The organism is Micromonospora pallida, assembly GCF_900090325.1.
Lineage (GTDB): Bacteria > Actinomycetota > Actinomycetes > Mycobacteriales > Micromonosporaceae > Micromonospora > Micromonospora pallida.
The window spans coordinates 7,524,481-7,581,091 of record NZ_FMHW01000002.1 but is presented as its reverse complement, the minus strand read 5'-3'; the positions used below and the strand labels follow the sequence as shown (position 1 = coordinate 7,581,091).

At 73.4% G+C, this 56,611-nt stretch carries 55 protein-coding genes, 1 pseudogene and 1 riboswitch (2 of these 57 running past the window's edge); of the genes and pseudogenes, 21 read left to right on the top strand and 35 right to left on the bottom strand.

The window, feature by feature from the left end; genetic code table 11:
- A protein-coding gene (locus GA0074692_RS32690; RefSeq protein ID WP_091654496.1) for a BCCT family transporter crosses the window boundary here: on the bottom strand, positions 1–1,417 show its 5' portion. The gene continues 218 nt to the left of window position 1, outside the view; the window shows 1,417 of its 1,635 coding nt (coding positions 1–1,417); it begins with the start codon at positions 1,415–1,417; its stop codon lies off the left edge, out of view.
- Positions 1,418–1,542: 125 nt separating this feature from the next.
- On the opposite strand from GA0074692_RS32690, the gene GA0074692_RS32685 reads away from it, so the two are divergent.
- Positions 1,543–2,247 carry a hypothetical protein gene (locus GA0074692_RS32685; protein WP_091652102.1) on the top strand — a complete coding sequence of 235 codons (705 nt, stop codon included), beginning with the start codon at positions 1,543–1,545 and terminating at the stop codon, positions 2,245–2,247.
- A 47-nt stretch (positions 2,248–2,294) separates the two neighbouring features.
- The gene (locus GA0074692_RS32680) at positions 2,295–4,178 is read left to right on the top strand and encodes a glycerophosphodiester phosphodiesterase (RefSeq protein WP_091652099.1); all 1,884 of its coding nucleotides are present in this window, start codon (positions 2,295–2,297) and stop codon (positions 4,176–4,178) included.
- Positions 4,179–4,257: 79 nt separating this feature from the next.
- Here the strand turns inward: GA0074692_RS32680 and GA0074692_RS32675 are convergent, their stop codons facing one another.
- The 4 genes from GA0074692_RS32675 to GA0074692_RS32660 all read right to left on the bottom strand — a co-directional run bounded on the left by GA0074692_RS32675 (position 4,258) and on the right by GA0074692_RS32660 (position 7,787).
- Complete coding sequence (locus GA0074692_RS32675; protein ID WP_218106736.1) at positions 4,258–5,088, bottom strand: peptidoglycan DD-metalloendopeptidase family protein; 831 nt, start codon at positions 5,086–5,088, stop codon at positions 4,258–4,260.
- A gap of 115 nt (positions 5,089–5,203) precedes the next feature.
- Positions 5,204–6,058 (bottom strand): siderophore-interacting protein, encoded by an 855-nt coding sequence (locus tag GA0074692_RS32670; protein ID WP_091652094.1) that lies wholly within the window; start codon positions 6,056–6,058, stop codon positions 5,204–5,206.
- Between the two features lie 122 nt (positions 6,059–6,180).
- A complete protein-coding gene (locus GA0074692_RS32665; RefSeq protein ID WP_091652091.1) occupies positions 6,181–7,425 on the bottom strand; it encodes a deoxyguanosinetriphosphate triphosphohydrolase in 1,245 nt (414 codons plus the stop codon).
- Positions 7,426–7,430: 5 nt separating this feature from the next.
- A complete protein-coding gene (locus tag GA0074692_RS32660) occupies positions 7,431–7,787 on the bottom strand; it encodes a VOC family protein (protein WP_091652085.1) in 357 nt (118 codons plus the stop codon).
- 372 nt (positions 7,788–8,159) lie between these two features.
- On the opposite strand from GA0074692_RS32660, the gene GA0074692_RS32650 reads away from it, so the two are divergent.
- The gene (locus GA0074692_RS32650; protein ID WP_091652075.1) at positions 8,160–8,663 is read left to right on the top strand and encodes a roadblock/LC7 domain-containing protein; all 504 of its coding nucleotides are present in this window, start codon (positions 8,160–8,162) and stop codon (positions 8,661–8,663) included.
- A gap of 112 nt (positions 8,664–8,775) precedes the next feature.
- Here GA0074692_RS32650 and ppdK read toward each other — a convergent pair whose 3' ends face one another.
- Positions 8,776–11,511 (bottom strand): pyruvate, phosphate dikinase, encoded by a 2,736-nt coding sequence (gene ppdK / locus GA0074692_RS32645; protein WP_091654493.1) that lies wholly within the window; start codon positions 11,509–11,511, stop codon positions 8,776–8,778.
- Positions 11,512–11,823: 312 nt separating this feature from the next.
- Between ppdK and GA0074692_RS32640 the strand changes: the two genes are divergently transcribed.
- The gene (locus GA0074692_RS32640; RefSeq protein WP_245730570.1) at positions 11,824–13,461 is read left to right on the top strand and encodes a beta-N-acetylhexosaminidase; all 1,638 of its coding nucleotides are present in this window, start codon (positions 11,824–11,826) and stop codon (positions 13,459–13,461) included.
- Here GA0074692_RS32640 and GA0074692_RS32635 read toward each other — a convergent pair.
- Complete coding sequence (locus GA0074692_RS32635) at positions 13,392–14,381, bottom strand: response regulator (RefSeq protein WP_091652071.1); 990 nt, start codon at positions 14,379–14,381, stop codon at positions 13,392–13,394. The two genes, GA0074692_RS32640 and GA0074692_RS32635, sit on opposite strands and share 70 nt — an antisense overlap.
- Positions 14,382–14,594: 213 nt before the next feature.
- Between GA0074692_RS32635 and GA0074692_RS36630 the strand changes: the two genes are divergently transcribed.
- Complete coding sequence (locus GA0074692_RS36630) at positions 14,595–17,534, top strand: AfsR/SARP family transcriptional regulator (RefSeq protein WP_091652067.1); 2,940 nt, start codon at positions 14,595–14,597, stop codon at positions 17,532–17,534.
- 108 nt (positions 17,535–17,642) lie between these two features.
- On the opposite strand, the gene dusB is transcribed toward GA0074692_RS36630, so the two are convergent.
- Entirely contained in the window at positions 17,643–18,809 is a 1,167-nt protein-coding gene (dusB, locus tag GA0074692_RS32625; RefSeq protein ID WP_091652063.1) for a tRNA dihydrouridine synthase DusB, read from the bottom strand.
- Positions 18,810–19,023: 214 nt separating this feature from the next.
- On the opposite strand from dusB, the gene GA0074692_RS32620 reads away from it, so the two are divergent.
- Positions 19,024–19,977: a type IV toxin-antitoxin system AbiEi family antitoxin domain-containing protein gene (locus GA0074692_RS32620; protein WP_091652055.1), complete on the top strand. Its 954-nt coding sequence runs from the start codon at positions 19,024–19,026 to the stop codon at positions 19,975–19,977.
- Between the two features lie 134 nt (positions 19,978–20,111).
- Here GA0074692_RS32620 and GA0074692_RS32615 read toward each other — a convergent pair whose 3' ends face one another.
- The 3 genes from GA0074692_RS32615 to GA0074692_RS32605 form a co-directional block, all read right to left on the bottom strand.
- Positions 20,112–21,491, bottom strand: a complete 1,380-nt coding sequence (locus GA0074692_RS32615) for a glycine--tRNA ligase (RefSeq protein WP_091652052.1) — start codon at positions 21,489–21,491, stop codon at positions 20,112–20,114.
- A 302-nt stretch (positions 21,492–21,793) separates the two neighbouring features.
- Positions 21,794–22,267, bottom strand: a complete 474-nt coding sequence (locus GA0074692_RS32610) for a hypothetical protein (protein ID WP_091654488.1) — start codon at positions 22,265–22,267, stop codon at positions 21,794–21,796.
- A gap of 99 nt (positions 22,268–22,366) precedes the next feature.
- Positions 22,367–22,708: an antibiotic biosynthesis monooxygenase family protein gene (locus tag GA0074692_RS32605; protein WP_091652049.1), complete on the bottom strand. Its 342-nt coding sequence runs from the start codon at positions 22,706–22,708 to the stop codon at positions 22,367–22,369.
- 28 nt (positions 22,709–22,736) lie between these two features.
- On the opposite strand from GA0074692_RS32605, the gene GA0074692_RS32600 reads away from it, so the two are divergent.
- From GA0074692_RS32600 to GA0074692_RS35115, 8 genes are all read left to right on the top strand, one after another.
- Positions 22,737–22,994 carry a DUF6703 family protein gene (locus tag GA0074692_RS32600; protein ID WP_091652046.1) on the top strand — a complete coding sequence of 86 codons (258 nt, stop codon included), beginning with the start codon at positions 22,737–22,739 and terminating at the stop codon, positions 22,992–22,994.
- A 248-nt stretch (positions 22,995–23,242) separates the two neighbouring features.
- On the top strand, positions 23,243–24,202 hold the full coding sequence (locus GA0074692_RS32595) for a metal ABC transporter substrate-binding protein (protein ID WP_091652043.1): 960 nt from the start codon (positions 23,243–23,245) through the stop codon (positions 24,200–24,202).
- Positions 24,199–24,963, top strand: coding sequence for a metal ABC transporter ATP-binding protein (locus GA0074692_RS32590; protein WP_091652039.1), 765 nt, complete (start codon positions 24,199–24,201; stop codon positions 24,961–24,963). Before GA0074692_RS32595 ends, GA0074692_RS32590 begins: the two co-directional genes overlap by 4 nt.
- A complete protein-coding gene (locus GA0074692_RS32585) occupies positions 24,960–25,826 on the top strand; it encodes a metal ABC transporter permease (RefSeq protein ID WP_091654486.1) in 867 nt (288 codons plus the stop codon). The genes GA0074692_RS32590 and GA0074692_RS32585 overlap by 4 nt, the downstream gene beginning before the upstream one ends.
- Positions 25,827–25,869: 43 nt before the next feature.
- Positions 25,870–26,169 (top strand): ArsR/SmtB family transcription factor, encoded by a 300-nt coding sequence (locus GA0074692_RS32580; RefSeq protein ID WP_091652036.1) that lies wholly within the window; start codon positions 25,870–25,872, stop codon positions 26,167–26,169.
- Positions 26,170–26,245: 76 nt separating this feature from the next.
- Positions 26,246–26,647, top strand: coding sequence for a Fur family transcriptional regulator (locus tag GA0074692_RS32575; protein ID WP_091652032.1), 402 nt, complete (start codon positions 26,246–26,248; stop codon positions 26,645–26,647).
- A 164-nt stretch (positions 26,648–26,811) separates the two neighbouring features.
- Positions 26,812–27,417 (top strand): hypothetical protein, encoded by a 606-nt coding sequence (locus GA0074692_RS32570; RefSeq protein WP_091652028.1) that lies wholly within the window; start codon positions 26,812–26,814, stop codon positions 27,415–27,417.
- A 9-nt stretch (positions 27,418–27,426) separates the two neighbouring features.
- Complete coding sequence (locus tag GA0074692_RS35115; protein ID WP_176738643.1) at positions 27,427–27,594, top strand: hypothetical protein; 168 nt, start codon at positions 27,427–27,429, stop codon at positions 27,592–27,594.
- Positions 27,595–27,800: 206 nt separating this feature from the next.
- Here GA0074692_RS35115 and GA0074692_RS32565 read toward each other — a convergent pair whose 3' ends face one another.
- The 6 genes and pseudogenes from GA0074692_RS32565 to GA0074692_RS32540 form a co-directional block, all read right to left on the bottom strand.
- The gene (locus GA0074692_RS32565; protein ID WP_091652024.1) at positions 27,801–29,777 is read right to left on the bottom strand and encodes an acyl-CoA dehydrogenase family protein; all 1,977 of its coding nucleotides are present in this window, start codon (positions 29,775–29,777) and stop codon (positions 27,801–27,803) included.
- A gap of 221 nt (positions 29,778–29,998) precedes the next feature.
- Positions 29,999–30,499, bottom strand: coding sequence for a DUF6328 family protein (locus tag GA0074692_RS32560; RefSeq protein ID WP_091652020.1), 501 nt, complete (start codon positions 30,497–30,499; stop codon positions 29,999–30,001).
- 326 nt (positions 30,500–30,825) lie between these two features.
- Positions 30,826–31,653: a sugar isomerase domain-containing protein gene (locus GA0074692_RS32555; RefSeq protein ID WP_091654484.1), complete on the bottom strand. Its 828-nt coding sequence runs from the start codon at positions 31,651–31,653 to the stop codon at positions 30,826–30,828.
- A gap of 8 nt (positions 31,654–31,661) precedes the next feature.
- Positions 31,662–32,491 (bottom strand): annotated as a pseudogene (locus GA0074692_RS32550) (alpha/beta fold hydrolase).
- A 61-nt stretch (positions 32,492–32,552) separates the two neighbouring features.
- Positions 32,553–33,317 carry a TIGR03943 family putative permease subunit gene (locus GA0074692_RS32545; protein WP_091652017.1) on the bottom strand — a complete coding sequence of 255 codons (765 nt, stop codon included), beginning with the start codon at positions 33,315–33,317 and terminating at the stop codon, positions 32,553–32,555.
- Positions 33,314–34,321, bottom strand: coding sequence for a permease (locus GA0074692_RS32540; protein WP_091652014.1), 1,008 nt, complete (start codon positions 34,319–34,321; stop codon positions 33,314–33,316). The genes GA0074692_RS32545 and GA0074692_RS32540 overlap by 4 nt, the downstream gene beginning before the upstream one ends.
- A 220-nt stretch (positions 34,322–34,541) precedes the next feature.
- A riboswitch (TPP riboswitch) is annotated at positions 34,542–34,646 on the top strand.
- Positions 34,647–34,721: 75 nt separating this feature from the next.
- Here GA0074692_RS32540 and GA0074692_RS32535 point away from each other — a divergent pair.
- The 3 genes from GA0074692_RS32535 to GA0074692_RS32525 all read left to right on the top strand — a co-directional run bounded on the left by GA0074692_RS32535 (position 34,722) and on the right by GA0074692_RS32525 (position 37,686).
- Positions 34,722–35,315, top strand: coding sequence for an ECF transporter S component (locus GA0074692_RS32535; protein ID WP_091652011.1), 594 nt, complete (start codon positions 34,722–34,724; stop codon positions 35,313–35,315).
- Between the two features lie 98 nt (positions 35,316–35,413).
- Positions 35,414–36,889 carry an ABC transporter ATP-binding protein gene (locus tag GA0074692_RS32530; RefSeq protein WP_425413373.1) on the top strand — a complete coding sequence of 492 codons (1,476 nt, stop codon included), beginning with the start codon at positions 35,414–35,416 and terminating at the stop codon, positions 36,887–36,889.
- Positions 36,886–37,686 carry an energy-coupling factor transporter transmembrane component T family protein gene (locus GA0074692_RS32525; protein ID WP_091652005.1) on the top strand — a complete coding sequence of 267 codons (801 nt, stop codon included), beginning with the start codon at positions 36,886–36,888 and terminating at the stop codon, positions 37,684–37,686. The genes GA0074692_RS32530 and GA0074692_RS32525 overlap by 4 nt, the downstream gene beginning before the upstream one ends.
- Before the next feature lie 124 nt (positions 37,687–37,810).
- On the opposite strand, the gene GA0074692_RS36320 is transcribed toward GA0074692_RS32525, so the two are convergent.
- Positions 37,811–38,167: a DUF6886 family protein gene (locus GA0074692_RS36320; protein WP_342672876.1), complete on the bottom strand. Its 357-nt coding sequence runs from the start codon at positions 38,165–38,167 to the stop codon at positions 37,811–37,813.
- Positions 38,168–38,334: 167 nt separating this feature from the next.
- A complete protein-coding gene (locus GA0074692_RS32515; protein ID WP_091652000.1) occupies positions 38,335–38,568 on the bottom strand; it encodes a hypothetical protein in 234 nt (77 codons plus the stop codon).
- 250 nt (positions 38,569–38,818) lie between these two features.
- Between GA0074692_RS32515 and GA0074692_RS32510 the strand changes: the two genes are divergently transcribed.
- Positions 38,819–39,115 (top strand): MTH1187 family thiamine-binding protein, encoded by a 297-nt coding sequence (locus GA0074692_RS32510; protein ID WP_091651996.1) that lies wholly within the window; start codon positions 38,819–38,821, stop codon positions 39,113–39,115.
- A 35-nt stretch (positions 39,116–39,150) separates the two neighbouring features.
- Here GA0074692_RS32510 and GA0074692_RS32505 read toward each other — a convergent pair whose 3' ends face one another.
- The 10 genes from GA0074692_RS32505 to GA0074692_RS32460 form a co-directional block, all read right to left on the bottom strand.
- A complete protein-coding gene (locus GA0074692_RS32505) occupies positions 39,151–39,372 on the bottom strand; it encodes a GntR family transcriptional regulator (protein WP_091651992.1) in 222 nt (73 codons plus the stop codon).
- A 151-nt stretch (positions 39,373–39,523) separates the two neighbouring features.
- Positions 39,524–39,712, bottom strand: a complete 189-nt coding sequence (locus GA0074692_RS32500) for a hypothetical protein (protein WP_091651987.1) — start codon at positions 39,710–39,712, stop codon at positions 39,524–39,526.
- A 118-nt stretch (positions 39,713–39,830) separates the two neighbouring features.
- Complete coding sequence (locus GA0074692_RS32495) at positions 39,831–40,640, bottom strand: isoprenyl transferase (RefSeq protein ID WP_091654481.1); 810 nt, start codon at positions 40,638–40,640, stop codon at positions 39,831–39,833.
- A gap of 28 nt (positions 40,641–40,668) precedes the next feature.
- Positions 40,669–41,490, bottom strand: coding sequence for a DNA repair protein RecO (gene recO / locus GA0074692_RS32490; protein WP_091651984.1), 822 nt, complete (start codon positions 41,488–41,490; stop codon positions 40,669–40,671).
- A gap of 109 nt (positions 41,491–41,599) precedes the next feature.
- The gene (locus GA0074692_RS32485; RefSeq protein WP_091651983.1) at positions 41,600–42,865 is read right to left on the bottom strand and encodes an acyltransferase family protein; all 1,266 of its coding nucleotides are present in this window, start codon (positions 42,863–42,865) and stop codon (positions 41,600–41,602) included.
- A 514-nt stretch (positions 42,866–43,379) separates the two neighbouring features.
- Positions 43,380–44,273 (bottom strand): GTPase Era, encoded by an 894-nt coding sequence (gene era / locus GA0074692_RS32480; RefSeq protein WP_091654475.1) that lies wholly within the window; start codon positions 44,271–44,273, stop codon positions 43,380–43,382.
- Between the two features lie 239 nt (positions 44,274–44,512).
- Entirely contained in the window at positions 44,513–44,890 is a 378-nt protein-coding gene (locus tag GA0074692_RS32475; RefSeq protein ID WP_091651980.1) for a cytidine deaminase, read from the bottom strand.
- Positions 44,883–46,304, bottom strand: a complete 1,422-nt coding sequence (locus GA0074692_RS32470) for a hemolysin family protein (protein ID WP_425413372.1) — start codon at positions 46,302–46,304, stop codon at positions 44,883–44,885. Before GA0074692_RS32470 ends, GA0074692_RS32475 begins: the two co-directional genes overlap by 8 nt.
- Positions 46,280–46,753: an rRNA maturation RNase YbeY gene (ybeY, locus tag GA0074692_RS32465; RefSeq protein WP_091651978.1), complete on the bottom strand. Its 474-nt coding sequence runs from the start codon at positions 46,751–46,753 to the stop codon at positions 46,280–46,282. The genes GA0074692_RS32470 and ybeY overlap by 25 nt, the downstream gene beginning before the upstream one ends.
- Positions 46,754–46,767: 14 nt before the next feature.
- Positions 46,768–47,829 carry a PhoH family protein gene (locus tag GA0074692_RS32460; RefSeq protein ID WP_091651943.1) on the bottom strand — a complete coding sequence of 354 codons (1,062 nt, stop codon included), beginning with the start codon at positions 47,827–47,829 and terminating at the stop codon, positions 46,768–46,770.
- Between the two features lie 292 nt (positions 47,830–48,121).
- Between GA0074692_RS32460 and GA0074692_RS32455 the strand changes: the two genes are divergently transcribed.
- Complete coding sequence (locus GA0074692_RS32455) at positions 48,122–48,679, top strand: snapalysin family zinc-dependent metalloprotease (protein WP_091651940.1); 558 nt, start codon at positions 48,122–48,124, stop codon at positions 48,677–48,679.
- A gap of 249 nt (positions 48,680–48,928) precedes the next feature.
- On the opposite strand, the gene GA0074692_RS32450 is transcribed toward GA0074692_RS32455, so the two are convergent.
- Both GA0074692_RS32450 and GA0074692_RS32445 read right to left on the bottom strand, forming a co-directional pair.
- Entirely contained in the window at positions 48,929–50,281 is a 1,353-nt protein-coding gene (locus GA0074692_RS32450) for a serine hydrolase domain-containing protein (RefSeq protein ID WP_425413413.1), read from the bottom strand.
- Between the two features lie 121 nt (positions 50,282–50,402).
- Positions 50,403–50,789, bottom strand: coding sequence for a histidine triad nucleotide-binding protein (locus GA0074692_RS32445; protein WP_091651935.1), 387 nt, complete (start codon positions 50,787–50,789; stop codon positions 50,403–50,405).
- Positions 50,790–51,088: 299 nt separating this feature from the next.
- Between GA0074692_RS32445 and GA0074692_RS32440 the strand changes: the two genes are divergently transcribed.
- Positions 51,089–51,850, top strand: coding sequence for an SDR family NAD(P)-dependent oxidoreductase (locus GA0074692_RS32440; protein ID WP_091651932.1), 762 nt, complete (start codon positions 51,089–51,091; stop codon positions 51,848–51,850).
- Between the two features lie 197 nt (positions 51,851–52,047).
- Here GA0074692_RS32440 and GA0074692_RS32435 read toward each other — a convergent pair whose 3' ends face one another.
- The 3 genes from GA0074692_RS32435 to hrcA form a co-directional block, all read right to left on the bottom strand.
- Complete coding sequence (locus GA0074692_RS32435) at positions 52,048–52,782, bottom strand: 16S rRNA (uracil(1498)-N(3))-methyltransferase (protein ID WP_091651928.1); 735 nt, start codon at positions 52,780–52,782, stop codon at positions 52,048–52,050.
- A 1-nt stretch (position 52,783) separates the two neighbouring features.
- Positions 52,784–53,923, bottom strand: coding sequence for a molecular chaperone DnaJ (gene dnaJ / locus GA0074692_RS32430; protein ID WP_176738759.1), 1,140 nt, complete (start codon positions 53,921–53,923; stop codon positions 52,784–52,786).
- Positions 53,924–53,996: 73 nt separating this feature from the next.
- Entirely contained in the window at positions 53,997–55,019 is a 1,023-nt protein-coding gene (gene hrcA, locus GA0074692_RS32425; RefSeq protein WP_091651921.1) for a heat-inducible transcriptional repressor HrcA, read from the bottom strand.
- Positions 55,020–55,309: 290 nt separating this feature from the next.
- Between hrcA and GA0074692_RS32420 the strand changes: the two genes are divergently transcribed.
- A complete protein-coding gene (locus tag GA0074692_RS32420) occupies positions 55,310–56,452 on the top strand; it encodes a DUF4870 domain-containing protein (protein ID WP_245730567.1) in 1,143 nt (380 codons plus the stop codon).
- A gap of 51 nt (positions 56,453–56,503) precedes the next feature.
- Here GA0074692_RS32420 and hemW read toward each other — a convergent pair whose 3' ends face one another.
- Positions 56,504–56,611, bottom strand: the final stretch of a protein-coding gene (hemW, locus tag GA0074692_RS32415) for a radical SAM family heme chaperone HemW (RefSeq protein WP_091654469.1). The gene runs 1,116 nt beyond the window's last position; 108 of the gene's 1,224 nt are visible here — the last part of the coding sequence; its start codon lies beyond the right edge, outside the window; the stop codon is at positions 56,504–56,506.

Below are 56,611 nucleotides of genomic sequence, written 5' to 3'. Positions count from 1 at the left end.
CGTCTAGCCCGCCGGCGAGCAGCAGCGCCGCCGCGACCGCGCCGATCAGCGCGCCCCAGAGCACGACCAGTGGGCGGTGCGGGCGCAGTGATCCCCGGGTGCTGAGCGAACCGAGCACCAGCGCGGCGGAGTCGGCGCCGGTGACGAAGTAGATCGCGATCAGCACCACCGCCAGGATGCTGCTGAGGGTGGCCAACGGCAGCCCGGCGAGCAGGCCGAACAGCGCCTGCTCGCTGCCGGCCGCCACGTCGGCGACCAGGTCCCGGGAGCCGGTGGCCTGGGCGCGCAGCGCGCTGCCGCCGAGCACCGCGAACCAGATCACGCTGGCCCCGCTCGGCACGAGCAGCACCCCGACGACGAACTGCCGGACCGTCCGGCCCCGGGAGATGCGGGAGATGAAGATGCCGACGAAGGGCGCCCAGGAGATCCACCACGCCCAGTAGAAGATCGTCCAGTCACCGAGCCAGGACGGGTCGGAGAAGGCCCCGGTCCGGGTGGACATGGTGACCAGGTGGGCCAGGTAGTCGCCGACGGCGGCGGGCAGCACCTCCAGGGTGTAGACGGTCGGGCCGAGCACGAAGACGAAGGCCAGCAACCCCACCGCGAGCACCACGTTGGTGGTGGCGAGCCACTTGATGCCCCGGTGCAGGCCGGAGAGGGCCGAGACGATGAAGGCCAGGGTGAGGGCGCCGATCACCACCAGTTCCACGGTGGTGCTGTCCGGCACCCGGGTGACCATGTCCAGCCCGGCGGCGACCTGGAGCGCGCCCAGGCCGAGGCTGGTCGCCGAGCCGAACACGGTGGCGAAGACGGCCAGCAGGTCGATCGCCCGACCGACCGGGCCGTCGGCAGCCCGGTGGCCGAGCAGCGGGGTGAAGGCCGCCGAGATCCGGTTGCTCCGTCCCCGGCGGAAGGTGGAGTAGGCCAGGGCCAGCGCCACCACCGCGTAGATCGCCCACGGATGCAGCGTCCAGTGGAACAGGGTGTACTGCATGGCCGCAGCAGCGGCCGCGCCGCTCTGCGGCGCGACGCCGGTGGCCGGTGGCGGGGTGGCGTAGTGCTGGATGGGTTCGGCCACGGCGAAGAAGACCAGGCCGATGCCCATGCCGGCGCTGAACATCATGGCCACCCAGGCCAGCGTGCTGAACTCGGGCTCGTCGTCGTCCGCGCCGAGCCGGATCCGGCCGAACCGGGACGCGGCGAGCACCACCGCGAACACCAGGAAGGCGTCGGCGGCGACCACGAAGAACCACCCGAAGGTGTCGATCACCCAGGCCAGTCCGGAGGTGCCGAAGGCCGCCAGCGAGGTCCGACCGAGCACTCCCCAGACCACCACGGCGAGCACGCCGCCGACGCTCAGGGCGAGCACCACCGGGTCGACGGACCGGGTCGCGGGCTCGGTGCTCTGCTCGGCCATGGTCACCCTGCCCGTCCTGTCCAGAAAGCCGATTATGCCCCATACATAACATTCGCACGGGGTCCACCGGGCCACTCCGGGTTGTGGATCATGGCTACGCTCGTGGGCCGAACGGACGGAGGAACATGGCCGAGGAACCGGACACCCCGCTCACCATCGCGCTGGCCGAGTACGAGCACCTGCGGGAGGCGAGCCGGGCCATCGACGAGCAGACGACCGCCCGGTTCACCTTCTTCCTGACCGTGGCCACCGCCGCCACCGCGGTCTCCGCCGGCATGGTCACCACCGGTACGCCGGCCGGCGCGGTCCGACCGACCGTACTGGCCGGGCTGGGCGCGCTGGTGCTGATGCTGGGCGGCGCGGTCTTCGCCCGCCAGGTCGAGCTGAACGCCCGGGGCCGCCGGTACGCGGTCGCCGCCACCGTGCTGCGCACGTACCTGGCCCGGCGCGCGCCGGATCTGGCGCCGTACCTGATGATGCCGACCCTGGACGACCCGGGACCGTTCGCGCCGGAGCCGTTCCGCCGGCACTGGGCCCGCGACCTGGTCGGGCAGGCCGGCACCATCGGCCTGATCAACAGCGTGGTGGTGGCGGTGGCGGCCGGGGCCGGGCTCGCGGCGGTCGCGCCGGGCTGGCTCGCGGTGGCCGGCGCGGTCGCGGCCCTCGCCGGCTCCGTCGCGGCGCACCTGGTCGTGGTACGCCGTCGGGTGGCCCAGTCCGCCCGACTGGTCGGCGACGTGCTCCAGCGGCGCACCACCCTGCGACCGGCCGACGGCACCACCCCGCACCCGGCCGACGACGCGGTACACGAGTCGTTCGCCCGGGGGTAACCGCAGGTCACGGCCGCGTTCGTGGGCCACCCCTAGGATCTACCACCATGATTGTTTCTTCTGTCGGGCCGACGTCGGCCCGTCGCCGCGTGCTCGCCGGCCTGGCCACGCTGGTGGTCGCCGGCGGCCTGCTGACCACGCTCGGCGACGCCGCCCCCGCCGGTGCCGAGCCGGGCGACGTCGTCGTCGCGGAGAACTTCGACAGCGGTACGCTCCCCGCCGGCTGGCGGGCGATCGACGGGGAGTGGAAGGTGGTGGACGGCCGGCTGGTCGGCACCTCGACCAGCGGCAACCGGAAGATCACCTTCGGCCGGCACCTCGAACACTTCCGCTTCTCGGCGACGGTCCGCTTCGAGAAGGTGAACGAGGCGACCCGGTGGACGGCGCTCGGCCTCGACGTGCCGGCCAGCGGAGCCACCCCGTGGTGGATCGCCACCATGCGCAGCGGCAGCGCCGCCTCGAACGGGCTGGAGTTCGCGCAGCTCACCCCGGCCGGGAGCTGGAACGTCACGAACACCACCGCCGCGCCGTACGCGGCCGGGACGGGTCGGGACGTCAAGGTCAGCATCGAGGTGCACGGCAACCAGGCCCGCTGGTTCTTCGACGGGCGTCAGCTCATGCGGACCAGCAGCCTCCAGCGTTCCGCCGACGGCGGGCAGGCCCTGGTCGTCAACGGCGCGACCGTCTCGTTCGACGACGTCACGGTCACCGAGCTGGCCCCGAACGGGCTGCTCCGCCCCGAGGGCGCACCGCTGACCGTGATCGCCCACCGGGGTGCCTCGGCGGCGGCCCCGGAGAACACCCTGGCCGCCCAGGAGGTCGCCCGCCGGGCCGGGTCGGACTGGATCGAGAACGACGTCCAGCCCAGCCGGGACGGCGTGCCGTTCGTGCTGCACGACGGCACCGTGGACCGCACCACCGACGGCACCGGGGCGATCCGCAACCTCACCTCGGCACAGCTCAAGGCGCTCGACGCCGGCTCCTGGTTCGCCCCGCACTTCACCGGCGCGCGGCTGCCCACCCTCGCCGAGCAGCTTGCCGACCTGCGCAGCCGGGGCGGGAACCTGCTGCTGGAGATCAAGGGCGCGCACTCCCGGGACGAGGTGGCCCGGATCGTCGAGGTGATCCGCGCGGAGCGGATGACCACGCGGGTCTTCGTGCAGAGCTTCGACGTCGAGTCGCTGCGGCACACCCGGGCACTCGCCCCGGAGCTGCCGCTGGGGCTGCTGCGCAGCACCCTGGACGCCGACCCGGTGGCACTGTCGAAGGAGCTGGGGCTGGCCGCGTACAACCCGAGCGACGGCGCGCTGACCACCCGCCCGTCGGTGGTCGCGGACCTGCACGCCGCCGGAGTGGCGGTGATGGTCTGGACGGTCGACTCGGCCACCGCCTGGCAGCGGCTCGAGGGGTACGGCGTCGACGGCGTGATCACCAACCGGCCTGCCGAGCTGGCCGGCTGGAACGCCGCACAGCTCCAGGGCGGGGTCGGCCGACCGACGGTCGCCGTCGCCTCGCCGGCCGACGGGGCCCGGCTGGACCGCGCCCAGCGCCCGACGCTCGGCGTGGTGACCGGCAACGCGAACACCGTCACGGTGACCCTGGACGGCGAGCCGGCCACCCCGGGTCAGGTGCTCGACGCGTCCCGGCTCGCTGCCGGTGAGCACACCATCCGCGTCGAGGCCAACGGACCGGGCGGCCGGACCACGGTGACCACCACCTTCACCGTGGTCGCCGACCCGACCGGCCTGGCGCACCTGGTGCTCACCGCCCAGGTCGAGGCGGGTGCCCGGCACGCGATGCTCAACCTCCTGGCCGACGGCCGGTACGCCCAGCTCGCCTCGTACGCCGAGCAGCACGCCGGCAGGCAGGTCCCCCAGGACGCCGCCACGATCATCGCGGCGGACGCCCGGGCCCTCCTCGCGGCCGGCTGACCCCTGCCGGTGACCGGGCCGGCTCGTCCGGCCCGGTCACCGCTGCCGCCCTGGTCGCGGCCCGTTCCCGAACGGCCGGTCAGGACGTCCGGTCGAAGCGGTCCTGGTTGACGAAGCGGGCGAAGCCGCGCCACGAGTTGGGGCCCATCACGCCGTCGATCGGACCGGTGTAGCCCCACTGGGCGGCCAGCCGCTGGACGGCCGCCCAGGTGTTCGGGCCGGGCACGCCGTCGATCGGGCCGGTGTAGCCGTACCCGCGCATCGCCCGTTGGAGGGCGGCGTAGGTGTTCACCCCGGGCACCCCGTCGATCGGGCCGGTGTAGCCGTGGTCCATCCGCAGCCAGTTCTGCGCCCGCTGCCACATGATCGGCCCGGGGATGCCGTCGGACTCGGTGGTGGTCTTCGGCAGCGTCCCGCCGATGCCGGCGAGGTAGGTCAGCGGATTGATCCGTACCCCGGACGGGTTGATCATGTGCCAGTGCACGTGCGGTCCGGTGGACGAGCCGGAGCCGGGTGCACCGGCCGCGCCGCCGGAGAGTCCGACCGTCGCCCCCGCGCCGACCGCCGTGCCGTTGGCGAGGCTGAACGCGGAGAGGTGCATGTACTGGGTGCGGTAGCCGTTCGGGTGGTAGATCGTGACGGTGTGCCCGCCGGTGCCGTTGTACGGGATGTTCTGGATCGTGCCGCTGCCGCAGGCCGGCAGCCGGGTGCCGACGGACATGACGTAGTCGATGCCGCCGAGCGAGCCCCGGTCGATGTGTTCCTGCCAGCCGTCCGAGATCGGGTAGCCGGTGAACGGGTTGTAGAAGCCGGAGGCGTGGGCCGGCGCACCGACTCCGACGCCCACCGCCGCGCCGCCCAGCACCACCGCGCCGGCCGCGGCGCCCCGCAACAGGGTCCGTCGGTCCACGCCATTGCCCGTAGCGTCCATCGTGCCCCTCCTCCGGTCCCGGCCACGGTGGCCGTCACCTGCCGCCCGGCAGCCGGACGGAGGGAGTCAATATATCGACGTCCATCGACATCGATCAAGGGGCGGGAACGCCGCTGGCGTCGATCGCGGCGGCCTCCTCCACCTCGACCCGACGGTTCCAGTCCGGCTTGCTGGCCCGCCAGCCCTCGTCGGTGAAGCCGCGCCGCCAGTAGCCGGAGATGGAGAGCAGCTCGCGCGGCAGGCCCCGCTCCACCCGGAGCAGCCGGCGCAGTTCCTTGACGAACGTCGCCTCGCCGTGCACGAAGGCGTGCACCGCACCGGGCGGGAACTCCAGCCCCCGGACCGCCTCGACCAGCGCCTCGCCCACCGGGCGGTCGCCCCGGTGCAGCCAGACCAGCTCGACCGCGCCCGGGCTGGGCAGCGGCTGCTCCTCTGCCGGGCCGTCGATCTCCACGAACACCCGGGCCGGCGCGTCGATCGGCAGCCGCTCCAGCGACGCCGCGATGGCCGGCAGCGCGCTCTCGTCGCCGACCAGCAGGTGCCAGTCGGCGGTCGGGCTCGGCGCGTACGCCCCGCCGGGGCCGAGGAAGTGCACCGGGTCACCCGGCCGCAGCGCGGCGGCCCACGGTCCGGCCACCCCCTCGTCGCCGTGGTGCACGACGTCGATGGTCAGCTCGGTGACCACCGGATCCCAGGCCCGTACGGTGTACGCGCGCAGCTGGGGCCACTGGTCACGGGGCAGGTCCCGGCGGATGGCGTCCAGGTCGAACGGCGTCGGGTACACCGCCCCGGGCTGCGGGAAGAGCAGCTTGACGTAGTGGTCGGTGTATTCGCCCACCGGCAGCCCGACCAGCCCGTCGCCGCCGAGCACCAGGCGGATCACGTGCGGGGTGGGACGCTCGGTACGGACGACGTGCGCGCTGGTGACCTTCTTCGGGCGATCCGTCATGCTGGTTAGGCTAACCTAAGTCAGTCGGCGGGCCCAGTCGGCTTCCGGTCCGTCCGGCAGACCCGGCTGGCGGCGGTGGCTCAGCCCCCACCAGTTGGATGGCCCCGGCCACCCCTGGCGAGTCAGCCGAGCAGGCGGGTGTGCCAGGCGACCGCCGCCGGGTCGGTGAGCGAGGCGACCTGGTCGACGACCACCCGCAGCCGGGCTACGTCGTCCGGGGCGGTCCGCCACAGCGGGGCGAAGACCGGGTCCAGGGCGTCCGCGCCCCGGTCGGCGAGCACCCCGACCAGGTCGGCGAGCACCTCCCGCTGCCGGGCGTACCGGGCCTCCGCGCCGGACCGGCGCATCACGTACCGCAGGGCGATGCCCTTGAGCAGCGCGCACTGGGCGCGGACCCACCGGGGGACGACCAGGTCGGCGGCGTAGCGACGGTGCGGGCCGGGGCCGTGGCGGTCCCGGGTGGCGCGGACCGCCTCCGCGACGAACCGTCCGGTGAGCGTGCTGGTCGTGGCCTTCAACGCAACCTGTGCCCGATGGCTGCCGTCGTAGTCGACGACCGGCCCGAGCACCGGATCGGCGAGCAGGTCGACCAGGACCGTGCCGAGGTCGGCGGCGCTCTCGGCGGAGTAGACCTCGGCCACGTCGACGCAGAGGGCGGCCCGCTCGTCGGCGTCCCGCAGCAGCGGTCGGAGCGTCAGGTAGCCGCCGTGGATGCCGTCCTCCACGTCGTGCACCGAGTACGCCACGTCGTCGGCCCAGTCCATCACCTGCGCCTCCAGGCAGCGGCGCCGGTCGGCATGCGCGCCCGTACGCAGCCAGTCGAAGACCGGCCAGTCGTCCGGGTAGACCCCGAACTTGCGTTCGCCGGCCCGGCGGGGCCAGGGGTACTTGGCAACCGCGTCGAGGGAGGCGCGGGTCAGGTTGAGTCCGGCCGAGCAGCCGTCCGGGCCGAGCACCTTGGCCTCCAGCCGGGTGAGCACCCGCAGGGTCTGCGCGTTGCCCTCGAAGCCGCCGCAGTCGGCGGCCAGTCCGTCGAGCGCCGCCTCGCCGTTGTGCCCGAAGGGTGGATGCCCGAGGTCGTGGGCGAGCCCGGCGGTGTCCACCACGTCCGGGTCGCAGCCCAGGCGGGCGCCCATCTCACGGGCGATCTGCGCCACCTCGAGCGAGTGGGTGAGCCGGGTCCGCAGGAAGTCGTCGGTGCCGGCGGTGTGCACCTGGGTCTTGGCGGCGAGCCGACGGAACGCCGCCGAGTGCAGCACCCGCGCCCGGTCCCGCTCGTACGGGCCACGGCCGTAGCCGGTGTCCTTGGGCGACTCGGGCACCCACCGCGCGGTGTCCGCCGGATCGCCGCCGACGTCGGAACCCACCGCGCTCAGTCCGGTTCGCGCTGCCGCAGGACGCGGAACTCGTTGCCCTCGGGGTCGGCGAGCATCGTCCACCCGGGCTCGTCCGGCCCGACGTCGACGTGCCGCGCCCCCATGTCCACCAGCCGTTCCACCTCGGCCTCCTGGTCGTCGGGGCGCAGGTCGAGGCGGAGCCGGTTCCTCGTGCTCTTGCCCTCGGTGACCGGGACGAACACGATCGCCGGTGTCCGCTCCGCCGAGGCCCGGATCTCCACCGCGTCGGGTCGCTCGTGGACGACCTGGTAGCCGAGCGCCTCGGCCCACCAGCGGGCCAGCCGGGCCGGATCCTCGGCGTCGATCGTCAGGCTCTCCCAGACGCTGGTCATCGGACCTCCTTCACCGGACAGGTGTCACCGGCCAGCCCAGGTTACGCCCGCCCCGGCAGTGCGGCTCGGCGACGAGGCCCGAACCGCGCCACCGCCACCGTTCGGCGCTCCGGGCCGGTCGCCGCCGTTCGGCGTACCCCGGACCGGTTGCCGCGTTCGGCGTACCCCGGACCGGCCGGCACCGTTCGGCGGACACCGGGCCGGGCCGCCGCCGTTCGGCCGACGGCGCATCGGCCGTTCGGACTCCGGTTGCGGACCGATCGCGGGCCGTTACGGGCTCGCGGCCTTCGGTGGCCGGCGGTAGCTTGCCAGAAGCGGAACGTCACCGGCGTCGCCGGCCGGTGCGTCGGAGCGACCCTGGGGAGGGCGATCGTGGACGCTGGCACCCTGATGGACGCGGAGCTGAGCCGGCTGCGGTCGCGCCGGCCGGAGGTCTGCGGCGCGGTCCTGGCCGGCACGGACGGCCTGCTGATCGCCAGCGACCTGCCGGCGACGGAGGCGGCCCACCTCGCCGCCCTCGCCGCCGCGAGCTTCGGGCTCGGCCAGCGGTTCGCCCAGGCGGCCACCCGGGGCGAGTTCCGGGAGCACGTGGTCCGCACCACGGACGGGCAGGTGGTGATCTACCCGGCCGGGCAACACGCGCTGCTCACCCTGGTCGCCGGTCCGGACGCCGACCCGGAGGAGCTGCGCGAGGAGGCGCGGGCGGTGGCCCGGCGTACCGGTGGGGTGTTCGACGCCCACCGCCGGGGCTACGACGAACCCCAGCCGGCGATCATGGCCGGTCCGCTCGCCGTGCGCACGCCGATGGCCACGATTCCGACGAACCCCCTGCGCCGCCACACCGAACACAACCGTTGGCACCGCCCGCTGATCTGACCGGCGGGGAGGTGGTCCCCACCGGTGCCGGCAGCTCGCCGCCCGCGCCGGAGACCATCCCGGACGCGGGCGGCACGGCCGTCGCCGCCTCGACCAGCTAACGAGTACGCCGTCAGCGGCTGTCGGAACCGCTGGTCTCGACCGCCGCGCGGCCCGCCTCCAGCCGGGCGATCGGCACCCGGAACGGCGAGCAGGAGACGTAGTCCAGCCCGACCTGGTGGAAGAAGTGCACCGAGTCCGGGTCACCGCCGTGCTCTCCGCAGACCCCGAGCTTCAGGTCCGGCCGGGCGGCCCGACCCTCCTCGGCGGCGATCCGCACCAGCCGACCGACCCCGTCCCTGTCCAGCGACTCGAACGGCGAGATGCCGAAGATGCCCAGCTCCAGGTAACGCCAGAAGAACGCCCCCTCGACGTCGTCCCGGGAGAAGCCCCAGCCCATCTGGGTCAGGTCGTTGGTGCCGAAGGAGAAGAACTGGGCGGCCTCGGCGATCTGGCCGGCGGTGAGCGCCGCCCGGGGCACCTCGATCATGGTGCCGATCAGCACCTCGACGCCGCCCTCCCCGACCACCTCGGCGATGATCTTCTCTGCCTCGGCGCGTACCGTCTCCAGCTCCTGGACCGCGCCGACCAGCGGGACCATGATCTCGGGTCGCGCGGTGACGCCGTCGCGGGCGCACGCCACGGCGGCCTCGGTGATCGCCCGGACCTGCATCGCGAACAGGCCGGGGATGACCAGACCGAGCCGGACGCCCCGCAGGCCGAGCATCGGGTTCTCCTCGTGCATCCGCCGCACGGCGGCGAGCAGCGCCTCCTCCTTCGCCACGTCCTCGCCCCGCTCCTGGGCGACCGCGACGTTCACTGCGAGTTGCTCCAGCGGGGGCAGGAACTCGTGCAGCGGCGGGTCGATCAGCCGCACGGTGACCGGCAGCCCGTCCATCTCGCGGAAGATCTCCATGAAGTCGGCCCGCTGCAACGGCAGCAGCGCGGCGAGCGACGTCTCCCGCTCGTCGTCGGTGCGGGCCAGGATCAGCCGCTCGACCAGTTCCCGCCGGTCGCCGAGGAACATGTGCTCGGTGCGGCAGAGCCCGATGCCCTGCGCGCCGAAGCGCCGGGCCCGGGCGGCGTCCGCGCCGGTGTCGGCGTTCGCCCGGACCGCCAGCCGCCGCCGCTGGTCGGCGTGCGTCATGACCCGGTGTACGGACCGGACCAGCGCGTCGTCGGTCCGCTCCGGGTCGAGGGTGCCCTCGAAGTACTGCACCACCTCGGACGGCATCACCGGCACCTCGCCGAGGTAGATGTTGCCGGTGGTGCCGTCGATGGACACCACGTCGCCCTCGGCGACGGTCTGCCCGGCGACGGTGAACCGCCGCGCCGGGACGTTCACCTCCAGCGCGTCCGCGCCGGAGACGCAGGTCTTGCCCATACCTCGGGCGACCACCGCGGCGTGGCTGGTCTTGCCGCCCCGGGAGGTGAGGATGCCCTGGGCGGCGATCATGCCCTGGAGGTCGTCCGGGTTGGTCTCCCGGCGGACCAGGATCACCCGTTCCCCCTCGGCGGCCAGTTCGACCGCGCGGGCGGAGGTGAAGACCACCTTGCCGACGGCCGCGCCCGGCGACGCCCCGATGCCCCGGGCCACCGCCTGGAACTCGTGGTCGAGCTGGAACCGGGGGAACATGAGCTGGGCGAGCTGTGCCCCGTTGACCCGGTGCACCGCCTCGTCCAGGTCGATCAGCCCCTCGTCGACGAGCTGGCCGGCGATCACGAAGGCCGCCGCCGCGGTGCGCTTGCCGACCCGGGTCTGGAGCATCCAGAGCTTGCCCCGCTCGATGGTGAACTCGATGTCGCACAGATCGTGGTAGTGCCGTTCCAGCCGGGCCATGATGTCCAGCAGCTCGTCGTAGGACTTCTTGTCGAGCCGCTCCAGCTCCTGCAACGGGACGGTGTTGCGGATGCCGGCGACCACGTCCTCGCCCTGGGCGTTGGCCAGGTAGTCGCCGTAGATGCCCTGCGCGCCGCTGGCCGGGTCACGGGTGAAGGCGACCCCGGTGCCGGAGTCCGAGCCGAGGTTGCCGAAGACCATCGAACACACGTTGACCGCCGTGCCGAGGTCGGCGGGAATGCGTTCCTGCCGCCGGTAGAGCACCGCCCGCTCGGCGTTCCACGAGTCGAAGACCGCGCGGACGGCCAGGTCGAGCTGCTCGCGCGGGTCCTGCGGGAAGTCCCGCCCGGTGTGCTTCCGGAAGATCTTCTTGTACGCCTCGACCAGCCCGTGCAGGTCGTCCGCGCCCAAGTCGAGGTCGTCGCGGGTGCCCCGGGCGTGCTTGGCCTCGTCGAGGGCGTGCTCGAACTCCTCCCCCGGCACCTCGCAGACGGTCTTGCCGAACATCTGGATCAGCCGGCGGTACGAGTCCCAGGCGAACCGTTCCCCGCCGACGGGGTCCGCCTGGTCTCCGGAGCCGGTGGCCTGCCGGGCCAGCCCGACCACGCTGCGGTCGTTGAGGCCGACGTTCAGGACGGTCTCCATCATGCCGGGCATGGAGAACTTCGCCCCGGAGCGGACCGAGACCAGCAGCGGGTCGTCCGGGTCGCCGAGGCGCTTGCCCATCGCCCCTTCCAGGGCCGCCAGCCGGGCGGCGACCTGGTCCGCCAGGCCGTCCGGCTCCCGGCCGCTGGCGAGGTACGCCTGGCACGCCTCGGTGGTGATGGTGAACCCGGGCGGGACGGGGAGACCGAGGTTGGTCATCTCCGCCAGGTTCGCCCCCTTGCCGCCGAGCAGGTCCTTGAGGTCCTTGTTGCCCTCGGCGAAGTCGTAGACGTACTTGCGTTCCACGGTTCCCTGCACTGCCACCAGACCCTCCACGCGCACGCCGTCGACACTTAACGAAGGTTCAGCCGCCCATGTACCCCGAGGTCACCTGCTGGTAATCCCGGGGCGGACGAGCACCGGTGGGCGAAGGCTAAGCGACCAGACGGGGGGCCGGGACCATCTGGTGACAATCGGCACAGTCATCACGACTGTACGCGTTCGTACCGGTTGGTGGGAACGCTTCCATGCGCACGTTCACGCAGCTCAGCCATCCTCTCGTACGCTTGGCGGGCCAACTACACGGATGCGCGTTTTGCCAGAAGCGTCGCAGTTACACCCCCACCGGAGGCCTTCGTGTCCGCCACCCCCTCCTCCCCCGCCCCGCCAGCCGACCCCGCCGGCCCGGATCCGCTCGCCACGCCGGCCAGCGCGGACGGCGTGACCGCCACCTCCGTCACCGGCATCTCCCGTCGGGCCGCCACGGTCGCGCTCGGCGACGTGCTGCCGGTGCCGGCCAGCGTCCGGCCGGACCCGCACGCCGACTTCCCGCTCACCGCCGACACCGTGATCCGCGTCGAGCCGGCGGCCCGCGCCGAGGCCGACCGGCTCGCCGCCCTGCTCCGGCCGGCCACCGGTCATCCGCTGCCGGTCACCGTCGACCCGGCCGCCCCGACCGCCGGCGCGATCACCCTGGCCCTGGCCGACCCGGGGCTCGGCCCCGAGGGGTACCGGCTCGACATCACCCCCGACGGGGTACGCCTCACCGCCTCCACCCCGGCCGGGCTCGGCCACGGGGTGCAGACCCTGCGCCAGCTCCTCCCCGCCGCCGTGGAGAGCCCGACCCCGGTGCCCGGACCCTGGGTGCTGCCCGGCGGCACGATCACCGACCACCCTCGGTTCGGCTACCGGGGCGCAATGCTCGACGTGGCCCGGCACTTCTTCGGCGTGGACGAGGTGCTGCGGGTCGTCGACCAACTCGCCCGGTACAAGCTCAACCATCTGCACCTGCACCTCACCGACGACCAGGGTTGGCGGATCGCCATCGACTCCTGGCCCCGGCTGGCCGAGGTCGGCGGCGCCACGGCGGTCGGCGGCGCCCCCGGCGGGTGGTACAGCCAGGCCGACTACCGGCGGATCGTCGAGTACGCGGCGCAGCGGCACGTCACCCTGGTGCCGGAGATCGACCTGCCCGGGCACACCCACGCGGCGCTGACCGCGTACGGGAAGCTCGCGCCGGACGGGGTGACGCCCCCGCCGTACACCGGCACCGACGTCGGCTTCAGCTACCTCGACCCGGACCGCGAGCTGACCTACTCGTTCATCGCCGACGTGCTCGGCGAGGTCGCCGCGCTCACCCCCGGCCCGTACCTGCACCTCGGTGGGGACGAGGCGTTCAAGGTGCCGGACGACGCGTACGCCCGGTTCGTCGACCGGGCGCAGCGGATCGTCGTCGACACCGGGAAGACCGTGCTGGGCTGGCACCAGATCGCCCCGGCGGCGCACTCCCCGGGCCGCGTCCTCCAGTACTGGGGGACGACCGCCGACGACCCGATGGTCGCCGACGCGGTCCGCCGTGGCGCGCGGCTGGTGATGTCCCCCGCCAACCGGTCCTACCTGGACATGCGGTACACCCCGGACAGCCCGATCGGGCACGACTGGGCCGGCACCATCGACGTGCACCAGGCGTACGACTGGGACCCGGCCGGCTACCTGGCCGACGTGCCGGCCGAGGCGGTGCTCGGCGTCTGTGCGCCACTGTGGACGGAGTTCGTCACCTCGCGCGCGGACCTCGAGTACCTGCTCCTGCCCCGGCTGCCCGCCGTCGCCGAACTCGGCTGGTCACCGCGCGCCGGGCACGACTGGGCCGGGTTCCGTCGCCGGCTGGCCGCCCAGGGGCCACGCTGGGAGACCACCGGCACCACCTACCACCGCTCTCCCGAGGTGCCCTGGCCGGTGGCCGCCGTGCCCGCGCCCCGCGTACCGGAGAGCTGACCGAGCCCGGCCTGCCGGGCCCGTCGGACGGCCTCGCTGCGGTCGGTGACCTGGAGCTTGTGCAGCACATTGGAGAGATGGTTGCGAACCGTCTTCGGGCTCAGCCCGAGCCGCCGGGCGGCGAGCACGTTGGTCAACCCCTGGGCGACCAGGTCCAGCACCTCGCGCTCGCGCCCGGTCAGCTCGGGCAGGGGCGGCGGACCGGCCGTACGGCCGCCGGCGAGCCGCCCCACCGCGCGGGCGGCGACCCGGGGGCCGAGCAGCACCTCACCATTGGCCACCGCCCGGACCGCCCGCTCCAACTCGGCCGGGGCGGCCCCCTTGAGCAGGTAGCCCCGGGCCCCGGCGCGCAGCGCGGCGAACACCGACTCGTCGTCGTCGAGCATCGTGACCACCAGCACCCCGGTGTCGGGGTACCGGGTCACGATGTCCCGGACGACCGCCACGCCGGCCCCACCGGCCAGGTGCGGGTCGATGACCACCACGTCCGGCCGGTGCCGGTCCACCAGGGCGAGCGCGCCGTCGACGTCGTCGGCGGCACCGATCACCCCCAGGTCGGACAGCGAGCCGAGCAGGGCCGCCAGCCCGAGCCGGAAGACCGGATGGTCGTCGACCACCACCACCCGGATGGCTACATCCGCCGGGTCTCCGGTCACGACCAGGCCGGTTCCCGGACCGCCGGCCAACCGGGTACCCGGACTGGTTCTGGTCCCGGCCGGGCTGGTTCCAGGGCCGCCGGCCGGGCTGGTCGGCTCCGGGCCGAGCGGCACCACGGCCAGGTGCCGCGCCACCTCCGGTCCCCCTCGTACGACGCGACGCCGCACCGACCGCCGTGGGTCCTCCACCGGTACGTCCGCAGCTGGGTCCCGGGCAGGTCGCGCCCGTCCCTCCGCGCTCACCTGCGACACCACTGCGGCCATCTCTCCACCTCGTGCTCCGGGAAGTTACGGGTCCGGCGGGGACGGGGGTGGGGGAAAGCCGGACGTGCGGTGGCGAGACTGTCAGAAACCACTCGCAATCCGCGTGCAGAACGCTGGCAACCATCCGGAAGCATCGACGCGTCGGGGTCTAGAGCCGACGACTGTGCGACATGGACCGTCGGCGGGGACGGCCGGTGGCCGTGAGGGGGAAGCGTGGAGTTCTGGATCCTGGGGCCGACCGAGGTCACCGAGGGCGGGCGGAGTCTCGCCATCGGTGGCCCCAAGCCACGGGCGGCGCTGGCCGCGCTGCTGCTGGATGCGAACCGGATCGTCTCGGTGGAGGGCCTCGTCGACGCAGTCTGGGGTGACCAGCCGCCACCGAGCGCGGTGAACGCGCTCCAGACCTACGTGTCCCGGCTGCGCCGGGTGCTCGGGGCCGAGACCCTGTGCCGGCACCCCGCCGGCTACCGGCTCGTCGCCGCCCCGGACCTGATCGACGGGGGCCGGTTCGAGCGGCTCCTCGCCGAGGGGCGCACGGCTCTGGCCGCCGGGGACCCCCGGGCCGGCCACCGGGCCGTCGAGGAGGCGCTCGCCCTGTGGCGGGGACCGGCCCTGCTCGACGTAGGCGACGCGCCCTTCGCCCAGGCGGAGATCGCCCGCCTCGGGGAGCTGCGCCTGGTCGCCGCCGAGGCACGGGTCGAGGCGATGCTCGCCCTCGGGGACGTCACTGGCGGCGTCGCCGCGGCCCGCGCGCTCGTCGCCGACCAGCCGCTGCGGGAACGGGGCGTCGCGCACCTGATGCTCGCGCTGTACCGGGACGGCCGGCAGAGCGAGGCCCTGGCCACGTACCACGAGGCGCGGCGGCTGCTCGTCGACGAGTTCGGCCTCGACCCGGGGGACGACCTGGCCACGCTCGCCCAGGCGATCCTGCGGCAGGATCCGGAGCTGCTCACCGTACCGTCGGCGGCCGGGTCATCCGTGCCGGTCGGCACCGTACCGCCGGCGGCCGGGTTGGCCGTGCCGGTCGGCACCGCGCCGGCGGGGACCGGGTCGGCGGGGACCGGGTCGGCGGGGACCGGGTCGGTCGCCGGTCCCACCGCCCCGGCTCCGACGGCGCGGGCCGCCCTCGCGCCGCCGGCCCGGTCCCGGCTGGTGCTGCCCCTGGACCGGTTCGTCGGACGGGACCACGAGCTGGCCGAGGTCCGGCGACTGCTGGAGACGCACCGGCTGGTCACGCTCACCGGACCGGGCGGCGGCGGGAAGACCCGCCTCGCGCGGGAGGTGTGCCGCCGACTCACCCGGCCGGTGCACGTGGTCGAACTGGCCGGCCTGCACGACGCCGCCCTGCTGGAGGCGACCGTCGCGCAGGCGTTCGGCCTGGCCGTCCTCTCCGACCTGGACGCCCTGGTGGCAGCCGTCGGTGACGCCGAGGCCGTGCTGCTGCTGGACAACTGCGAACACCTGACCGGGGCGCTCGCCGACGTCACCCTGCGGCTGCTCACCGACCTGCCCGGCCTGCGCGTCCTGGCGACCAGCCAACGTCCGCTCGAGGTGGGCGGCGAGCGCCGCTTCCCGGTGCCGCCGCTACCGGTCGACACGACGGCGGTGGAACTCTTCCTCGACCGGGCCGCCGCAGTCGCCCCGGACTGGTCGTGCGGCCCGGCGGACCGGGAGGTCGTGACCCGGATCTGTGCCCGACTGGACGGTCTGCCGCTCGCCGTCGAACTGGCCGCCGCCCAGCTCACCGTCCTCTCGCCGGTCCAGATCCTCGACCGGCTCGGCCGGTCCCTGGCCATCACCAGCACCCGGTCGGACCTGCCGGACCGGCACCGCAGCCTGGAACGGACCATCGACAACAGCTACCGGCTGCTGGACGGCGCCCAGCGGGACCTGTTCGCCCGGCTCAGCGTCTTCGCCGACACCTTCGACCTGGACGCCGCCGAGACGGTGGCCGGCGCGGGCGCAGACGTCCTCACCCCGCTCACCGGCCTGATCACCGGTTCGCTGGTGGCGACCACCCCGGCCGGCAGCACCACGCGCCGCTACCGGATGTTGGAGATCCTCCGCGCGTACGCCGACCGGCTGCTCGGCCCGGACGACCGGCAGCGGCTGCGGCACCGGCACCTGGACTGGGCCCTGGCCCTGGCCCGCACCGCCGACCAAGGGCTACGCGGACCCGAAGCGCCACACTGGTACCGCACCCTCGCCGCCGAGCAGGCCAACACCCGAGCGGCCCTGGCGTTCGCCCTCGCCGCCGGCCAGCCGCTCGCGGGCATGCGGCTGGCCACTGACCTGTCCTGGTACTGGTACCACCGGGGCCACCTGCGGGAGGGCGTGCGCTGGCTCCGGGAGACGATCGACGCGGTTCCGGAGGCGTCCCCGATCGACCGGGCCCGGGCCCTGACCGCCCTGGCCTCCCTGCTCTACCTCGCCGGACGGCTGGAGGAGAGCGGGGCGGCGAACCGGGCGGCGCTCGACCTGGCCCGGACCGTCGACGACCCCGCGCCGGTCGCCCGCGCCTACATCTACGAGTCGTACTACCTGGCCATGCGGGGCCAGGCCGCGGCTGCGGCGGCCGCCGGGGAGAACGGGGTACGCCACGCCCGCGAGTCCGGGGTGGACTGGCTGCTCTCCGAGGCGCTGTCCACCAACGGCTACCTGGCCCGGGCCCGGGGCGACCTGGACACCGCCACGGCGACCCTGGACGAGGCGATCCGGATCGGCACCCGGATCGGCTACCGCTGGTCGGTCAGCAACTCGCACTGGTTCCGGGCCAAGGTGGCGGCCGACGCCGGGGCGACCGACGACGCGTACGAGGCGGCGCTGGTGGCGACCCGGGGGCTGGACGAGTTGGCGGACGTCACCGGCTGGCTGGCCGCCCTGCACCTGCTCGCCGGCACGCTCGGTATGACCGGACGCGCGGCCGACGGCGCGGTCCTGCTCGGCGCGGTGGCGGGCATCGGGGGCCGGGTCGGCTACTCCCCTGAGCTGATGGACCCGTACGACAGCCCCCGGGAGATCGCGGCGGTCACCTCCGCGCTCTCCCCGGCCGCGTACGCCCAGGCCCGCCAGGCCGGGCTGACCATGGACCGGGCGGCGGTACGCGCATTCGTCGACCGATTGGCCGCCGACACCGTGCCCGCCCGGAGGTAGCAGGAGGTAGCAGGGGTCCCCTGTTACCGCCTGGTGATGAGGAGGGGACCCCTGCAACCACCGGACGGCCACCGACACCCCCACGCCGCCGAACTGAACCGGAACCGGTCAGCCGCCGGAGTCGGCCAGTTCGGCGCCCTCGGGGACGGTGTCGTCGTCCCGGCTGGCCAGCCAACCGTCGGGCAGGAACACCTTGCCCGGCGAGTTGGTCCGACCCCGGGGCTGGCCGAGCGCGCCGAGCGGGAACGGCTCCGCCGGGTCGAGCTTGCCGAGCAGGTCGTCGAGCTGCGCGAGGCTGTCGATCATGGCGAGCGAGCGGCGCAGCTCCCCGCCGACCGGGAAGCCCTTCAGGTACCAGGCGACGTGCTTGCGGAAGTCGGTGCAGCCGTCCCGCTCGCCCCGGGCCGGCGTCCGCGACCCGGCGCTGAACTGTTCCACCAGCAGCGCGGCGTGGCGGCGCATGGTCATCGCCACCTCGCCGAGGGTGGGCAGCCGCCGCTCCGGCCGGCCGTCGAACGCGGCGTGCAGGTCGGCGAAGAGCCAGGGCCGGCCGAGGCAGCCGCGCCCGATCACCACCCCGTCGACCCCGGTGTGGGCGACCATCCGCAGCGCGTCTTCAGCCTCCCAGATGTCGCCGTTGCCGAGCACCGGGACGTCGAGCGCCTGCTTGAGGGTGGCGATGGCGTCCCAGTCGGCGGTGCCGGAGTAGCGCTGTGCGGCCGTCCGCCCGTGCAGGGCCACCCAGGCGACCCCGGCGTCCTGGGCGGCCAGCCCGGCCTCGACGTACGTCAGGTGGTCGTCGTCGATGCCCTTACGCATCTTGACGGTGACCGGCACTCCGGCGGGTGACGCGGCGTCCACGGCGGCCCTCACCAGCCGGGCGAAGAGCCGGCGCCGCCACGGCAGTGCCGCGCCGCCGCCCCGGCGGGTGACCTTCGGCACCGGGCAGCCGAAGTTCAGGTCGATGTGGTCGGCGAGGTCCCGTTCCACCACGATCCGGACGGCCGCGGCGGTGGTCTCCGGGTCGGTGCCGTAGAGCTGGAGGCTGCGCGGTCGCTCCTCGGGCCCGAAGGCGATCATGCGCAGTGTCTTCGGGTTGCGCTCGACCAGGGCCGTGGTGGTGATCATCTCGCAGACGTAGATACCACCGCCCTGTTCCCGACAGAGCCGGCGGAACCCGACATTCGTGATGCCGGCCATCGGCGCGAGCACCACCGGCGGCCACACCTCGTGCCGCCCCACCCGCAAGCCACCCGACACCCCTGCTCCACTCACCGCTCAAGTGTAAGGAGGGGTCCCCTGTTACCGCTTTTTGCGTAGCAGGGGACCCCTGCAACCACCCGGAGCCCCGGCAACCACCCGCCGCAGCGGGTCCGCGCCCATAGCACAGATCGGTTGGGCAGCGGGGCTCATCCACAGGAGCCCCGGTTGTCCACAGCCCGGGCCGGTGGGGCGGACGGAGTACCCGGCACGCAGGCAACCTGCGGGCATGGACCAGCGCCGCACCCTCGACGAGACCACGCAACTCCAGCACCAGATCGTCACCCGCGCGCAACTGCTCGCCGCCGGGTTCGACGACAACCACATGTGCCGCCAGGCCAAACGGGGCATCTGGCAACGCGTCCTCCCGGCCACCTACGCCCTGGTCAGCGGCACGTTGACCGACGAGCAACGGCGGATCGCCGCGGCGCTCTACGCGGGACCGGACGCCCAGGTCACCGGCCTGGCCGCACTGACCTGGTACGGCTTCCGCCAGGCTCCCCGTACGTCGGACGTCCACCTGGTCGTGCCGCACCAAGCGCGCCGCCGCTCGACCGGTCACGTGGTGATCACCCGGGCGCTCGCCCTGGACGCACGGGCCCGGCGCACCCGGCTCTACCCGGTCTGCTCGCCGGCCCGGGCGGTGGTGGACGCGGCCCGCCGCCTGCGCCAGATCCGGCCGGTGCGGGCCATCGTGACCGAAGCGATCCAGCGGGAGTTCACCGACCTGACCTCGCTCGACGAGGAGATCAGACGGGCCCGGCGGAGCTGCACCGCGCTGGTCCGCCGGGCGTTCGCGGAGGTCGTCGCCGGTGTGCGGTCGGCACCGGAGGCAGAGCTGCGACAGTGCCTCGGTACCAGCCGGGTGCTGCCGGAGATCCACTGGAATCCGCAGCTACGGACCACGGACGGCAGCGTGTTACCCACGCCGGACGGATACCTCGACGACGCCGCGGTGGCCCTGGAGGTGGACTCGCGGGAGTTCCACTTCTCACCCGAGGACTGGTCCCGGACGCTGCGCCGGCACAACGAGCTGGGTCGGCGCGGCATCCTCGTCCTGCACTTCACCCCGGCGCACATCCGTGGCGCGGCGGATCAGGTGCGGCGGACCGTCGAGGACGCCTACCGCTTCCGACGCGGGCTGGGCGTCAGCGTCGGAGTCGTGGTGTCGCCAGCCCGCTGACGCTCCCCCGGCGGGCAGGAGGCCCCCGTCGCGGGACGCCGCTTGTTCTGAGGTGCCTGCAGGGGACCCCTGCTCCGCAAAATGCGGTAACAAGGGACCCCTGCTACCACCCGACAATCCAGCGCCGCTGTCGCTCAGCAGCCGGGGAGGCGCTCGATCAGGTAACGCTCCACCTGGTCGAGGGAGACGCGCTCCTGGGTCATGGTGTCCCGGTCCCGTACGGTGACCGCGTTGTCGTCGAGGGTGTCGAAGTCGACGGTGACGCAGTACGGGGTGCCGATCTCGTCCTGCCGGCGGTAGCGGCGGCCGATCGCCTGCGAGTCGTCGAACTCGACCACCCAGCGCTTACGCAGGTCGGCGGCGAGGGCCTTGGCCTTGGGCGAGAGCGCCTCGTTGCGGGACAGCGGCAGCACCGCCACCTTGACCGGGGACAGCCGCGGGTCGAAGCGCATCACCGTACGCTCCTCCATCTTGCCCTTGGCGTTCGGCGCCTGGTCGACGTCGTACGCCTCGAGGAGGAAGGCGAGCACGGCCCGGGTGAGGCCGGCAGCCGGCTCGATCACGTACGGCATCCAGCGCTCGCCCTTGGTCTGGTCGAAGTAGGACAGGTCGACGCCGGAGTGCTTGCTGTGCGTGGAGAGGTCGAAGTCGGTCCGGTTGGCGACGCCCTCCAGCTCGGCGAACTCGGTGCCGCCGAAGCGGAACCGGTACTCGATGTCGACGGTCCGCTTCGAGTAGTGCGAGAGCTTCTCCTTGGGGTGCTCGTAGAAGCGCAGGTTCTCCTCGGAGAGGCCGAGGTCGATGTACCAGTCCCAGCGCTGCTGAAGCCAGTACTCGTGCCACTGCTCGTCGGTGCCCGGCTCGACGAAGAACTCCATCTCCATCTGCTCGAACTCCCGCGTACGGAAGATGAAGTTGCCCGGGGTGATCTCGTTGCGGAACGACTTGCCGGTCTGCGCGATGCCGAACGGCGGCTTCTTGCGGGCGACCGTCTCCACGTTCTTGTAGTTGACGAAGATGCCCTGCGCGGTCTCCGGCCGCAGGTAGTGCAGCCCCTCCTCGCTCTCCACCGGGCCGAGGTAGGTCTTCATCAGGCCGTTGAACATCTTCGGCTCGGTGAAGGTGCCCTTGTTGCCGCAGTTGGGGCAGTTCAGCTCGGCCAGCGAGACCGGCGGCTTGCCGTGCTTGGCCTCGTACGCCTCCTCGAGGTGGTCCGCCCGGAACCGCTTGTGGCAGGACTGGCACTCGGTCAGCGGGTCGACGAAGGCGTCCAGGTGGCCGGAGGCGGCCCAGACGTCGCGGGACAGGATCACCGCGGAGTCGAGGCCCACCACGTCGTCGCGCTGCTGGACCATGGTCCGCCACCACTGGCGGCGGACGTTCTCCTTGAGTTCCACGCCGAGCGGACCGTAGTCCCACGCCGACCGGGTACCCCCGTAGATCTCGCTAGAGGGGAAGACGAAGCCCCGGCGCTTGGCGAGGCTGACGATGGCGTCGATACGGTCGGCAGGCATGTTTCCTCCTACGCCGACTGGCGGTCGGCGGGGACAGGGAGTGTTACGGACAGGTTCGGGACCACGGTACGACCACCGCCGCCCCGAGCCCAGGAGAATACTCGCGGTGAGCTGCCCGCCTGCCCGGCGGGCTGCCACCCTCGGCGCGCCCAGCCGCCGTCCACCGAACCCGGGCCGCCACCCTCGGCGCGCCCAGCCGCCGTCCACCGAACCCGGGCCGCCACCCTTCGGCGTGCCCGGCCGCCGTCCACTGAACCCGGGCCGCCACCTTCGGCGTGCCCGCCCGGCGTCCGCGTCGCCGGTCAGCTGACTCCGCAGACCTCGAGCCGCCCGGTGCTGCTGTTCTGCGCCAGGATCACCAGTTGGGCCTCCTGGCCGCCCCCGTCGAGGGTCACGTCGACCGGCACGGTGAGGTCGTTCAGGTTGACGTCGCCGACCCGGTAGGAGGCGATCGTCGGCTCGGCGGTGACCCGCCGCTCGAACTCCGTCCGGGACTCGCGTTCCCTGAGGTCGCGGCAGAGCAGGTCGTACGCCTCGGTGTACCGGTCGTCGACGAGCGCGCCGTAGTAGTCGCCGGTCACCGCGCGGCCCTGCTCGTCCAGTGCCTGGGTGCCGGCCACCGCCAGCCCGATCACGGCCGCCGCCCCGCCGCCGCAGCAGAGCAGCAGGGCGAGCCCGCCGGCGCCGAGGCCGAGCCACATCCGGGTGCTGCGTCCCTCGGTGGGTGGGGCGGCGAACGGCGGGGCGACCCCGGGGCCGGCCGGTGGTGCGGGCACACCGTGCCCCTCCGGCCCGCCGGGGCCGGGCAGCACGGGGTACGGCGAGGGGGCTGCCGGTCCGGGTGCGGTCATACCCGAGAGGGTAGTGCCCGGGGGTCAGCGGTAGGGACCAGCAGCCCGATCGCTCGTGGAGATCGTCACCGCGCCGTCCGGTCCGGCACTGGCCAGTGTCTCGTACGCCGAGGGCTCGTCGACCGACTCGGCCAGCAGCGGCGTCGCCTGGACCTTGACATCGAACCCGCCCAGTGCCCGCCGGTACGCCCCGACCGACTCCCACTCGGTCAGCAGGCACCAGTGTCGTGGGTCGTCGAGCGCGCGCAGCAGTTCCCCCCGCAGGTAACCGGGGCGGGCGGCGAGCGCGGCGAGGGCGGCGTGCGCCCGCTCGGTGAAGGCGGGGGCGACGTCTTCGTCGACCACGAACCGGTTGGTGACGAGCACCGGGCGTCCTCCTCGTAGAGTCTGTGGGATGCAGCGTACGCAGAGCCCCCTGCTGGCCCGTCTGTCCCGGGTGAACCCGACCGGGGTGTTCCTGGCCGCGCTGGCTCTGGTGCTGGTGGGCCTGCTCACGCCGGGCGTCGCGGGCGGGGTGCTGCTCCTGCTGCTGGCCGCCGGGCTGGTGGCGCTGCTCAGACTGACCTGGCCGGTGCAGCGCCCGGCTACCCGGCTGATCCGGCTGCTCATGCTCACCCTGCTGGTCGCCGTCGCCCTCGCCAAGCTGCTCTGAGCGGCCCCGCCTCGCACCTGCACCCCGGCGGGCGCCTCCCGCCCTGCACGCTGCGCGCCCGGACGCCCGCGCGCCCGCGCGCCTGCTTCGGGTGGTTGCAGGGGTCCCCTCCTCATCAAAATGCGGTAACAGGGGACCCCTGCTACCACCTCACCCCTCCCACCGCCTCACCCTCCTCACGCCGCCGCCCCTCGCATGCAAGCATGCGTTTTTGACAATCATTGTCGTTGCAGCGGAAGGTGGTGACCATGAACAGCCGCTCCACTCCTCGCGTCCTGGCCGCCACGACCACCGCCCTGCTCGCCCTCGGTGCGGTCACCGCCTGCTCCGACGGGGCGTCCGGCAACGACCCGGAGCGGGTCGACGTGGTCGCCGCCTTCTACCCCCTGGAGTTCGTCAGCGAGCGGGTCGGCGGGGACGCGGTCACCGTGGCCAACCTGGCGAAGCCCGGCGCGGAGCCGCACGACCTGGAACTGAACCCGGGGCAGGTGGGTCAGGTCAGCGAGGCTGAGCTGATCGTCTACCTCAAGGGCTTCCAGCCGGCCGTGGACGAGGCGGTCGACCAGAACGGCGGGGACCGGGCCTTCGACGTGACGACCGTGCAGCCGCTCCTGGACGCGGCGGCCGGCGGGCACGACCACGAGGGGGAGCCCGGCGGGGAGGAGCACTCCGAGGAGGAGGGCGGCGGCAAGGACCCGCACGTCTGGCTCGACCCGACCCGGCTGGCCACCATCGGCGAGAAGCTTGCCGAGCGGCTCGGCAAGGCTGACCCGGACCACGCCGCCGACTACACCGCCCGCGCGAAGGCGCTGCGTACCGAGCTGGAGAAACTGGACACCGAGTACGCCCAGGGACTGAAGACCTGCCAGCGGCGGGAACTCGTGGTCAGCCACACCGCCTTCGGCTACCTGACCGAGCGCTACCAGTTGGAGCAGATCGGCCTCTCCGGCCTGACCCCGGAGAACGAGCCGTCGCCACAGCGCCTCGCCGAGGTCACCGAGGAGGCCCGCGAGCACCAGGCCACCACGATCTTCTTCGAGACGCTGGTCAGCCCGAAGGTCGCCGAGACCATCGCCCGCGAGGTCGGGGCGAAGACCGCCGTACTGGACCCGATCGAGGGGCTCTCGGCAGAGAACGCGGACGGGGACTATTTTTCGGTGATGCGCAGCAACCTGCAGACCCTCCGGACAGCGTTGGGCTGCTCGTGAGCGGGTCCGTCGTCACCGTGACGCACGGGGTGGTCGGCTACGACGGCCGCCCCGTGCTTCGCGACGTCTCGCTGACCGTCACCGCCGGTGAGGTCGTCGCCATCCTCGGCGCCAACGGCTCCGGCAAGTCCACCCTGGTCCGCACGGTGCTCGGGCTGGTGCCGCTCAGCGCCGGGCAGGTCACCCTCTTCGGCACCGAACTGCGCCGCTTCCGGCAGTGGCACCGCGTCGGGTACGTCCCGCAGCGGCTGGGCGCCGGCAGCGGCGTACCGGCGACGGTGGCCGAGGTGGTCGCCTCCGGGCGACTGGCCCGACGGGGCGTCCTGCGCCCGGCCGGCCGCGCCGACCGGGAGGCGGTCGCCGAGGCGCTGCGCGCGGTCGGCCTCGCCGACCGGGCCGGTGACCCGGTGGCGACCCTCTCCGGCGGACAGCAGCAGCGCACTCTGATCGCGCGGGCGCTGGCCGGCCGGCCCGAACTGCTGGTGCTCGACGAGCCGACCGCCGGGGTGGACGCGGTCAGCCAGGAGGCGTTCGCCGGGGCGCTGCGCGGGTTCGTCGACGGCGGCGGGACGGTGCTGCTGGTCGCCCACGAACTGGGTCCGCTGCGCCCGCTGATCAACCGGGCGGTGGTCGTCCACCAGGGCGGCATCGCGCACGACGGCGCGGTCCCGGAGCCGGCCGGCCACCACGCGGATCCCGACCACGACCACGTGCACCCGCACGGTCCCGAGGAGCCCGCCGGGCTGTGGAGCGCCCCGTGAGCCTCTTCCAGTACGACTTCATGCTGCGCGCCCTGGTCGGCGCGCTGATCATCGGTCTGGCCGCCCCCGCGCTCGGGATCTACCTGGTGCAGCGGCGGCTGGCACTCATCGGCGACGGGATCGGCCATGTCGCGCTGACCGGCGTCGGGGCCGGCCTGCTGTTCAACCAGTCGCCGGTGCTCATGGCGGTGGCCGCCGCAGCGCTCGGCGCGGTCGTCATCGAGCTGGTCCGGGCCCGCGGGCGCACCTCCGGCGACCTGGCGCTGGCGCTGCTCTTCTACGGCGGCATCGCCGGCGGCGTGATGCTGGTCGGGCTCTCCGACGCCAGCAGCGCCAACCTCAACGCATACCTGTTCGGCGCGTTGACCACCACCTCCCGCACCGACCTGATCACCATCGCGGTGCTCGGCGTGGCGGTGCTGGTCGCCATGGTCGCGCTGCGCCCGGCGCTCTTCGCGGTCTGCCACGACGAGGAGTACGCCCGGGTGTCCGGCCTACCGGTCCGTACGCTCAACCTGCTGCTGGCGGTGACCACGGCGGTGACCGTCACGATCGCCATGCGGGCGGTGGGCGTCCTGCTGATCAGTGCGCTGATGGTCGTGCCGGTGGCCACCGCGCAGCAGGTCACCCGGGGTTTCCGGAGCACGATGGCGATGGCGATGACGGTCGGCCTGCTGGCCGCTGGCAGCGGCGTCTGGGTGGCGGCGGTCGCCGACACCGCCCCGGGCGCGTCGGTGGTGGTGCTCGCGATAGCGTCCTTCCTCGTCGTGGCGGTGGGGGCGGCGGCCTGGCGGACGGTGCGCCGACGGCGTACCCCGGCCGCGCCGGCCCAGGCTGAGCCGCACGAGGTGGTGCTGAGTTGATCCTGGTCCCCCCGGGCGCGCCGGCATTGGTTACCGTTGCAGAGTGACCAGCAGCAACGGCTACGACGCGTACGAGGGTGCGGGAGACCTGCTACGCGCCCTGGCCGCGCCGATCCGGCTGGCCATCGTCAGCGAGCTCGCCCAGGGTGAACGCTGTGTCCACGAGCTGGTAGAGAAGCTCGGCGCGGCGCAACCGCTGGTCTCCCAGCACCTGCGGGTGCTGCGCGGAGCCGGCGTGGTGCGCGGCTCCCGACGGGGTCGGGAGATCGCCTACACCCTGGTCGACGAGCACGTCGCGCACATCGTGGCGGACGCGGTCAGCCACGCCGGGGAGGGGTCTTGAGCGACCAGAGCGACCAGAGCGAGCGGACCGTCGAGGTCCGGTCCCGCATCGGCGTCGGCGCAGAGGGGGCGACGGCGTGAGCGAGACCGGTACGGTCGTCCGCAACACCCGGCAGCGTACGGCGGTCAGCGCGCTGCTCGCCGAGGTGGAGGGCTTCCACAGCGCGCAGGACCTGCACGCGATGCTCCGCGAGCGGGGCGAGCGGGTCGGCCTTACCACCGTCTACCGGACGTTGCAGGGGCTGGCCGACGCGGGCGAGATCGACGTGATGCGCCCGCCCGGCGGTGAGCACCTCTACCGGCGGTGCAGCGAGGGGCACCACCACCACCTGGTCTGCCGCACCTGCGGACGTACCGTCGAGGTCGCCGGTCCGGCGGTGGAGACCTGGGCCGACCGGGTGGCCGCCCAGCACGGCTACTCCGACGTCAGCCACACCCTGGAGATCTTCGGTACCTGCCCGGCCTGCGCCGCCCACTGACCGACCTGCCGGCCTGCGCCGCCCACTGACTGACCTGCCGGCCGGGTCGCGGCCGCCGTCGCAGGCCGCCGTCGCAGGCCGCCGTCGCAGGCCGCAGCGGGGCACCCTGGGCCGGCGGCCGTCGCGGTCTGCGACTGGCCGGTCCCCGTGGCACGCTGTGCGGCGTGAGGATCTACGCCGACCGTTTTCCCACCGCCGCCCGTCAACTCGTCACCGACCTGCTCGTCGTCGCCTGGGTGTATGCCGCGATCCGCGGCGCGATGTGGCTGCACGACCTGGTGCAGCGGCTCGCCGAACCCGGCCGGAAGCTGGAGGGGGCGGGTGGTGGCCTGGCCGACAACCTGGCCGACGCCAGCGGCAAGGTCGGCCGGGTCCCGCTGGTCGGCGACGAGCTGACCACCCCGTTCGAGCGGGCCGCCGAGGCCGCCCGGGCGGTCGCCGAAGCTGGCCGGGACCAGCAGGAACTGGTCGACCAGCTGGCCCTGGCGCTGGCCGTGGCCGTGCTGGTGTTCCCGCTCGGCCTGGTCCTGTTCGGCTGGCTGCCGCTTCGGTTGCGCTGGATGCGCCGGGCCGGCGCGGCGGCGGCGCTGCGGTCCGTCCCGGCCGGCCGGGACCTGCTCGCCCTGCGGGCGCTGGCCGGGCAGCCGCTGGGCCGGCTCACCCGGATCGCCCCCGACGTGGCCGAGGCGTGGCGGCGCGGCGACCCGGCCACCGTCGACGCGCTGGCCGCCCTGGAACTGCGTGAACTGGGCCTACGGACGGACCGCTAAGGTCGACCGGTGCTCTACTTCCTGATCGTCATGGCCGTGCTGCTGCTCGGCTACGCCGGATACCTGATGAGTCTCGCCCGACGGGGCCAGAAAATGCCGGCCTCGGCGTACGTCGTGCTCGGTGTGCTGAACGCAGTGATCGTGGTGGCCGTACTGGTCTGGGCGCTCAACCGCTGACCGGGTGCCCGCCGCGACGAAACGGTGGACACCGGCACAGGACGATGGCCGGCCCGGATAACGGCCGGGCAGGACGACGGCCGAGCCGGTCGATGGCCGGGCAGGACGACGGCCGAGCCGGCGCGGGTCGATGGCCGGGACAGACCGACGCGGCCGGGACCGGTCCGGCTACCAGGGCAGGTCGGCGGCCGGCTCCCGGGGCTCGGTCAGCGGGGCGGCGGGATGCGGCGGCGGACGTCCGGCACGGTGGATGGGCCCGGCTCCCAGCGGGCCACCCAGGGCAGGTCATCCGGCGGGGTGAGCACACCCTCCTCGAGACTGGCGTACCGGCCGGCGACGATCCGCCGCGCGGCGACCACGTCGACCGGGTCGGTGTTCGACCAGAGGTTGGTGAGGAGCTGCTCGACCCGCAGCCGGGCCTGGCGGCAGAACAGGTCGGCCAGTTCGCGTCCCTCGGGATGGGTGTCCCGTTCCGCGTGCGCGCGGACGCAGACCGCTGACATGGCGAACAGCTCCGCCCCGATGTCCACGATCCGGCCGAGGAACGCCTGCTTGCGCTCCATCTTCCCCTGCCAGCGGGACATCCCGTAGAACGTCGAGCGGGCCAGCTTGCGGGCGGTCCGCTCGACGTGGCGCAGGTGGCCGGCGAGCGGGCCGAACTCGGCGTACGACCCGGGGGCCTGGCCCCGGCCGACCACGAGGGTGGGCAGCCACCGGGCGTAGAAGGCTCCGGCACGGGCTCCAGCGCGCGCCTTGCGGCCGAGCCCGGCGTCCGGGTCGATGATGTCCCCGGCGACCGAGAGGTGCGCGTCGACCGCCTCCCGGGCGATCAGCAGGTGCATGATCTCGGTGGAGCCCTCGAAGATCCGGTTGATCCGCAGGTCGCGGAGCACCTGCTCGACGGCGGCCGGGCGTTCTCCCCGGGCGGCCAGCGACTCGGCGGTCTCGTAGCCCCGCCCACCCCGGATCTGCACCAGTTCGTCGGCGATCCGCCAGGCCATCTCGCTGGCGTAGAGCTTGGCCAGGGCCGCCTCGATTCGGATGTCGTTGCGGTCGTCGTCGGCGAGCAGGCAGGAGAGGTCCAGCATGGACTCCATGCCGTACGTGGTGGCGGCGATGAAGGAGAGCTTGGTGGCGACCGCCTCGTGCTCGGCGACCGGCCGGCCCCACTGCACCCGGTCGGCGGCCCACTGCCGGGCCACGTTCAGCGACCACTTGCCGGCGCCGACGCACATCGCCGGCAGGGAGAGCCGGCCGGTGTTCAGCGTGCTCAGGGCGATCCGGAGTCCCTTGCCCTCGCCGCCGATCACGTTCTCCTTCGGGACGAAGACGTCGTGGAAGCGGGTGAGGCTGTTCTCCAGGCCGCGCAGCCCGACGAACGCGTTGCGCCGTTCCACGGTGATGCCCTCGGCGTCGCCGTCGACCACGAAGGCGGTGATGCCACCGCGCCGTCCCTCGCCGCCCGGCACCCGGGCCATCACCACCAGCAGGGTGGCGATCGTGCCGTTGGTGGCCCAGAGCTTCACCCCGTTGAGCCGGTAGCCGGTGCCGTCGGCGGTCGGCTCGGCGGTGGTGCCCAGCCGGGCCGGGTCCGAGCCGACGTCCGGCTCGGTGAGCAGGAAGGCGGAGACCTCACCGGCGGCCAGCCGGGGCAGGAAGCGCTGCTTCTGCTCTTCGGTGCCGAACATCTTCAACGGCTGCGGCACACCGATGGACTGGTGGGCGCTGAGCAGCGCGCCGATCGCCGGGCTGACCGAGCCGGCCAGCATCAGCGCCCGGCAGTAGTGCAGGTTGCTCAGCCCGAGGCCGCCGAACGCCGGGTCGATCTTCATCCCGAAGGCGCCGATGCGGGCGAGCCCGTGGAAGACCTCGTCCGGAATGGACGCGTCGCGCTCGATCGCCGCGGCGTCCACCTCGGACTTCAGGTAGGCCCGCAGCGTGCCGAGGAACTCCTCGGCGCGCGCGTCGTCAGCCGGATCGGTACGGGGCCAGGGGTCGATCAGGTCGAGTCGGAGCCGGCCGAGGAACAATTCCCGGCCGAAGCTCGGCCGGTCCCAGGCCGACTCGCGGGCCGCCTCGGCGACCTGCCGGGCCTCCTTCTCCGAGGCCTGCCCCGCCTCCTTCGGCAGCGGGCCCACCCCGTCGGGGTCGGACGCCGGGCGGTCGTGCCGCGTGATGCTCATGCTGCCCCCTCGTACCTCGTTCCGTTCGCGCGCGGTCCCCGCTCAACAGGGAACGACGCCACCCCAGTTGTTACCCAGGAGTAGCGTCGCCTACGCCCGACCCTGACCGGGCCGCACCCGCCCGGCACCGAGCCGGCCGGGCCGCGTACGTCCGGCGCGGAACTGGGCCGGGCCGCGCGCACTCGGCACGGGCCGACCCGAGACGGAACCGGGAGGTTCCCTCAGTCGCCCTGGCCTACCGGCGAGTCGTCGTCTTCGTCATCGTCGTCATCACCCCAGTTGCGGCGGACGAACGGCAGGAGCACCCAGAAGGTCAGGAACCACAGGCCGGTGACCGTGCTCAGCAGGAGGGCGATCGGCCGGTCCAGGATGAAGTCGGTGATCAGCAACACCGCGCTGACCATCGAGACGAGCATGAAGGCGAGTCCGCCGGTCGCCATCCGGTGGGCAAAGCGGACCAGCTCCGGCTTACGGCCCTGGCGGAACAGCGCCCGGTGGAACGCTACCGGGGAGATGATCATCGCGGTCGCGGCGGCGGCGGCGAGCAGCGAGACGACGTACGCGTCCTTCTGAAAGTTGGTGACCTTGGTGAAGCCGGCGCTGAAGGGCAGCGTGAGCAGGAAGGCGAAGAGGATCTGCACGCCCGTCTGGGCAACCCGAAGCTCCTGCAACAGGTCGGCGAAGTTGCGCTGCCAACGCTGCTTCTCGGTCTCCCTGGACAAACCGCCACCTCCGTCATGGTCAGGTACCGGCGGTACGCCCACGCCGCCGGCAGCACAGCGTTTGCCCCGTGCCCCACGCCGCGAAACGCGTCCCCTGCCCGCGTCCGGCCGGGGTCATGCCGCCGGCCGTCCCGGATTGCGGTAGGTCGGGGTCTCCGGAGCCCGCGACACCCCGACCTACCGCAATCCGAGTCGATCAGGGACGGCCCTGGGCGACCCTGGGCAATCCGTGTCGGTCAGGGGGCGACACCCGGCTGCCCGACCGCCGGGCCGCCCGACCGCCCGAGCGGCGGGCCGGCGGGCCAGCGGGCCAGCGGGCCGCCGGGTCAGGTGCCGCGCCGGAGCCGGCCCGCGTACCGGGCCTCCAGTTCGGAGTTGTGCGCGTCGCCGTCCGGCACGTTCGCCGACAGGTAGACCGGGGGCGGCTCCCCCGCCGCGAGCAACCGGGCCACCACCTCCACCACGATCTGCTGGGCCAGCAGGGCCGCGGTGATCGAGGAGACCGCCCCGACCGCGCCGCCGGTGGGCAGTGGCAGGGAGGCGTCGCCGTACGGGGCGCCGTTGTCCAGCAGCACGTCGGCGAAGTCGGCGAGCCGGTGCCCGTCGGGGTGGCGGGACGGCACCCGGGCCGAGTGCGCCGCCGAGACGATCGCCACCAGCCCATGCCCGTGCCGCTTGACCAGCGAGGCGAACTCGACCACCGCGCCGTTGATACCCGAGTTGGAGGCGATCACGAAGACGTCCGGCGGACGTACCGGGGTCAGTGCCCAGAGCCGGTGCGCGACCGCCGGGTCCCGTTCCAGGGTGGGGCCGAGGACGTCGACCGGTGCGCCGCCGTGCAGCACCAGGTCGCGCAGGGCGATCCGGTTGGTCGGCACCAGCCCGCCGGCCCGACCGGCGACCTCCATCGCCAGCGCCTCGGAGTGCCCGGTGCCGAACGCCTGGACCACCCCGCCGGCACGGATCGCGTCGGCGACCAGGTCGGCCGCGCGGGCCACCGCCGTACGCTGGCCGGTGGCGACCCGGGCGATGGTCGCCTGCACCACCGACAGGTAGCCCTCGGCGCTGACCGGTGCAGCCGTCCCGTCCCACCCTGAGGGGTCCGCAGGGCCGATCACCGGGCCGTCCACCGAGCCGGGCACTGGACCATCCATCGGGCCGGTCACCTTACCGCCTCCACCTGGGCGAGGACGGCCTCGGCGAGTGCCCCCGGCGCCTCGTCCGGAATCCAGTGGCTCACCCCGGTGAGTTCGACGAACCGATAGTCCCCGGTGACGTACCCGGCGCACGCCTCGGCGGCGACCCGGCCGACCGCGACGTCCCGGTCGCTCCAGACGTAGGTGGTCGGCACCGACACCGGACCGGTGCCGACCAGATCCCGTCGGGTCATCGCCCGATACCAGTTCAGCGCCGCGGTCAACGCGCCCGGCTCGCGCATCGGCCGCACGTACGACTCGACGCGCTCCCGGTCGCCCACCCCGCCGAGCAGCTTGCGCAGGGCGGCCCCCTGCAACGCGAGCAGCACCTTCTCGGCCTTGCCCGCCTTGCGGAACAGCAGCATGTACGAGGAGCGGGCCTTCTGCTGCCGGTCCTGAGCGATGGCGTTCGTCATGGCGGCCGGGTGCGGCACCGAGACGGCGGTCAGGGTACGCACCCGCTCCGGGTGCCCGGCGGCCAGCGCCCACGCCACGATCGACCCCCAGTCGTGGCCGACCACGTGCGCGGTGGGCACGCCGAGCGCGTCGAGGACGGCCACCGCGTCGGCCACGCACTCACCCAGCCGGTACGCCTCCACCTCGGTCGGTCGGGCACCGGGTGAGTAGCCCCGCTGGTCCAGCGCGTACGTCCGCAGCCCGGCGGCGTGCAGCGCCGGCAGCAGGTCGACCCACTCGCCACTGTGCTGGGGAACCCGTGCAGCAGCAGCACCGGGTCACCGTCGGCCGGACCGTCGGCGTGCACGTCGAACGTCAACCCCCGGGCATCGATCCTCATGCCCGGCAGCCTACCGGCGCGACGGCTCCCGGAATGCCCGCCGGGACGCGGGGGCGCGGCCCTACTCGTACTGCTGCTTCGGGGTCGGCACCGGACGCCAGGACTCCACCTCCAGGTACGGCACCTCCGCGTCGTTGACCGGGTCCCGGCCGACCCGGTCGGTGTAGCGGCCGGTCACCTCGACCCAACTGTCGTCGGCCAGACCGGTGGGCACGTCGCCGGTGAGACCGAGCTTCACCGGGCGGCCGTCGGCGGCGCAGCAGGACAGGATCATGCGGGCCAGGATGGGCTGCCCGTCCGGGCCGGTGGTGACGAACCCGGTCAACTGGACCCGCCGGTCCCCGATGGAGTGTCCCCGGTCGAACAGCGCCCGAGCGGCGTAGTCCAGCACGGTGATCCGGACCGGATCCCCCGCCGGCAACGGCGGGTAGTCCGAGGACGTCTCTTCGGACAGCACCGTCCCGGCCTGACCGGCGGCGTACGAGCCGAGGGCCGGCGGGGCGACCAGCAGCAGCCCGAGCACCGGGAGGATGAGCAGCCACCCGACCCGCGCCCCGTGCCCGTGCGCCCCGTCGTGGTCGTGGTCGTGCGCATCGTCGTACCCGTGGTCGCGCGCCTTGCCGTGGTCGTCCGGGTCGTCGGCCGCGTCGGGGCGCAGTTCATACCAGAGGGTCATCGCGGCGGCGGCCACCAGCACCAGCCCGGCGGCGACCAGGAAGGGTTGCAGGCCCTCCTTGACGTAGCGCAGGTGCAGGTCGGTGAGGCTGGCCCGCAGCACCGCACCCCCGAGCAGCAGCAGGACGACCGCCTGGGCCTGCCGGTTCATCGGACCACCACCGTTCCCACGCCGACGGCCACCAGGACGGCCACCACGAAGGTGGTCGGGGCGAACCGGAACGCGAACCGCCGGCCGAAGGCCCCGACCTGCATCGAGACGAGTTTCAGGTCCACCATCGGACCGACCACCAGGAAGACCAGCCGGGAGGTCAGCGAGAACTGGGACAGCGACGCGGCGACGAAGGCGTCCGCCTCGGAGCAGATGGACAGCAGCACGGCCAGCACCGCCAGGGCCAGCACCGAGAGCACCGGGTCGTCGGCCAGGGTCTGCAACCAGCGCTCCGGCACCAGCACGTTGATGCTGGCGGCGGCCATCGCGCCGAGCACCAGGAACCCACCGGCGTGCACCACGTCGTGGCGTACCGCCGACCAGAACGCCACACCCCGGGCCAGGCCGTCCAGGTCGGGTCGGTGTGGCAGCCGGATCCAGTCGGTCCGGCCCAGCCGCAGCCAGAGCCAACCCATGATCATGGCGACGACCAGGCTGGCCAGGCCCCGACCGAGGACCATCTCCGGGTTGTCGGGGAAGGCGACCGCGGTGGCGGTGAGCACGATCGGGTTGATCGCCGGGGCGGCGAGCAGGAAGGCCAGCGCGGCGGCCGGGGTGACCCCCCGGCGGATCAGCGAACCGGCGATCGGCACCGACCCGCACTCGCACCCGGGCAGGACCACCCCGGCGGCGCTGGCCACCGGCACGGCGAGCGCCGGATGTCGGGGCAGCGCCCGGGCCCAGAACGAACGCGGTACGAAGACCGCGATCACCGCCGAGAGCAGCACCCCGAACACCAGGAACGGCACCGCCTGGACCATGACCGAGACGAAAACGGTGGTCCAGGTCTGCATGCGCGGTGCGGAGATCGCGGCGCCGATCGGCTCCCGGAAGAGCACCAGCAGAACCAGGACCGCCGCCAGCACCTCCACCGAGCCGACCCGCTCGCGCAGCCACCGCCCCGCCCCGCCCGCCGCCGGCCTCTCCCCCGGTCCACCCGCCACCGGGACGGGGCCGGCTCCGGCGGGCGGCCCGGCCGTACTGGGTGCGCCGGAACCCGGCGTGGCCTGGTCGGCAGAGGTCACGGTCGTCCCTTCCGGATCGACGGGCTCGGGTACGGGGAGTGCCCCACCCTAACCCGGACAGTGACGTGGCCGACGTCATCACAGGGACATCGCCCCTGGGTTCCGGCGCGTCGCGGTGCTAGCGTCTGCGCAACAACTTCACATCCGACAGGGGAGCGCACAGCGCTGAGAGTGTGGGCACCGCCCGCAGACCCTCGAACCTGATCTGGGTAATGCCAGCGCAGGGAGTTCGGTCAGTCTCCAGCCGCGTCGTCGTCCGGTGCCACCGGGCGTACGACGTGCGTTTGCCTGGTTCGCACAGGACTGGGAGCACGTACACATGAGCAAGCTCGACAACCCCCGTTGGCGTACCGTCGACATCGTGGTCGCCTCGGTGATCGCGGTCGCCTTCGGCGTCATCTTCTGGGCCTGGGGCCTGGTCTGGAGCGCGACATCCGGCGCGTTCGCCTTCTTCCCGCCGGCGCAGACCCTCATCTACGGCGTCTGGCTGATGCCGGCCGTGGTCGGTGGCCTGGTGATCCGCAAGCCCGGCGCGGCCCTGTACTGCGAGACCGTGGCGGCGGTGCTGTCCGCGCTGCTGGGCAGCCAGTGGGCCGGCACGGTCATCCCGCAGGGCATCGTCCAGGGTCTCGGCGCGGAGTTGGCCTTCGCCGCCTTCCGGTACCGCAGCTTCCGGCTGCCGACCGCGCTGCTCGCCGGGGCGCTGACCGGTGTCGGCGCGGCGCTGTTCGACTTCCTCGTCTGGAACGCCGAGTACGACCTGGTCGGCTACCGCATCCCGTACGCGCTGCTCACCGTGGTCAGCGCCGCGGTGGTCGCCGGTGCCGGCGGTTACGCCCTGACCAGCGCCCTGGCCAACACCGGAGCCCTGGCCCACCTCCCCGCCGCCCGAAACCACCGCACCCCCATCTGACCCTCACCCCGCTCTGCCGTGTTGATCAAGAGGTTTGCGTCAACCGGAGGCCGATTCCCTGACGCAAACCTCTTGATCAGTGCAGAGAGGTGAACGCGGTGCGGGTGGAGGTCCGGGGATTCGGGTGGCGGCACGCGGGACGGAAGGCGTGGGCCGTTCGGGACGTCGACCTGCGCATCGAGAGCGGCGAGCGGGTGCTGTTGCTCGGGCCGTCCGGCGCGGGCAAGAGCACACTGCTGGCCGCGCTGGCCGGACTGCTGCCGGAGGACTCCGGCGAGCAGGAGGGCGACATCGGGCTCGACGGGCTCCCGCCGCACCGGGCGCGGGACCGGGTGGGCGTGGTCTTCCAGGACCCGGAGAGTCAACTCGTCATGGCCCGCTGCGGCGACGACGTGGCGTTCGGGCTGGAGAACCGGGGGGTGCCGGCCGAGCGGATCTGGCCCCGGGTCGACGAGGCGCTGGCCCGGGTCGGCTTCCCGTACCACCGCGACCGGCCCACCGCCGCGCTCTCCGGCGGGGAGCAGCAACGACTCGCCCTGGCCGGGGCGCTCGCGCTGCGGCCCGGGTTGCTGCTGCTCGACGAGCCGACCGCCAACCTCGACCCGGCCGGGGCGGCCCTGATCCGGCGGGCGATCGCCGACGCGGTGGACGCCGACACCACACTGGTCCTGGTCGAGCACCGGGTCGCCGAGGCGCTGCCGCTGGTCGACCGGGTGGTCGTCCTCGCCGCCGGTGGCGGGGTGCGGGCTGACGGCCCGCCCGATCGGGTCTTCGCCGAGCACGGTGCCGCGCTCGCCGCCGACGGGGTCTGGGTGCCCGGCCACCCGGTGCCGCCCCGCCGGGCGGCCCGGCCACCCGGGGAGGTGCTGCTCACCGCCGAACGGCTCGGCCTGCCGCCCCGGCTGGCCCCCACCGATCTTCCGGTACGCGCCGGCGAGGCGCTCGCCGTCCTCGGGCCGAACGGGGCCGGCAAGTCCACCCTCGCGCTGCTCCTCGGCGGACTGCTCCGACCGGGCACCGGCCGGTTGACCGCCAGCGCCGAACTGGCCGGCACCGACCGGCGTACTTCCCCGCACCGCTGGCGCGCACCCGCGCTGGCCAACCGGATCGGCTCGGTCTTCCAGGACCCGGAACACCAGTTCGTCACCGGTACGGTCTTCGACGAGCTGGCCCTCGGGCCACGCCGCACCGGGCAACCGGAGGCGACCGTCCGGGCCACCGTGGACGAGCTGCTGACCCGGCTCCGGCTGGAACGGCTGGCCCTCGCCAACCCATACACCCTCTCGGGTGGGGAGGCGCGGCGGCTGAGCGTGGCGACCGCCCTGGCCACCGCGCCCCGGCTGCTGATCTGCGACGAGCCCACCTTCGGGCAGGACCGGCGCACCTGGTCGGAGCTGGTCGACCTGTTCGCCGGGCTGCGCGACGCCGGGCACGGCATCGTGACGGTCACCCACGACCCGGACTTCGTCGACGCCCTCGCCGACCGGCGGGTGATCCTGCGCCGCCCCGCGTCGCAGGCCGGGGCGGACGGTAAGCCCGCCTCGACCGGGGCCAGCGGGGAGGAGCGGTCGTGATCAGCCTCGAGCCGGTCGCCGACCCGACCGCGCCGCTGGCCCGCCGCAATCCGGTGGCGAAGCTCGCGGCGGCGCTGCTCTTCTCGTTCACCCTGGTCGCCACCCTCGACCCGGTCGCCCCGGCGATCGCCATCGCGATCGAACTGGCCGTGCTCCCGCTGTTCGGGGTCCGGTACGGGGTGCTCGCCCGGCGGGCCGCGCCGCTGCTGCTCGGCGCGGTCGGCATCGTGGTCACCCTGGTGCTCTTCGCTGCCGAGCGGGAGGGCCGGGTACTCGTCGACGCCGGCCCCGTGCTGGTGACCACCGGGGTGCTGGTCACCGCGCTCGGGCTGGTGCTGCGGATGCTCGCGGTGGCGCTGCCCGGCGTGATCGTCTTCGCCACCACCGACCCGACCGACCTGGCCGACGCGCTGATCCAGAACGCCAAGGCCCCGCCCCGGTTCGCCATCGGCGCGCTGGCCGCGTTCCGGCTGGTGCCGATGCTCGGTCAGGAGTGGCAGATGATCAGCCTGGCCCGCCGGGCCCGGGGCGTGGACGCCGGCCGCAACCCGCTGGCGAAGCTCCGGCTCTTCGTCTCCACCGCGTTCGGGCTGCTGGTCGGGGCGATCCGCCGGGGCACCCGGCTGGCCGTGGCGATGGACGCGCGCGGCTTCGACGCCGGCACCCCACGTACGACCGCCCGCCGGCAGCGGTTCACCGTCGCGGACGGGCTGCTGGTCGTCGCGGCGACGGTGCTGGCCGGCGCGGCCCTGGGAGTGAGCATCGCGCTCGGCACCTTCCGCCCCCTGATCGGCTGACCCGGGGACTGGTGGTAGCAGGGGTCCCCTGTTACCGCATTTTGATGAGGAGGGGACCCCTGCTACCACCCAGACCATTGGGTCGGCCGGGCGATCGAGATCGGCCGACGGTCCGGTCAGGGGGTCACGCCGGCGGGCGGGGGGACGCGTGGCGCAGCCGGATCCCGCTGAAACCCAGCGTGCTGGTGGTGACGGCGTCCCAGAACGACCAGAGGTTGTTCAGCACGCGGAGCTGGATTCCGGCCTCGGCGTGGCATTCGAACAGGTCGCCCACCGGCTCGGGTGGGCCAAGCGGCTCGACCGGCTCGACCGCGACGTGGGCGTGGTCGTCCGCCGAGGTGGTCGCCGCCCGCACCCAGGCCATCGCCCGGGGGCACTGCCGGGGAAACCAGTAGCCGGGAGCGCGGTCGTGGTCGACGGCCCAGACGTACGCGTCGGCCTGGCGGGCGGTTGGGGCGACATGCGGTACGAAGCGTCGGATCCTCGGAGAAGTGCAGAACCTGTCCTGGGCCTGGTCGCATTCGGTCGGGTATACCTCACCGGCGGGACAGCATCGACCGGTTTCACGCCGGGCACGGTGGGTCGGGGCGGTGTGTCGCCCCGACCCACCCGGGACCGGTCAGCTACGCCGCAAGACGTACTGGCGGCTCAGCTACGCCGGAAGGCGTACTGGCGACTCTGCGCGGCGGGACGGCTGCTACCGGCGGCGAAGGCCGCGCCCCGCTGGGGCGGCCCGGACTTCGGTGCCTGCGGCGGGGTGGAACCGGCCGGCAGACTCACCGGAGCCACCGCGATCGTGTCCAGGTCCGGCGGGGTCACCTCCAGCAGGGACGGCTTCGGCGCGGACGGACGGGACTTCTTCGGCTTGCGCTTGGCAGGCATACGGTGCCTCCTTCAACGAGGGACCGTCCGGAGCGGCCGGTACGGTCGGCGAGCGGGGAACGGGAATGCCCCGGGACGGCCGACCACGGAGACGTCGCGACAGCGACGGACGGGTACGCGCACGCCCGGCGGCACGGTCCACGGCGATGGCGGTGGACCTGGCTCGGCACAGGGCGTCAGTAGCGCATGTCCAGGACGCTATCCGACGTCCGGCTGGCGCGCACCCGAATTACCGGAGACGATCGGCGGCATGCTGATCGCGTTCTCGATTACCCCGCTCGGCGTCGGTGAGTCGGTCGGTGACCTGGTCGCCGAGGCGGTCCGGGTGGTCCGGGAGTCCGGCCTGCCGAACCGCACCGACGCCATGTTCACCACCGTCGAGGGCGAGTGGGACGAGGTGATGGCGGTGGTCAAACAGGCAGTAGACGTGGTCGCCGCGCAGGCACCCCGGGTCAGCGTCGTACTCAAGGCGGACGTACGACCGGGCGTGACCGACGCCCTCACCAGCAAGGTCGCCCACATCGAGGCCCGCCTCGCCGAGAACTGACACGGGTACGAACGCGTCTGTTCGGGTGACCCCGATCAGCTTGACGCGTGTCCCTCGGCCACGAAGACGCCCTTGCCCTGCCGGCCGTACACGAGCCCACGATCGTGCAGCAGTCCGAAGGCGCGGTTCACGGTGGCGAGCGAGACGTGGTGTTCGGCGGTGGACGGCAGCTTGTCGTGCGCCGTCAACTCGCCGGATCTGATCTGCTGAGTGATCCGGTCCGCGATCCGGCGGTACTCGGCCTGCTCATACGGCACGCCTCGATGCTAATTATCAAACTCCTCGTACCGCGAGCGGGGTTGCGGCGGGCGGTCGGAAACCCGCCACCGCAACCCCGTCGCACGTCCAACGAACCCCCTCGTACGCCGGACGGGCCCCGCCGTGCGCGGAACGCGCGGGGCGGCGGTGTCACCAGAACCGACGCCGTCGCTTCGCCTTCTGCGGCCGCAGGATGTCGGCCCCCTTGCTGAGCAGCCGGCTGATGCCGGACGGGCCGCGCCGGGCCTCGATGGTGTGGCTGAGTCGGCGCGCGCCGACAGCCGCCAGCGGCACCGCGACCGCCATGATCGCCCACTGTCCGATCCGCTTCTGGATCATCGTCGGTTCACCTCCGTGGATAGCTGCTGACCAGGCAGTACCCAGGTACGGCGAACCGTAAGCCGCGCTGCGTGGCAGGTCACCCGACACGGTCAACGCCCTGTGCGGTACCCGGGGCTCAGACGGTCGGGGCGGGCGGGGCGACCGGGTTGGGCAGGGCACCCCCGAACCTCCGGTCGCGCTGCGCGTACAGCTCGCAGGCGTACCAGAGGTGCCGGCGGTCGAAGTCCGGCCAGAGGGTGTCCAGGAAGACCAGCTCGGCGTACGCGCTCTGCCAGAGCAGGAAGTTGGAGATCCGCTCCTCGCCGGAGGGCCGGAGGAAGAGGTCCACCTCGGGGACCTCCGGGTGGTACAGATACTTCGCGACCGTCTTCTCGGTGACCTTCGCCGGGTCGAGCTTGCCGGCGGCGGCGTCCCGGGCGATCGCGGCGGCGGCGTCCGCGATCTCGGCCTGGCCGCCGTAGTTGACGCAGAACTGGAGGGTCAGCGTGGAGTTGTCCGTCGACATCTCCTCGGCGGTCTGCAACTCGCTGATCACGCTCTTCCAGAGCCGACCGGCCCGCCCCGACCAGACCACCCGGACGCCCAGCTCGACGAGCTGGTCCCGGCGACGCCGGATGACGTCCCGGTTGAAGCCCATCAGGAAGCGGACCTCGTCGGGCGAGCGCCGCCAGTTCTCGGTGGAAAAGGCGTACGCCGAGAGGTACGGGATGCCCAACTCGATCGCGCCCTCGATGGTGTCGAAGAGGGAGAACTCCCCCGCCTCGTGCCCCTTGGTGCGGGGCAGGCCCCGATCCTTGGCCCACCGGCCGTTGCCGTCCATCACCACCGCGACATGCTTCGGCAGCGCCTCGGCGGGCAGCGCCGGCGGCCGGGCCCCGGACGGGTGCGGCGTCGGCGGCGTCGGCGTCCGCCGGCCCGTCCTCATCGATCGGATCACTCGCTGTTCTCCCTGCTCACACCCGTTCTGCCGGCCCGTCGCTGCGGTGCGTCGGGGCCGGGCCGGTCGACGGGGTACCCCGGTCGACCAGCGGCAGCGAGCGTAACGCGCGCTCCAGATGCCACTGCAGGTGCGCCGCGACGAGGCCGCTGCACTCCCGGCGTACGCCGGTGGGGGTGGCGTCGGCGACCACCCAGTCGCCGGTGGTCAGCGCGGACATCAGGTCGACGGTGGCCGGGGCCGGGTGGGCCGCGCCGGGCGGGCGGCAGTCCGGGCAGACACACCCCCCGGCCGGTACGGAGAACGCCCGGTGCCGCCCCGGCGTGCCGCAGACCGCGCAGGCGGTCAGCGCGGGCGCCCAGCCGGCCAGCGTCATCCCCCGCAGCAGGTACGCGTCGAGCACCAGCATGGTGTCGTGCTCGCCCCGCGCGAGGGACTTCAGCGCGCCGAGGGTGAGCTGGAACAGCCGCAGCGAGGGCTCCCGTTCGACCGGAGTAAGCCGTTCGGCGGTCTCGGCGATGGCGCTGGCCGCCGTGTAGCGGGGGTAGTCACCGAGGAACCGCTTGCCGTACAGGTCGATCCCCTCGACCTGGCTGACGGTGTGCAGCGAGCTGCCCTGTTCGCCCTTCGGGTCCCCGGCGAGCTGGAGGTCGACGTGACCGAACGGCTCCAGCCGGGCCCCGAACCGGGAGGTGGTGCGCCGCACCCCCCGGGCCACCGCGCGCAGCCGCCCGTGCCGGCGGGTGAGCAGGGTGATGATCCGGTCCGACTCGCCGAGTTTCTGGACGCGCAGCACCACCGCGTCGTCGCGGTAGAGCTGTCGGCGGTACCCGGCCACCGCCCCATTCTCTCCCGCCGGCCGCCGACCCCCGTGACCCGGGTGGCAGGGGGCTGACGAGAGGTGGCCCCGCCGTGCCGAGCGTGGCCCCCGTGACCCGGGTGGCGGGTCAGCTCACCCGCAGCGGGGCGTTCTCGGCCGAGGGCTCCGGCTCGACGGCCGGCCCGGAGATCGGCTCGACGACAGGGCGGGGCCGGGGCACGACGGCAGCCGCCGAGCCGGCGCGGGGCACGGTCCGCACGACGGGCCCGGATCCGTCGATCGCCGCCGGGACGGCGGGCCGAGACCCGCCGATCGCCGCCGGGACGGCGGGTCGAGGTCCGTCGGTCGCCGCCGGGACGGCGTCGGTGGGCCTGGTCGGCTCCGGTCGGGTACGCCGACCGCCGGGCAGCAACTCGGGCCTACGGCGGGCAGCGACGTCCTCGACCCAACCGACCAGCACCGTCATCACCCCGACCAGGGCGAAGACCAAGGCGACCCGGATGGCGAGGCCGAGCAGGTTCTGGTGGGACCAGCCGACCACGTCGACCAGTGGGGTGAGTGCGACCACGAAGGGCATGTGCCAGAGGTAGACGGTCAGCGCCCGCCGGTTGAAGATCGTCACCAGGCGGCCGAAGCGGGCATTCCGGTCGACCCAGGCCGCGCCGGAGGGGGCGAGGCCGAGGGCGATCAGGATGAACGCCGCTGCCCAGAGGGCGTTGCCGATGCGGATGTCGTTCAGGTCGTAGCCGCGCGCCCCGGGGTGGGTGAAGATCCACGCCGCCCCGGCGGTGGCCAGCACCGCCGCGACGGTGACCAGCACCCGCCGGGACATGCGGCGCAGCATCCCGTCGTGGTGCGCGAAGCCGAGCAGCCAGGCGCCGAAGTACAGGCCGAAGTCGCGCAGCACGACCGGTGCGCCGGGGAAGCCCAACTCGACCACGACCAGCAGCACGTACGGGGTGATCAGGGTGGGCAGCGGGGCCCGCCGGAACAGCCAGAGCGCCAACGGGGAGGCGAGCACGAACCAGAGGTAGTCGCGCAGGTACCAGATCACGCTGAGCGCGAGGGCACCCCAGCCGTTGGCCGGTGGGTCAGTGATCGGGAAGAGCCAGAGCAGCAGGCGCCAGTTCAGCGGCAGTCCGCCGATCAGCAGCATGGCCGGAACGAAGATCGCCGCAGCCACCCAGAGGGAGGGCAGCAGCCGTCGCAGCCGCCGGCCGACCGCCGCCGGACCGGAGCGGTCGAGCGAGGCGGCCATCAACGAGCCGGCCAGCGCGAACATCACCGACATGGCCGGGAAGACCAGGGTGAGCGTGGCCCACCCGGTGACGTGGTAGACCACGACTCGGATGATCGCGAGGAAGCGCAGCAGATCCAGGTATCGGTTTCGCATCAGCCTGCGTCTATGTCCGGGGGCGGGGAACCGTTCTGGTCCTACCCTCCGCACCGCCGGCTGGAAACGTGCTGTCCGGGGGCATCGAAAGTGAGGAATCCCACAAAAGCCCCGGAGCCCGTTCGCCCACCCGCTCCCGGACGTCCCCGCCTGACCCCAGCCCGGCCCCTGACGACCCCGGCCCGGCCCCTGGGCACCCCGGACGATCCCGGCTCGGCCCCGGGCACCCCGCACGATCCCGGCTCGGCCCCGGGCGGGGCTGTCTGGCCCCGAGCGGCCCCAGCCCGGACCTGGGCACCCCGGACAGCCCCGCCTGGCCGCGCGGCGGGGCGGGGCGAGGCGGGGCGGGGCGGGGCCGACTTGATCGACTCCGATTGCGGCAGGTCGGGCTCTCGGCCGCCCTGGTGACCCCGACATGCCGCAATCGGAGTTGATCAAACAAGGCGTGCCCGACATGCCGCAGCACGAGTCGAACAACCGGGACGGAACAGCCCGCCCCGGCGACGTCGCGTCGTCAGAAACCGAGCCGGCGCAACTGCTTCGGGTCGCGCTGCCAGTCCTTCGCCACCCGGACGTGCAGGTCCAGGTAGACCCGGGTGCCGAGGAGTTCCTCGATCTGCTGCCTGGCCCGGGTGCCCACGTCCTTCAGCCGGCTCCCCCGGTGCCCGATCACGATCGCCTTCTGGCTGGGGCGCTCGACGTACACGTCGGCGTAGATCTTCATGACCTGCCCCTCGGGGATCATCTCCTCGACGATCACCGCGATCGAGTGGGGCAGTTCGTCCCGGACGCCCTCCAGGGCCGCCTCCCGGACCAGTTCGGCGACGAGTACCTGCTCGGGGTCGTCGGTGAGCATGTCGTCCGGATAGAGCTGCGGCGACGGCGGCAGGTAGCCGGTCATCACCTCGACCAGGGTGTCCACCTGATGCCCGGAGACCGCGCTGACCGGCACCACGTCGGCGAACTCGCCCAGCTCGCTGACCGCGAGCAGTTGCTCGGCCAGCCGCTTCTTGTCGACCAGGTCGGTCTTGGTCACCACCGCGAGCACGGTCGCCTTCAGCTCGGCCAGTTCGCCGGTGATGAACCGGTCCCCCCGCCCGACCGGCTCGTTCGCGGGAATGCAGAGGCCGATCACGTCGACCTCGCTCCAGGTGGACCGGACCAGGTCGTTGAGACGCTCGCCGAGCAGCGTCCGGGGGCGGTGCAGACCGGGCGTGTCGACCAGCACGAGCTGGGAGTCCGCGCGGTGCAGGACGGCCCGGATGATGTGCCGGGTGGTCTGCGGCTTGTTGGAGGTGATGGCGATCTTCTGCCCGACGATCGCGTTGGTCAGGGTGGACTTCCCGGCGTTCGGCCGCCCGACGAAACAGGCGAAGCCCGCCCGGTAGGGCCGGTCCGCGCCGATCACCCCACCGGGGCCCGCCCCGGCGGCACCAGCCACGTCGCCTCGGGCCGCACCGTCACGCCGGACCGCGCCGTCGCCTCGGGCCGCACCGTCACGCCGGACCGAATCGTCCCGCCGAGCCGCGCCGTCGCCTCGGGCGGCACCGTCGCGCCGGACCGATTCGTCCCGTCGAGCCGCCCCGTCCCGCCGGGCCGTCCCGGCGAAGCCGGACCCCTCGTGCCCGGCCGAATCGTCACGCCGGCTCACTCGACCACCGTGCCGAGGACGGTGCCGTCCGGGGCCGCCAGGTGGATCGGCGCGTCCGTGGCGAGGTCCCGTACGGCGGCGTGCCCGGCGGCGTCCAGCGTCGACGCCTCGGTGACCACCACCGCCGCCTCCAGCCGGGACGCGCCGGCCGCCACCGCGGAGGCGACCGCGAGCTGGAGGGCGGTGAGCGTCAACGACGGCAGCGAGACGCTCGCGGCCGCGTACGTCCGACCGTCCTGGTCGCGGACCGCCGCCCCCTCGACGGCACCGACGCGGCCCCGCGCCCCTCGCGCGAGGATGACCAGCTTGGCGTCCTCGGCGCTCAACTCGGACGGGACGGGACCGGCGGACGGTACGGCGGGTGACTCAGGCATCGGCGGGTTGCCTCTCCTCGAAAGAGTTCGGGTTTCCTCCCCGGGGCTCGGCCTGGTCGCCCCGCCCCGGGCTCTCCTGTTCGTCGGTCGGCCCGACCCGGCGCACCAGCACGGTGTCGATCCGGTTCCGTCGGCCGGTGGTCCCCTCGGCGACCAGGTGCAACCCGGCGACCGCCGCCTCCGCGCCCGGGATCGGTACCCGGCCGAGCGCCTGGGCGAGCAGGCCACCGACGGTCTCCACCTCGTCGGCGGGAAGCTCCACGTCGAACAGCTCACCCAGATTCTCCACCGGCAGCCGGGCGGTCACGCGCACCGCCCCCTCCTCCGGCAGGTGCTCGACCGGGGGACGCTCGATGTCGTACTCGTCGGTGATCTCGCCGACGATCTCCTCGAGGATGTCCTCGATGGTGACCAGGCCGCCGGTGCCGCCGTACTCGTCGACGACGATCACCAGGTGGTTGCGGGCGGCCTGCATCTCGGAGAGCAGGTCGTCGACCGGCTTGGACTCCGGCACGAAGGTCGCCGGACGCATCAGCTCGGCCACCGGCGTCCGCTCGACGTGCGCGCCACCACCCTCGGTACGGCGCATCAGGTCCTTGAAGTAGAGCACGCCGAGCACGTCGTCGACGTTCTCGCCGATCACCGGGATGCGGGAGAACCCGGAGCGCAGGAAGAGCGCCAGTGCCTGGGCGAGCGTCTTGCGCTCCTCGATCCACACCATCTCGGTACGGGGCACCATCACCTCGCGGGCGATGGTGTCGCCGAGGGCGAAGACCGAGTGGATCATCTGGCGTTCGCCGTGCTCCACCACCCCGCGCTGCTCGGCCAGGTCGACCAGTTCGCGTAGCTCCACCTGGGTGGCGAAGGGTCCCTCCCGGAACCCCTTGCCGGGGGTGACCGCGTTGCCGATCAGGATGAGCAGCGAGGCGAGTGGGTTCAGCACCCGGCCCAGCCAGCGGACCAGCGGGGCGACCGCCCGGCCGACCGCGTACGCGTGCTGCCGGCCGATGGTCCGTGGCCCGACCCCGACCACCACGAAGCTGATCACCGTCATCGCCCCGGCGGTGACCAGGGCGGCCCGCCAGCCGGCGCCGAAGGTGTCCACCGCGACCAGGGCCACCAGCGTGGTCGCGGTCAGTTCGGCCAGCAGCCGGAGCAGGAGCAGCAGGTTGAGGTGGCGGACCACGTCCGCGGCGACGGCCTGGAGCGTACGCGCGCCGCGTACCCCGTCGCGGGCCAGCTCGGCGGCGCGGGCCGGGGAGACGGCGGCCAGCGCCGCCTCGGTCGCCGCGATGATTCCGGCGAGCACCACCAGACCGGCCGCGAAGACGAGCAGTTGCAGGTCGGGCAGGCCGGCGGTGGTGCCAGCCGCGAGTATCGGCGTGTCCATCACGTGGCTCGGGTCGACCGCCAACTGGCGAGCAACCGGGCCTGGAGCCCGAACATCTCGCGCTCCTCCTCCGGCTCGGCGTGGTCGTAGCCGAGCAGGTGCAGCACCCCGTGCACGGTGAGCAGGTGCAGCTCGTCGGCGGCGCTGTGCCCGGCGGTGGCCGCCTGTTTGGCCGCCACCTCCGGGCAGAGCACGATGTCGCCGAGCAGGGCCGGCTCACCGGACGGACCGGTGTTCTCCCCCGGCCCGTGGTCGACGCTCCCCTCGTCCATCGGGAAGGCCAGCACGTCGGTGGGACCGTCGCCGCCCATCCAGCGGTGGTTCAGCTCGGTCATGTAGTCGATGTCGACCAGGAGCACGGAGAGCTCGGCGAGAGGGTTGACCCCCATCTCGTCGAGGGCGTGCCGGGCGACGGCGAGCACGGCGTCGGTGTCGACCGTGACACCGGACTCGTTGGCGATCTCGATGGACACGTCTTTCCTCTGCTCTAACGGCGGCGGCCGGCGCGGCCGCCGCCCTGGGCGGTCCGCCCCGGCACCGCGTGCACGCTCTGTGCCTGCTGGTTCTCCCGCTCGGCGTCCCAGCGGGCGTACGCGTCGACGATCTCCCCCACCAGCCGGTGCCGGACCACGTCCGAGCTGGAGAGCTGGGCGAAGTGCACGTCCTCGACGTCGGAGAGGATCTCCCGGACGACACGCAGGCCGCTGGTCGTCCCGCCGGGCAGGTCGACCTGGGTGATGTCGCCGGTGACCACGATCTTGGAGCCGAAGCCCAGTCGGGTCAGGAACATCTTCATCTGCTCGGGCGTGGTGTTCTGCGCCTCGTCGAGGATGATGAAGGCGTCGTTCAGCGTCCGGCCACGCATGTACGCCAGCGGCGCGACCTCGATCGTGCCGGCGGCCATCAGCTTCGGGATGGACTCCGGGTCGAGCATGTCGTGCAGCGCGTCGTAGAGCGGGCGCAGGTACGGGTCGATCTTCTCGTTGAGGGTGCCGGGCAGGAAGCCCAGCCGCTCCCCCGCCTCGACCGCCGGCCGGGTGAGGATGATCCGGTTGACCTGCTTGGCCTGCAACGCCTGCACGGCCTTGGCCATCGCCAGGTAGGTCTTGCCGGTGCCGGCGGGACCGATGCCGAAGACGATGGTGTGTACGTCGATCGCGTCGACGTAGCGCTTCTGCCCGAGCGTCTTGGGGCGGATGGTGCGCCCGCGCCGGGAGAGGATGTTCAGCGTCAGGACCTCGGCGGGCCGCTCCGTGCCGCCCTGCTCGAGCATGCCGACGGTACGCCGGACGGCGTCAGTGGTCAGTGTCTCGCCTTTCTCGATCAGCTCGATCAGCTCACCGAAGAGGCGCTCGGCGAGGGCGTTGTCCGCGGGCGCACCGGTGATGGTGATCTCGTTGCCGCGCACGTGTACGTCGCTGTGGACCGAACGCTCGATGAGCCGCAGGATCTCGTCGCCCGCGCCGAGGAGGTTGACCATGATCTTGGGATCGGGAACGGTGATCCTGGTCTGCGCCCGGGAGGTGCCCGGAGGTGGGGTGCCGGTCATAGGTCGGGCCGAGGGGCCCTGCGCCACCTGCTCTCGCTCTCGACACCGGCCCTGCTGGCACGGCGTACGGACGTTGCCTCCATCGTATCGGTTCGACCCCGGGGACACCCGGCCCATTTCCACCCGTCGCCTGACGACGGTCGGGGCGGGAAGATCGCCAGGAAAGCCATGATCACGACATCAGGCTGCATTATATCTGATCAACATCAAAACGGGCAGATTGATATCGATGGCTATGCATATCTAGGATTCGTTCACCCCCGTTTCCACCCACACGAACGGAGTGTGACCCGTGTCCCCACGAAGGATCGGCCGCCGCTTCGCCACCCTCGTCGCCGGTGTGGCCACCGTGCTGAGCCTCGGCCTGGCCAACCCCGCCCCCGCCGCCGCCGAGGGCGTCAACGCCGTCGTCTGCTACAACACCAGCCAGGCCGGCCCGTACGCGGGCATCGCCGACCAGGCCGCCGGGATCTGGAACGCGTACACCAACAACGTGGACATGGCGAAGTGCGGCTCGAACCTGATGATCTACTACACCTACGGGGGCGGCTCCTACGCCGTCCGGTACAGCCTGGGCAACGGCTACGTCGTGATCGACGTCTACCAGGCCCAGCAGTACGCCCCGCTGCGGATCATGACGCACGAGATCGGGCACATCCTCGGCCTGCCCGACAACTACAACGGGCAGTGCCACCTGCTCATGTCCGGCGGCAGCGCCGGCACCGGCTGCACCAACCCGTACCCGTACACGACCGAGGCGGCGCAGGTCGACCGGAACTTCGGCGGCTTCGGCGCCCAGGGCAGCCAGGTCTTCCAGGACAGCTGGCCGGCTCCGGTCACCGTCGGCTGAACCCGTCACACCTCCCCAGCCGGGGGTCGGCACCCGCCGGCCCCCGGCCCGCCGCTGCCCAGTCCCGGTCCGCCCGCCCCCAGCCTCCATCCGCCAGCAGCTCAGCACGGCCCGGGCGGTCAGCCCGGCCCGGGCAGCCCAGTCCGGCCCGCTCGGGTCAGCCCGATCCGCCCAGCGGCCCAGCCCCGATCCCCCCGGAGGCCAGCCCGATCCGTCCAGGTGCCCAGCCGGCCCCACCCGGGCTGCGGCTCAGCCCCGGTCGGGCCAGCGTGCGTCGTACCCGTCGAAGGTCTGCTGGTCCCGGGTGAACCGGTAGGTCGCCCAGTGCATCCGGCGTACCCTCCCCCGCTCGTCCCGGGTCAGCCGGAGCAGCTCCCCGACCTCCCGTCCGGAGATCGTCCGCAGCACGTCGGGCCGGTCCGGCAGCGGCGCGAAGACCGCCGCCGGCTTGCCCGGTGGATCCTCCGCCCGACGGGCCCGCAGCGTCCCGTCCCGCCAGTGGAAGACGTACTCGAAGCCCTCGCCCCACCAGCGTCCCAGCACGTCCCGGTACGTCTCCGGGGCCGGCTCGCCGGGGGACCACGGCTCGATGTCGGCCGGGTCGTGCTCGACCGAGGCGGCGAGCAGCCGGTGCGGCAGACCGAAGATCGCCGCGGCGGTGCCGGCCGAGCCGAGCACCGCGCAGCCCATCGCCCCCGGTGTCCCATCGCCGCCCCGTCGGCCGTAGACCGAGGCAAGGAAGCCGGGCATCGCGCCGTCGTGTCCGACGTGCAGCACCCGGTTCGGCTGCGGCACGAGGATCAGGCCGAGCCCGAAGCCGTCCACCCAGTTCGTCTCGTCGGTGACCGTACGCGGCCAGCGCATCTCGTCCAGGGTGGTCGGGGCGAGCACCGCGCCTGCCGGGTCCAGCGCGGCCGGGTCGGCGAGGAAGGCCGCCCAGCGGGCCATGTCCCCGGCGGTGCTCCACAACTGCGCCGCCGGCCCCACCGCGCCGAAGTCGGTCGGCTGCTCCGGCCGGGCGTGATCGGAGTACGCGTCGACCAGGAAGCCGGTGGCCGCGTGCGGGCCGGGCCGGAGAGTGGTGGCGGTCAGCCCGAGCGGGGCGAGGATCCGGTCGGCGAGCACCTCCACCCAGGTGCCGCCCCGCAGCCGACCGACCAGTTCCCCGAGCAGGGACATGCCCAGGTTGGAGTAGTGGAAGCGGCGGGCCGGCGGCAGCACCCGCTCGGCCCGGGCCAGGTCGGCGAGGAGTTGCTCGACCCCGGGGGCGCGCAGGCTGTCCCAGATGTCGCCGTACGGCTCCCGTTGCAGGCCGGAGGTGTGCGACAGCAGCCGACGTACGGTCAGCTCGCCGTGCGCCGGCACGTCGAGGTGCCGGCCCACCGGGTCGTCCAGGTCGAGCAGCCCCTCGTCCCGGCACTGGAGCACCAGCACGGCCGTGAAGGTCTTGGTGACCGAGCCGATCCGGAACGGGGTCTGCGGGGTCAGCGGGGCGTCGTTGCCAGTGGCGCCGACGGTGAGGCTCCACAGCGGCCGGTCCGCCCGGTGCAGGGCCACCGACAGCGCGGGCACCCGGGCCCCGGCCTGCACCTGCCGCACCATCCGCCCGAGGCGCGCGTTGATCTCCACCACGCGGCAAGTGTAAGGAGGGGACCCCTGTTACCGCTTTTTGATGAACAGGGGTCCCCTGCTACCACCGCAGCGCGGAGTGACCACCGAGGACTCAGCGGGCGAGCATCGGCCCGAGCGGCGCCCCGCCGAGCAGGTGCGCATGCACGTGGAAGACCTCCTGGCCGCCGTACGGTCCGGTGTTGAACATCAGCCGGAAGCCGTCGGTGACCAGCCCCTCGGCCTCGGCCACCTCGGCGGCCGTGGCGAGCACCTGACCGGCCAGTGCGGGGTCGTCCCGGCCGAGCGTGGCCACGTCGGCGTGATGCTCTTTGGGGATCACCAGCACGTGCACCGGGGCCTTCGGGTTGATGTCCCGGAAGGCCAGGGTGGTCTCGGTCTCCCGGACGATGGTGGCCGGGATCTCCCCGGCGACGATGCGGCAGAACAGGCAGTCAGAGGTCACCGACGCATGGTAGGACCGCCGGCGCGGTCGCGGCATCCCGCCGACGGCGTCCCGGCATGTCGCCAGCGTGGCCGAGCGGCCCGTCCAACAGGTGACCGGTGTGGCCCACTAGCCCGTCCGGCATGGCGCCGGCCTGCCCCACTGGCCCATCCAACAGGTGACCGGCGTGGGTCCGCCGGCCCGCCCGACAGGTGGCCGGCAGAGCCCACCGGCCCGTCCAGCAGGTGGCCGGCGTGGGCCCACCGGCCCGTCCCGGCAGGTCGCGACGCGACCGCCAGCCACCGGCGACCTGCCCCGACCAGGGCAGAAACACGACCCTCCGGGATCATGGGCGAATGGACTCTCGGGCGGTACTGGTAACGGGGGCCTCGCGCGGCATCGGTCGCGCGGTGGCGCGCAGGTTCGCGGCCGGCGGCGACCGGGTGGCGATCCACCACCGCGACTCGACGGACCTGGCCGAACAGCTCCGGGCAGAGCTGCCCGGCGACGGGCACGTCGTGGTCCGGGCCGACCTGGCCGACCCGGACGCGGTCCGGGCCGCGGTGGACGAGGCCGCCGAACAGCTCGGCGGGCTGGACGTACTGGTCAACAACGCCGGTGTGTTCGGCCCGGCGGATCCGCCGCACCCGGTCTTCGAGATTACGTACGAGCAGTGGCGGCAGCGCTGGCGGGAGATCGTCGACACCAACCTGCTCGGCGCGGCCAACGCGTCCTGGTGCGCCGCCCAGCACATGCGCGACCGGGGCGGCCGGATCGTCAACGTCTCGTCCCGGGGGGCGTTCCGCGGCGAGCCGGGCAACCCGGCGTACGGGGCGAGCAAGGCGGGAATGAACGCGATGGGCCAGTCCCTCGCGGTGGCGCTGGCCCCGTACGGCATCGCGGTGGCGACGGTGGCGCCCGGCTTCGTCGAGACCGACCTGACCAACGAACATCTCAAGTCGCCCCGGGGCGCGGCCGTACGGGCGCAGAGCCCGTTCGACCGGGTGGCCCGGCCGGAGGAGATCGCCGCCGCGGTGCACTGGCTGGCTTCCCCGGAGGCGGAGTGGGCCTCGGGCACCATCGTCGACCTGAACGGCGCGTCCTACCTGCGCTCCTGACCGCCCGTAGATCCACTCCGGTTGCGGCATCTCGGGCCTTCCCGCCCCGCCGACACCCCGACATACCGCATCTCGTGTCGATCTCGCCCGGCCGGGCCGGGCGAGGTCGGGCGGTGGGGCGGACGGCCGGGCCGGGCGAGATCGGGCAGGCGGGGACGGACGGACGGGTCGGCCGGCCAGGCGGGTCGGGCGGGCGGTTACCAGCGGGCGAGGCGGGTGGCGAGCACGCTGAGCGCCGCCACCCCGGCCGTCGAGGTACGCAGCACCGCCGGCCCGAGGCGTACCGGACGGCCCCCGGCGGCTCGGAAGGCGTCCAGCTCGGCCGGGGCGATCCCGCCCTCGGGGCCCACCACCAGCACGATCTCGCCGGTCGGGGGCAGCTCGACGGTGGTCAGCCGCGCCTCGGCCTCCTCGTGCAGCACGAACCCGGCGGCGGCGCCGGAGATCCGGGCCGCCACCGTCGCGGTGGGCTCGTCCGGGGCGCCCGCCACCACCGGCAGCCAGGCCCGGCGGGCCTGCTTGGCGGCCTCCCGGGCGGTCGCCACCCACTTCTCCCGGGCCCGTACGCCCCGCTCGCCGCGCCACTGCGTCACCGAGCGGGACGCCGCCCACGGCACGATCTCGTCCACGCCCGCCTCAGTCATCGCCTGGACGGCCAGCTCGCCCCGGTCGCCCTTGGCGATGCCCTGCACCACCACGATCCGGGGCACCGACGCGTCGGCGTACCCCCGGGAGGTGACCCTCAGGTCGAGGCTGCCCCGGCCGACGGCGGTGACCACGGCGGCGGCCGTGCCACCCCGGCCGTCGGCGAGCAGCAGTTCCTCACCGACCCGCAGCCGCTGCACGGTGGCGGCGTGGTGCCCCTCCGGGCCGTCCAGGGTGAGCGTGTCGGTGGTGGGCAGTGCCTCGACCAGGAAGAGCGGCGCCGACAACTCAGGCGTGCCCGTTGAAGGCGTCGCGCATCCGGGAGAAGAAGCCGCCCTGCTTGGTCAGCTCGGCGACCTCCTCGCCCCGGGTCTTGGCGAACTCGCGCAGCATCCGCTCCTGCTCGACGTCGAGCTTGGTCGGGGTCCGCACGTCGAGGTGGACGTAGAGGTCGCCCCGGCCGGTGCCGCGCAGGTGCGGTACGCCCCGGGCCCGCAGCCGCAGCGTGCTGCCCGGCTGGGTGCCCGGCTTGACGTCGACGGTCTCCTCGCTGTCCAGCGTCTTGATGGTCAGCCGGGTGCCGAGCGCCGCCGCCGTCATCGGCACGGTCACCCGGCAGTGCAGGTCGTCGCCCTTGCGGGAGTAGACGTCGTGCGGCCGTTCGTGGATCTCCACGTAGAGGTCGCCAGCGGTGCCGCCGCCCGGCCCGACCTCGCCCTGCTGGGCGAGGCGGATCCGCATGCCGTCCTCCACCCCGGCGGGGATCTTGACGGTCAGCGAGCGGCGGGTACGGACCCGGCCCTCCCCGGCGCAGGTCGGGCACTGGTGCGGGATCGTGGTGCCGTAGCCCTGGCAGACCGTGCAGGGCCGGGCCGAGACGACCTGGCCGAGGAAGGTGCGCTGCACCGACTGCACCTCGCCCCGACCGCCACACGCCTCACAGGTGGCGAGGTGGGTGCCGGCGGCCGTGCCGGCGCCGGAGCAGGTGGTGCAGAGCACGGCGGTGTCGACGTTGATCGGCGCCTCGACGCCGAACGCCGTCTCGTTCAGGTCCAGCTCCAGCCGCAGGATCGCGTCGGCCCCCGGGCGGGTACGCGGACGCGGCCCTCGCGAGCCGGTGGCCCCGCCGAAGAAGGCGTCCATGATGTCCTGGAAGCCGACGAACGGCCCCGCGCCGCCCGGCCCACCGGGGCCGGCCGCGCCACCGCCCGGGGCGAGCGGGTCCCCACCCAGGTCGACGATCTGCCGCTTCCGGTCGTCCGAGAGGACCTCGTACGCGGCGTTGATGTCCTTGAACTTCTCCTGGGCCTCCGGGTCCGGGTTGACGTCCGGGTGGAACTGTCGCGCCAGCTTGCGGTAGGCACGCTTGATCTCGTCGTCGGAGGCTTCCCGGCTGACACCGAGGATGCCGTAGTAGTCCCTGGCCACTGCGTTCCGTGTCCTCATGTTCGTCTCGCGTTACGCCGGTCGTCGGCCCGAGTCGGCCGTCGGCCCTGACTGGTCAGTTCTGGGCCAGCAGCTCGCCCACGTAGCGTGCCACGGCGCGTACCGTGGCGATGGTGCCGGGGTAGTCCATCCGGGTCGGCCCGAGCACACCCAACCCACCCAGGATGGTGACACCCGGACCGTAGCCCGTGCTCACCACCGACGTGCCCCGCAGGTTGTCGATCTCGTTCTCGTCGCCGATCCGGACCCGGGTGGTGCTCGGCTCGACCTCGCCGATCAGCTTGAGCAGGACGACCTCCTCCTCGAGCGCCTCGAGGATCGGCCGCAGCGAACCCTGGAAGTCGAGCAGGCCGCCCCGGGTCAGGTTGGCGGTGCCGGCCAGGGCGATCCGCTCCTCGTGCCGCTCGACCAGGGTCTCCAGCAGCACCGTGGAGAGCGTGGTCATCGCCGGACGCAGCCCGGCGCGGACCTCCTCCACCAGCGCCTGCACCAGCGGCGGGGTGTCCGCCAGCCGGGTGCCGCAGAGCTTCTCGTTGACCAGGCGGCGCAGGTCGGTGACGTCGTCGGCGGGGACCGGCGCGGGCAGCTCGACCAGCCGCTGCTCGACCCGGCCGGTGTCGGCGATCATCACCAGCATCAGCCGGGTGGTGGAGATCGGCACGAGTTCCAGGTGCCGTACGGAGGACCGGGCCAGGCTCGGGTACTGCACCACGGCCACCTGACGGGTGAGCTGGGCGAGCAGCCGGACTGTACGGTGGACGACGTCGTCGAGGTCGACCGCGCCGACCAGGAAGCGCTCGATCGCCCGGCGCTCGGCCGGGCTGAGCGGCTTGACCCGGCTGAGCCGGTCGACGAAGAGCCGGTAGCCACGGTCGGTGGGCACCCGGCCGGCGCTGGTGTGCGGCTGCCGGATGTACCCCTCCTCCTCCAGCACGGCCATGTCGTTGCGGACCGTGGCCGGGGAGACGCCGAGTTGGTGCCGCTCAACCAGCGCCTTGCTGCCGACCGGCTCCTGGGTCGCGACGTAGTCCTCGACGATCGCGCGCAGCACGGCGAGCTTACGGTCGTCGAGACCCACTCTCCCCACCTCCCACGCGTGTCGGCGCCCGACCCGGGCGGTGCGTGCCCGCCACCGGCGACAGCCGGCAACGGCCGCTGACCACGACCGGACCGTGCTCCCGGCACTCGACTGTAAGCTCCTGGCACTCGACTGTAACGAGTGCCAGTCTACGTCGGTCCACCCCTCGGACGCGATGATCGGTGTCGACCTGCGCTCGGAACACGCTCGACCGGAGGGTGCGTTCGTCCGGGTGATCCCGCCGATGTCCCACTGGTCACAAGTTGCCCGCTGCCCCTACCGTGACCGGCATGACTGAACCGCCTCGCCCGCCCGACGCGGGCGACGCCGGCCGGTACCCGCCGGAGCCGACCATGCCGCTCGCCCCGTCCGGATCCTCGTCGACGCCCGGCGAGCCCACCACCCCGCTGCCCGGGGAGCCCTCGGCTGAGCCCCCGACGGAGCACCTCGCCACACCGTCGCACGAACCACCCACCGCGAACTGGTCGACATCCTCGTACGAGTCGCCGACGCAGAACTGGTCGGCACCCGCGTACGAGCCACCCACGCGGGACTGGTCGGCCCCGGCGTACGAGCCGCCGACGCGGGACTGGTCGGCACGGGCATACGAGCCGCCGACGCAGCAGTACGGGTCGCCGGGCGACGACGCGCCGACGGAACGCCACGCCGCTCCGGAACCACCCACCGTGGGCTACGAGCCGCCGGGTCTCGGCGGGCCGGCCGACCACCCGACGTCGGGCGGGCACTTCGCCGCACCCGGCTACCCGACCGCTGGCGACCAGGGCGGCTACCCGCCGCCGGGAGCGCAGGAGGGTTACCCGCCGCCCGGGGGTTACCCACCGCCGGAGACGCCGGGGGGCTTTCCGCAGCCAGGGCCGCATGAGGGCTACCCGCCGCCGGGGACACAGGCGGGCTTTCCGCCGCCCGGGGGTTACCTACCGCCGGAGACGCCGGGGGGCTTTCCACCGCCGGGGACACCGGAGGGCTATCCGCCACTCGGGGGTTATCCGCCGGGGGCGGGCGGGGGCCTGCCGCCGGGTGGCTACCCGCCCTCGGGTGGGCCGTACCCGACGGCCGGTCCGACCACCGACGACGACCGGACCTGGGCGGTGCTCGCCCACGTCGGCGGCCCGATCGGTGTGGTGGTCGGCGGCAGCCTCTTCGGCTGGGTCGGCCCGCTGATCGTGCTGCTGCACCGGGGGCAGCAGTCCCCGGCGGTGCGCGCGCACGCCATCGCCGCGCTCAACTTCCAGATCACCTGGGCGGTCGCGATCCTGATCGGCTGGCTGCTCACCGGAATCACCTGCGGCCTGCTCGTCTTCATTCCGCTGCTGCTCGCGCTGGTGCCGATCGTGCTCGGCATCGTGGCCGGTCTCAAGGCCAACCAGGACCAGCTCTACCCGTACCCGATGACCCGGACCTTCGTGCGGTGAACCGCGCTGGTCGGGCCCGGGCCCGACCAGCGCGAGGCACCCGCAGGACGCTCAGGGCAGCAGGTCGCGGACCACGGCGTCGGCGAGCAACCGGCCGGGCAGGGTGAGCACTGCCCGGCCGGCGGCGTAGTCGGCCTCGGCGAGCAGCCCGGCGGCGCG

Bases quoted from the DNA above. Each gene is read 5' to 3' on its own strand.
- GA0074692_RS32685 (WP_091652102.1), top strand. From the start codon at position 1,543: ATGGCCGAGGAACCGGACACCCCGCTCACCATCGCGCTGGCCGAGTAC.
- GA0074692_RS32680 (WP_091652099.1), top strand. From the start codon at position 2,295: ATGATTGTTTCTTCTGTCGGGCCGACGTCGGCCCGTCGCCGCGTGCTC.
- GA0074692_RS32670 (WP_091652094.1), bottom strand. From the start codon at position 6,058: ATGACGGATCGCCCGAAGAAGGTCACCAGCGCGCACGTCGTCCGTACC.
- GA0074692_RS32660 (WP_091652085.1), bottom strand. From the start codon at position 7,787: ATGACCAGCGTCTGGGAGAGCCTGACGATCGACGCCGAGGATCCGGCC.
- GA0074692_RS32635 (WP_091652071.1), bottom strand. From the start codon at position 14,381: ATGGCCGCAGTGGTGTCGCAGGTGAGCGCGGAGGGACGGGCGCGACCT.
- GA0074692_RS32620 (WP_091652055.1), top strand. From the start codon at position 19,024: ATGGACCAGCGCCGCACCCTCGACGAGACCACGCAACTCCAGCACCAG.
- GA0074692_RS32615 (WP_091652052.1), bottom strand. From the start codon at position 21,491: ATGCCTGCCGACCGTATCGACGCCATCGTCAGCCTCGCCAAGCGCCGG.
- GA0074692_RS32600 (WP_091652046.1), top strand. From the start codon at position 22,737: ATGCAGCGTACGCAGAGCCCCCTGCTGGCCCGTCTGTCCCGGGTGAAC.
- GA0074692_RS32595 (WP_091652043.1), top strand. From the start codon at position 23,243: ATGAACAGCCGCTCCACTCCTCGCGTCCTGGCCGCCACGACCACCGCC.
- GA0074692_RS32565 (WP_091652024.1), bottom strand. From the start codon at position 29,777: ATGAGCATCACGCGGCACGACCGCCCGGCGTCCGACCCCGACGGGGTG.
- GA0074692_RS32555 (WP_091654484.1), bottom strand. From the start codon at position 31,653: ATGGATGGTCCAGTGCCCGGCTCGGTGGACGGCCCGGTGATCGGCCCT.
- GA0074692_RS32545 (WP_091652017.1), bottom strand. From the start codon at position 33,317: ATGAACCGGCAGGCCCAGGCGGTCGTCCTGCTGCTGCTCGGGGGTGCG.
- GA0074692_RS32535 (WP_091652011.1), top strand. From the start codon at position 34,722: ATGAGCAAGCTCGACAACCCCCGTTGGCGTACCGTCGACATCGTGGTC.
- GA0074692_RS32515 (WP_091652000.1), bottom strand. From the start codon at position 38,568: ATGCCTGCCAAGCGCAAGCCGAAGAAGTCCCGTCCGTCCGCGCCGAAG.
- GA0074692_RS32510 (WP_091651996.1), top strand. From the start codon at position 38,819: ATGCTGATCGCGTTCTCGATTACCCCGCTCGGCGTCGGTGAGTCGGTC.
- GA0074692_RS32500 (WP_091651987.1), bottom strand. From the start codon at position 39,712: ATGATCCAGAAGCGGATCGGACAGTGGGCGATCATGGCGGTCGCGGTG.
- GA0074692_RS32495 (WP_091654481.1), bottom strand. From the start codon at position 40,640: ATGAGGACGGGCCGGCGGACGCCGACGCCGCCGACGCCGCACCCGTCC.
- GA0074692_RS32485 (WP_091651983.1), bottom strand. From the start codon at position 42,865: ATGCGAAACCGATACCTGGATCTGCTGCGCTTCCTCGCGATCATCCGA.
- GA0074692_RS32475 (WP_091651980.1), bottom strand. From the start codon at position 44,890: ATGCCTGAGTCACCCGCCGTACCGTCCGCCGGTCCCGTCCCGTCCGAG.
- GA0074692_RS32460 (WP_091651943.1), bottom strand. From the start codon at position 47,829: ATGACCGGCACCCCACCTCCGGGCACCTCCCGGGCGCAGACCAGGATC.
- GA0074692_RS32450 (WP_425413413.1), bottom strand. From the start codon at position 50,281: ATGGTGCGGCAGGTGCAGGCCGGGGCCCGGGTGCCCGCGCTGTCGGTG.
- GA0074692_RS32445 (WP_091651935.1), bottom strand. From the start codon at position 50,789: ATGCCGCGACCGCGCCGGCGGTCCTACCATGCGTCGGTGACCTCTGAC.
- GA0074692_RS32440 (WP_091651932.1), top strand. From the start codon at position 51,089: ATGGACTCTCGGGCGGTACTGGTAACGGGGGCCTCGCGCGGCATCGGT.
- GA0074692_RS32420 (WP_245730567.1), top strand. From the start codon at position 55,310: ATGACTGAACCGCCTCGCCCGCCCGACGCGGGCGACGCCGGCCGGTAC.